The sequence below is a fragment of the Curtobacterium sp. AB451 genome, assembly GCF_050585845.1.
Lineage (GTDB): Bacteria > Actinomycetota > Actinomycetes > Actinomycetales > Microbacteriaceae > Curtobacterium.
The window spans coordinates 344076-401746 of record NZ_JBOBQG010000003.1 but is presented as its reverse complement, the minus strand read 5'-3'; the positions used below and the strand labels follow the sequence as shown (position 1 = coordinate 401746).

Below are 57671 nucleotides of genomic sequence, written 5' to 3'. Positions count from 1 at the left end.
CAGGCGAGCGTGGCCTCCGACGGTCGACCGTACCTGGTGATGGAACTCTGCTCGTCGTCGCTCAGCGAGCGGTACCGGCGCGAGCCGATCCCCGTGTCCGAGGTCCTCGCGATCGGCATCCGCATCGGCTCCGCCCTCGAGACGGCTCACCGTGAAGGGGTGCTGCACCGCGACATCAAGCCGTCCAACATCCTGCTCACCGCCTACGGCAACCCCGTGCTCTCCGACTTCGGCATCGCGGCGACCATCGGCGAGGCCGACCCGGACGAGCCGATCGGCATGTCGATCCCGTGGTCCGCGCCCGAGGTGCTCATCGACGAGTCGCGCGGCACGATCCAGTCCGAGGTCTACTCGCTGGCCGCCACGGTCTTCTCCCTGCTCGCCGGTCGCAGCCCGTTCGAGGTCCGCGGTGGCAAGAACGGCGCGGCCGACCTCATGGGCCGGATCGACAAGGGCGGCGTGAAGCCGACCGGCCGGACCGACGTCCCGCCCTCCCTCGAACGTCTGCTCGCGGCCGCGATGTCCCGCAAGGTCGCCGGGCGGCCCACGACGGTGATGGAGCTCGTCCGCGGCTTCCAGCAGGTCGAGGCCGAGCTCGGCATCCCGCAGACGTCGGCGGACGTGGCTGTCGAGGCGTGGGCCGTCGCGACGCCCACCCCGGACGGCGACCGGACGATGATCCGTGAACTCCAGCCCCCGACCCGGGTCGGGGCACGCCGTCGGACCCGCAAGGCGGTGCAGGGCGGGTCCGCGGTGTCGGCGGGGCAGAGCGTCGGCACGGTCCACCGCACCGGCTCCGTCACCCGCGCCCGTCGTCGGACGCGTTCGACCCTGGTCTGGGCGACCTCGATCGCGGTCGTCGTGGTCGCGGCCCTCGCCGTCGCCACCGTGCTCGTGATCGGGCGGCTCGGTTCGGGTGCGATCCCGGTCGTCGCCGACGTCCGAGCCGAGCCGTCGCCGTCGTCCGTCACGTTCACCTGGGCGGACCCCGGACTGCGCTCGGGTGACACCTACGTCATCTCGTCGAACGGCGCCGCCAGCCAGCAGACGGGCACCAGCTTCGTCGTCTCCGGGCAGGAGGGCGACGAGGAGTGCATCGCCGTCGCGGTCAACCGTGACGGCAAGACCGGGGTCGCGAGCGCACAGAAGTGCGCCACGATCGGGAGTGCCGGGTGATCCGGGCGTTCCTCGCGAAGCACCGGTCCGCAGCGGTGACGGTCGGCGCCTCGGTCGTCGTCGGTGCGGTCGTCGCGACCGCAGCCGTCGTCTCCAGTGGGTACCACGCGCAGCGGGTCGACCTCGGCGACGGCACCGTCTGGGTGCCGTCCGCCGAGTACGGGGCGGTCGGTCGTGCGAACACCGGGGTGCTGCAGCTCAACACCGCGGTCGAGACCGCGAGCGACGACCTGTCCGTCCTGCAGCGCGGGTCGACGGTCTACAGCGTGGACGAGACCAAGGGCACCGTGGCGAAGGTCGACGTCGCCGACGCCACGGTCGCCGATCCCGTCACACTGCCGGCCGGGACCCCGCAGGTGTTCTTCGCCGGGTCCACGGCGGTGATCGGCAACGGGGACACCGGCGAGCTCTGGGCGACCCCCGCGAAGGACCTCGGCGAGTTCGACGCGTCCACCAAGGCCGACCTCACCCTCGGTGCCGATGCGGTCTTCGACGCCTCCGACGAGCACGTCGCCGTCTACTCGCCGCGGACCGGCTCCGCAGCGCTCGTCGACGTGGGCACCACGCCGACCGTCGCGAAGCGGTGGACCGTGAAGATGGACCGTGCCGACGACTTCCAGGTCGCGTCCTTCGGGGACCACCTCGCGGTCCTCGACCGCACCTCGGGCCGGATGTCCGTGGACGGTCGGACGGTCGAGCTCGGTGACCGGGTCGGCAGCGCACCCGCCCTGCAGCACTCGGCCGACGACGCATCCGAGGTCGTCGTCGCCGGCACCGCCGGGCTCGTCCGGGTCTCGGCCTCCGGGGACGTCAGCTCCACCGCGCTCCAGGTGTCCGGCCGGGCCGCGCGACCCACCGTCGTGGGCACCTGCACGTACGCGGCGTGGGCCGGCGGGCAGGCCATGGACACCTGCAGGGGATCCGGGCTGCAGCGGCTCCAGAGCACCGCGGGCACGGGCGACCTGCAGATCCTGCACAACGGCGAGACGGTCGTCGCGAACGACCCGCAGAGCGGACGCTCCTGGGCGATCGACCGCAGCGGGCAGCTCATCGACAACTGGGCCGACCTCATCAAGAAGGACGAGGACCAGCAGCAGGAGCAGGTCTCCGACGACGACCCCGAGGTCGAGAAGGACCAGAAGCCGCCGGTGGCGGTCGACGACGACCTGGGCGCTCGTCCTGGACGCACCACGAGCCTCCCGGTCCTCCTGAACGACTACGACCCGAACGGTGACCCGATCATCGTGAGCGAGGTCGGCACCATCGACGACGCGATCGGCAAGGTGGCCATCGTCGGCGACGGACAGCGGCTGCAGATCACCCTGTCCGGGCGTGCAACGGGCACCGTGTCGTTCCCGTACACGATCACCGACGGCAACGGCGGGTCGGACACCGCCACGGTGCGGGTCACCGTCCGGCCCGAGTCCGAGAACGAGGCACCCCGTCAGGTCCGCGACACCTCGGCCGACGTCGTGCAGAACGGCCACGTCGTCTCCGACGTGCTCGGCGACTGGGTCGACCCCGACGGCGACCCGGTGTACCTGAAGTCGGCGACCGCAGCGGACGGGGACCGGGTGTCGACGACGCCCGATGGCCTGCTCGACTACCGCAACACGAGCGCGCGCACCGGTGACCGTGCGGTCCAGCTGGTGGTGAGCGACGGACGTGCCGACGGACGGGGCTCGGTCACGATCCACGTCGCGAAGCAGGGGAGCGTGCCGCTGTACGCCGACCCGTTCCCCGTGCGCGGCTACGCGGGCAAGGCCTTCACGGTCGACCCGCTCGACCACGTCCGCGGCGGCAACGGCACGGTCACGCTCACGAGTGTGTCCTCGTCGACCGGCCTGACGGTCACTCCGAGCTACGACTCCGGTACGTTCCGCGTCCAGGGCGCCGGTGCGGGCGAGCACCAGCTCGAGTACACCGTGACCGACGGCACGAAGACGTCGAGCGGCATCGTGCGCGTGACGATCCTCGCCCCGCCGGACGCGTCGACCGCGCCGATCACGACGCCGAAGACCGTGTTCGTCAACACCCTGTCGACGAAGGACACCGACGTCACCGCCACCGACATCGACCCGGCCGGCGGCGTCCTGCTCGTGACCGCGCTCGACGGGCCCGAACGCGGCTCCGGCGTCGAGGCGAGCATCCTCGACCAGCACACCGTGCGGGTGACCCTCACCGCGCCGCTCGACGGTCCGGTCTCGTTCGGCTACACCGAGACGAACGGTCTGGCCTCGGCGACCGGAACGATCACCGTGGTCGAGATCCCGAAGCCGGACCGGATCCAGCCGCCCGTCGCGCAGCCGGACAGCGCGACCGTCCGCGTGGGCGACGTCGCGAACATCGACGTGCTCGACAACGACACGCAGCCCGAGGGGGAGCCCCTCACGCTGCAGCCCGACCTCGTGCAGAACGTGCCCGGTGACGGCGGCCTGCTGTTCGTCTCCGGCGACCACCTGCGGTACCTCGCGCCGACGACCCCGGGCAACTACACCGCGGTGTACCGGGTCGCTGGACCCGACGGGCAGTACGCCGACGCGACGGTGTCGATCTCGGTGCGCGAACGCGACGCCGCGACGAACAACCCGCCCGTCCCGCAGACCGTGACCGCGCGGGTCGTCGCCGGACAGTCCGTCCGCGTGTCGATCCCGTTGAACGGCATCGATCCCGACGGTGACTCCGTGCAACTCGTCGGCGTCGCGTCCAACCCCGACAAGGGCTCCGTCGCCGACGTGTCCACGGACGCGTTGACGTACGAGGCCGGCGACTACTCGGCGGGAACCGACGAGTTCACCTACACGGTCGTCGACGCCCTCGGCGCCCGCGCGACCGGCACCGTGCGTGTCGGCATCGCGCCGCGGGCAGAACAGGCGTCGAACCCCGTCGCCGAGGCCGACCACGTGACGATCCGTCCGGGTGGATCGGTGACCGTCAGGGTGCTGCAGAACGACTCCGACCCCGAGGGCGGCCAGCTGACCGTCACGAAGGCCGAGCCCACCGCCGACGGCGTCTCGGCGAAGATCCTGCAGAAGCAGCAGATCCGGGTGACGCCGCCCAAGTCGGCGAAGCGCGGCGACTACGCGGTCCTGTACACGGTGACGAACGAGAACGGCGGCGCGAGCACGGCCTTCCTCACCGTCACGGTCGACCCGGACGCGCAGCCGCTCCGCCCCGAGGTCGACGACACCACGCTCGACCTGCAGGACATCCTGCACCGGCAGAGCGTGACCGTCGACGTGCTCGAGAACGTCTTCTTCGCCGAGGGGACCACCGCCGACCTCAAGGTGGGCGTCGTCGACGGGTACGGCGACAACGCCCGCACCACCGACGACGGGCGGATCGTCGTCCGGCTGTCCGACGACTCGCAGGTCATCCCGTTCTCGGTCGCCCGCGTGGACCACCCGGACATCGTCTCCTACGGGTTCATCCACGTCCCCGGCTTCGACGACGCCCTGCCCCAGGTGAACCGCACCGCCGGCGCCATCACCGTGAAGAGCGAGGCGACCGTCCGGATCCCGCTGTCGAAGTACGTCGTCACCGCGAACGGGCAGACCGCGAAGATCACCGACCGCGGCACGGTGAAGGCGACGCACGCGAACGGTCAGGGGCTCGTCGTCGACTCCTCGACGCTGCAGTTCACCTCGTCGAAGCTCTACTACGGCAACGCGTCGATCTCGTTCGAGGTCACCGACGGGTCGAACGCCAACGGCGGCAAGGGCCGGGTCGCGACACTCGTGCTGCCGATCAAGGTGACGCCCCGGTCCAACCAGCCGCCCGCGTTCACCGGCTCCGCGGTCGACATGCAGCCGGGGGAGTCGCGCACCATCGACCTCGGCAAGCTCACCGACTACCCGTACCCGCAGGACCTGCCCGAGCTCAAGTACTCGGTCGTCAGCAAGCCGAGCGACGGGACCACCGCGACGATCAGCGGCCAGACCCTGACCATCACGGTCGCCGACACCGCGAAGAAGAACACCACCGCCTCGATCGGCATCGGGGTCGCCGACGACGCCAATGCCGGCCGGTCGGGCGTCATCACCGTGGACGTCGTCGCCTCGACGCGACCGCTCGTGCAGCCGGGAGCCGACACGTCCGTCACGAAGCGTGGCCAGACGACCACGATCGACGTCCTCGCCAACGACCAGCCGACGAACCCGTTCCCGGGCCAGCGGCTGCGCGTCGTGAACATCCGCGGGCTCGGTGGCGGGCTGCCCGGCGGCGTGACCGTCACGCCGAGCGCCGACAAGTCCCGCCTGCAGGTCAGCGTGTCGGACAACGCCAAGCCCGTCGACACCCACCTGCAGTACCAGGTGGCCGACGCGACGGACGACCCCGACCGCTACGTCTGGGGCGACGTCACCATCTCGGTGCAGGACGTGCCGGACGCACCGGGTGCCCCCACCCGCACCGGCTCCTACCAGGGCGGGCAGGCGACCCTGACCTGGTCGACGCCGCAGGCGAACAACTCGCCGATCACGGGCTACCGACTGCAGGGCACCAACGGGGTCGCGAAGGACTGCGGGACCGCGACGGTGTGCACGATCACGGGTCTCGACCCGAAGGGCTCGTACCAGTTCTCCGTCGTGGCGACCAACGCGGTCGGCGACTCGGACGCCTCGGCGAACTCCAGCCCGATCAGCGCGGACTTCGTCCCCGCACCGCCGACGGGCATCGCCGTCACCCCGAGCACGAGCACGCCGAACCAGCTCGACGTGAAGTGGAACGCGGTGCCGGCGCCGAACAACGGAAGCGCCGTGGACAACTACGTCGTCTCGATCGAGGGAGCGGGCCTCTCGACGACCCGCAGCACGGGCACGGCCACGAACACCTCCTTCACGGGAGTGCAGAGCGGGCAGCCGTACACCGTGAAGATCTCGGCGCGGAACGGCGCGGACCGCAACGGCACCGCAGTGCAATGGAATGAGGGAACCGGGTCCGGGACCGCCGTCGGTAACCCGACCGCTCCTTCGGGCGTCACCGTGAATGCTCGGCCAGGTTCTGACAGAACGACCGTCGACGTGACGTACGTGACAGCAGATGGACAGGGTGCACCGCTGAGCGGGTACGAGCTCTACCGGATCAACCCATCTTCGTCGTTCAACTGCTCCTCGGCATCCGGGCCGATCGACACCGCGGGTCCGCGTGGCGGGTCCATGCAGGATTCGGGCGCCGATCCCGGCCGCGCTTTCCGCTACGTCGTGGTTGCGCGAAACTCACAGGGGTTCTGTTCGTACGGGGTCAGTGCAGACACGGCGACGTCCTACGTCAAGCCTGCGCAAGCCGCGACCCCAGAGGTCGACGTCGTTGATGAAAGAGATGGGACGTTCAAGCTCAGGATCAGCAATTACGGCCTGACCGACGGAACTGATGCAGACCGGTACCGGATCCGGTACTCAGAGTCCGACGTCTGGCGCGATGTCCCGAACACTGACACGAGCGGTCTCGGATACGGATCGCAGGTGAACGTGCAGGTCCAGGGTTGCTCGGGCCCGACTTACGACTACTGCGGTCCCGCATCACCAGCAGCCGCTACCGTCACGCCGATCACGACAGTCATCAACGTCACACAGAAGACAGAAGGCCAGGCGCTCCAGGTCCAGGGGCCGTCGAACGGAGACCTGCAACCGACCTACGTGGTCAAGTTCAACGGCCAAGATTCGGACGTCTCGACCGACCCGCCGACCACCTACACGATCAACTCCGTGGTGCCGGAACGGCGCCTGCTCATCCCTACCAGGATCGAAATCACAGTGACCGTCGACAACCACGCTTACACGTACTCGTACGATGCTGACGCGGCTTCGACCGGGAATTGACCTGCCCTACGCTGCCCCTACTGCCATCCCCGAGAACGAGGAACGACACCGCATGAGCATGACCCCGGAGCAGGCCACCTGGTTCGCCGACGTCGCAGGCCGCATCGTGACCAACGTCGAGCAGGTGCTCCTCGGGAAGACGTTCGTGATCCGTCTCGCGGTCACGGCGATGCTCAGCGAGGGGCACCTGCTGCTCGAGGACGTCCCCGGCACGGGCAAGACGAGCCTGGCGCGCGCGATGGCCCAGAGCGTGCAGGGGTCGACGAACCGCATCCAGTTCACGCCGGACCTGCTGCCGGGCGACATCACGGGCATCAGCGTCTACGACCAGAAGACCCAGGAGTTCGACTTCCACCGGGGTCCGGTGTTCTCGAACATCGTGCTGGCCGACGAGATCAACCGTGCGAGCCCGAAGACCCAGTCGGCGCTGCTCGAGGCGATGGAGGAGTCCGCAGTCACGGTCGACGGCGTCAACCACCGACTCGCTGCGCCGTTCATGGTGATCGCGACGCAGAACCCCGTGGAGCAGGCCGGCACGTACCGGCTGCCGGAGGCCCAGCTGGACCGCTTCCTGATGAAGGCGTCGATCGGCTACCCGGACCACGCGGCGACGGTGAAGATCCTCGAGACGTCGTCGGCGCCGTCCAGCTCGGTTCCGCTGGCGAGCGTGGTGCCGGCTGCGACCATCACCGAGATGGCGACGCTCGCGCGGTCGGTCCACGTCGACCCGACGATCGCGGACTACGTAGCCCGGCTCGTGGACGCGACGCGCTCGGCGAGCGAGGTCCGGCTCGGCGTCAGCGTCCGCGGCGCCATGGGGCTCATGCGCGCTTCCCGTGTCTTCGCCGCGCTGTCCGGCCGCCACTACGTGACACCGGACGACGTGAAGGCCCTCGCGGTGCCGATCCTGGCGCACCGCCTGGTGCTCGACGCCGAGGCCGAGTTCGACGGCGTCAGCGCGACGAGCGTCATCGCACAGCTGTTGGTCGAGACCCCGCCGCCGGCGGACCGGGCCGCGTCGTGACCGACCGCCGGCCCGTCTCGACGCGTTCGCGCCGTCCCTCCTCGACGCGGTCGCGTCGCGGGTCGACGGCGTACGAGCGCACCGGGACGGTCGCCGGCCTCACCAACGTCCGCACACGCCTGGTCGGCGACCGTGACGGCGTGGCAGCGGATGCGGTCGTCGGTCTCGCACGGGCCTGGTCGACGGCCTGGAGGCTCGTCAAGCGCGGGTGGGCAGAGGTCTCGTCCGTGGTCACCGGCCTGGGATGGACGGTCGCCGCGCTCACGCTGGTCGCCTTCGTCGTCGGGTACCGCTTCGGCCTGCGCGAGGTCGTGGTCGTCGGCTTCGCCGGGGCACTCCTCGTGGTGGTCGCCGCGGTCGCGCTGATCGGTCGGTCGCGACTCGTGATCCGGATGCGTCTGCCGCAGCACCGGGTGGCGGTGGGGGATGCAGCTGGCGTGGTGGTCACGGCGGAGAACCCCGTGCGGTTGCCGTCGGTACCGACGACGGTCGAGGTGCCGGTGGGCTCCGGTCTCGTGGACGTGGCGATCCCGTCGATCGGCCCTCGCGGCACGTTCGAGCGCGAGGTCCCCGTCCCGACCGTCCGGCGCGGCGTGCTGGACGTCGGTCCGGTGACGGGTGTCCGAGCGGACCCCGTCGGGCTGGTCCGGCGCGAGATCGTGTGGACGGCGCGGGAGCAGGTCATCGTGCACCCCCGGACGATCGCGATCCCGTCGACGAGCACCGGCCTCGTGCGGGACCTCGAGGGCCAGGCCACGACCGACCTGTCCCCGTCGGACATCGCCTTCCACGCCATCCGCGAGTACATGCCCGGGGACGACCCCCGCACGATCCACTGGAAGTCGACCGCGAAGTCCGGGGCGCTCATGGTGCGTCAGTTCGAGGACACGCGGCGCTCGCACCTCGTGGTCGCGCTCGGCCTGTCGCGCGCCGAGTTCGCCGACGACGAGGAGTTCGAGCTCGCGGTGAGCGCGGCGGCGTCGCTCGGGGCCCGGGCGATCCGCGACGGCCGCGAGGTCACGGTCGTGGTGTCGGAGCGGACGCCGGAGTTCGCCAAGCGCCCGGTGTACGCCGTGCACCCGCTGCCGACGGTGACCCCGACCCGCCTGCTCGACGAGTTCGCGTCCGTCGGGCTCGCCGACGCCTGCCTGCCGATCGCCGAGGTCGCACGCATCGTCGGGACGGACACCGCCGGGATCTCGGTCGCCTTCCTCGTGGTGGGCTCGACGGTCGAACTGCCCGCGCTGCGCCTCGCCGCGACGCGGTTCCCGATCGGGGTCGAGGTCGTCGCGGTGATCTGCGAGCCCGAGGCGCAGCCGCGGTTCCTCCGCGTCGCCGGCCTCACGGTGATGACGATCGGCTACCTGGACGACCTCCGCTACGCCCTGCACCGATCGGCGTCGGCGGCATGAGCGTCGCAGCGGGCCCGGAGACCCGGGCACGGAAGACGGTCCGACGGGACGCGCGCCGGGACGCCCGTCGCTTCGCACCCTCGCGGCTCGTGGGCGGGACGCTCGCGGTGTGGTTGGTCCTCGCCGTCGCGAGCGTGGCGTGGTGGCCGGTCTACCGGGACGACGCGATGGTCGTCGCCGCCGTCACCGCGGTCGTGTCCGGCACCCTCGTCGCGCTCGTCGGCACGGTGTTCCGCCTGCCGACCGCGGTCGTGGCGGTCGCGACCGTCGCGGTGTTCGCCCTCACGGGCGTGCCGGCCGCGGTGCCTGGTGGCGCGAACGGCGTCCTGCCCACGGGCCAGGGCCTGGTCGACCTCTTCGCCGGCGTGGCGCTCGGCTGGAAGCAGCTCGTCACCATCAGCCTGCCGGTCGGCTCCTACGAGTCGCTGCTCGTGCCGTACTTCGTGACGATGCTCGTCGCCACCGTGACCGGCGTGAGCGTGGCGACCCGCGCCTCCCGGCAGGAACTCGCCAGCATCCCGGCGCTGGTCGTCTTCGCGGCCGGTGTGGTGGTCGGACCCGCTCGCTTGGACACGTCGATCGCGACGGCCGTCGCGCTCACCGGGATCGCCCTGGTGTGGGCGTTGACGGTGCGGCACGCCCGGCGCGCGGTGGCCGTCGCGACGACCATCGGAACCCGTGTGCCGGTGGCGCGGTCGGTGCTGCGTCCGGCCCTCGTCGGGACGGGGACGATCGTCGCGGCGGCCGTCGTCGCCACGGGGCTCGGCCTCGTCGCGCCGCCTTCGGTCGGGCGGACCGTGGCCCGGACCGACGTCGTGAAGCCCTTCGATCCGCGCGATTACATCAGCCCGCTCAGCGGTTTCCGCGCCTACGAGGAGGACACAGCGTCGGACACGCCGCAGCTGACGGTGACGGGTCTGCCCGAGAACGGGTTCGTCCGGATCGCCACGCTCGACACGTACGACGGCGTCGTCTACCGCGTGGGCGGGTCCGCCGGCGCCGCGGCGTCCGGCACCTTCGAGCGAGTCCCGACCTCGGTGGACGTCCGCGGTGTCGACGGCACGACGGTGCGCGTCGGAGTCCGGGTCGACGGGTACCGCGGGGTCTGGCTGCCGACGGTGGGCGACCTCGAGCGCGTCGAGTTCTCGGGCTCCGACGCCGAGCAGGAGCGCGGCGCGTTCTTCTACAACGGCTCGACCAGCACCGGCGCGGTGGTCGGGGGTGTCGGCGAGAGGACCCGCTACGACCTCACCGCGGTCCTGCCCGAGCAGCCGACCGACGAGGAGCTCGCATCGGCCCGTCCGGGCAGCGCCTCGGTACCGACGCCGCGATCGGTTCCCGATGCCGTCCGGTCCACCGTCGAGGCGACCACGGCCGACGCGGGCACCGACGGGGCGAAGCTCGTCGCCGCGGTGGAGGCGCTGAAGCGCAACGGGTACGTGAGCCACGGCGTGGGGGACGACCGGGCGAGCCGCTCGGGGCACGGAGCCGACCGGATCCAGGAGCTCCTGACCTCGCCGCTGATGATCGGTGACCAGGAGCAGTACGCGGTCGCGGCTGCGCTGATGGCCGACCAGCTCGGCTTCCCGGCGCGCGTCGTGATGGGGTTCACCGCGGGCGGCGACGCCGGCGGCGGGACCGGAGCGGACGCGACCTCCGGCCGGACGACGACGTTCCGCGGGTCCGACGTGACCGCACGGATCGAGGTCGACACGGCGCAGTGGGGCTGGGTCATGATCGACCCGAACCCCGCGGTCCGCGAGATCCCGAACGAGCAGCAGCAGACGCCGCAGCCGGTGACGCGACCCGAGACGGTCGTCCCGCCGCCCCCGGCCGAGCAGCAGGACCAGTCGCAGCAGGCGCCGCCGCAGAGCGACCGCAACACGCCACCCGTGCAGCCGCTCTGGCTGCAGATCCTGCTCGCGGTGTTGCCGTGGCTGCTCGCCGTGCTGGGCCTCGCCGCGCTCGTGCTGCTGCCGTTCGGCGTCATCGTGCTGCTCAAGCGCATCCGTCGCCGTCGTCGTCGTCGAGCCCCGACGCCCCGGGGGCGCATCGTCGGCGCGTGGGACGAGTACCGGGATGCCCTGGTCGACCGCGGACACGACGTCGCGCGGTCGGCGACCCGCCGGGAAGCGGTCGTCGGAGCGCCGGGTGAGGGCGGCACGGGTCTCGCGGCACTGGCCGACCGGTCGGTGTTCGGTCCGAGCGACGCCGACCGGACGGCGGCCGACCGGATGTGGTCGGCGACGGACGATGCGATCGCGAGCCTGCGTGCCGGGCGGACCCGCAGGGAGCGCTTCCGCGCGGCGGTGTCCCTCCGGTCGCTCCGTGTCGTCGACGTCGCGCGGTCGCGGGGCGCGTCGGTCGCCTCCGCGGTGGTGGCCCGAGGGCGACGGTCCACAGGCGGACAGGGAGCCGGTGGGGGGCGCGGCTACGATGGCGTGCAGGCCGGCGAGCGTCGTGGACGGCCGAGTGAGGACAGGCGGAACACGTGATCAGATGCGAACACTGCGGATCGACGCTCCCGGACGGAGCCATCTTCTGCGGTGAGTGCGGACGTGCCGTGACCGCAGCGGCGAGTCGGCGCCCGGTGGCGACGACCCCGATCGAGCAGGCCCCGCCGCCGCCGCTGCAGCAGCCTGACCTGCACGGGCGACGTCAGGACCCGGCGGCCGAGGCGTGGCTCCCCGAGTCGACCCTCGACCCGGCGACGCGTGCGTGGCTGACCGGTGCCGAGCGCGGGAGCGCCCAGCAGCCGCCGGCCGTGCCGGTCCAACGCCCCGACGACCTCACCCCGCGGACGGCTCCGAGCCACGTGCACGGTGCCGGGACCGGTCTGCCCGACTGGTCCGGACAGTCGACCCCGGTCGGCCACACCGCTACGGCGAACCCGGGGGACCCGGAACGCTCCGGTGCGTCCGACGCCCCCGGTGCTGTCGGGGGGATCGTCCCTGAGCAGCCCGCCGGGACCAGGGCGCCGCGCGCACCGGAGATGCCGGCGACTCCGCAGCCGCCCGAGCCGCCGCTCGACCCCAACGCGTACCCGTCGGTCCCGGCCGAGGGGGAGGACCCCGAGGTCACCCGTCTCGCCGAACGCTCCGCACCGGCGCCCGAGGCCGCGGCCCCGCGCTGGTCGCCGCCGACGGAACAGCCCGCTGCGCCCGCGCCGTCCGGCCCCTCGTGGTGGGTCGGCCGGTCGGGTGCGACCAACGACTCGACAGCGGCCACCGGGGGGTCCACCGGCGTCACCGCGGATCCGACGTCCGGTGCCGATCGAGCGACCGACGACCGTGCCGTTCCCGGTGCCGTCGTCTCGCCGCCGCAGCCCGGGGACACCGCGGTGGTCGAGCCGCTGGCCGATCGGCGTCCGCCCCGCCCCGCGCCCCTCGTGACCCCGGGGTCGCAGGCGACGACGTGCCACGTGTGCGGGAACCTCCTCGAGCCGGACGACATCTTCTGCGCCGAATGCGGCGCCGTGCGACCGGCGGTGACCGCGGCGTTCACCGGTCCGATCGTGCCGCTCCCGATGGCCCGACCGGACTGGGCCGCCGACGATTCGCAGCCCGCGACCGGCGACGACGCCGGCCCGGACGCAGACGGCCCGGACAACGACACGCCGGACGGCGCCACGCCGAACGCCGACACCCCGGTCGGCGACGCCCCGAGCGCTGGCGCGCTGGACGGTGCTGCCCCGGACGACGACGGCCCGCGCGTCGACGCCCCGGACGCCGCCGCCGCGGACAGCCTCGGCTCGACTGACCGTGGCGCGGACGGCCTCGGCTCGGCCGACCGCGGCGCGCACGGCCGCGCCCCGGAGACCGACGCGACGGACGTCCAGGAACCCGTCGGGGGCACCGGTGTGCTGCCGATGTGGGTGAACGGCGGGGACGCCGTCACCACGGACGACGCCGCACCCTCCGACGTCGATGCGGCCGAGCGCCCGCGTGGTCTCCACGCCGCCCCCGGTGCCGAGACCCCGGTCCGAGGCGCGTCGTTCCTCCCGCCCGTTCCCGGATCCGCGACCGTCCCGTCGTCGGCACCGTCGGCGGCGGACACGGGCGCGATCGGTGTCCCGTCCGCAGCACCCCTGCCGCCCCTGCCCGGGGTCGACGCACCCGCGCTGCCGGACACCGTCGCGACTGACGCCCCGACGAGCGCCGACGGCGACCTCGAGGACGACGTCGACGAGACCCGCATCGTGTCCGCGACGCCGACGCACGCGCCCTTCGTGCTGCACTTCAGCACGGGCGAGCGCTTCGGCGTGCACGGTACCGGCCTGGTCGGTCGTCTCCCGCGCCCGCAGCCGGGGGAGCGGTTCGACGACCTCCTGACCGTGCACGACCCCGGCAAGTCGGTCTCGAAGACCCACCTCGAGCTCGGCCGCGACGGCGACGACCTGTGGGTGTCCGACCGGTTCTCCGGCAACGGCACGGTCGTCCGGCACATCGACGGGTCGATCCGACGCTGTGAGCCGGGTCGGCGGTACCGGGTCGAGCGTGGCGCCCGTGTGGACATCGGGGAGCAGTTCTTCCTCGTGCAGTGACGTCGGGAGCGTCCTCGTCCACAGGGACGTGGCGCTCACTGCTGTCCACAGTCGAGCCACGCCGACGTGGTCGGGTCGTCGCCGTGTGGTGACCTGGGGTCATGACCCCGCTCGTCGCCCGCACCGCACTGGTCGGGGTGGCGATCGTGCTGGTCGCGGCCGGGGTCCTCGCTCCGGTGGCGGGGACGACGCGGGCGGTGCTGCTCGGCGCTGCCGGGTGCTGTGCGGTGCTCGACGTCCTCGTGGTCCGGACGGACCGGGTGCGTCGCGATGACCGGGGGAACGCCGGGTCACCCGTCGCCGTGGTCCACCCACCGGAGCGCACCGCGGTCGGACGGACGGTGTTCGACCGGAACCCGGGGCACGCCCCCTACCGGGCCCAGGGGCACGCCCCCGATCCGGACGCCCAGGTCCAGGGGCACGCCCCTGACCCGGACGACCGGGCGCCGGGTCTCACCAGGGACCCGGATCGCGCGCCGTCGGCTCCGTCCGGAGGCGACGCGCCGCCGACCGACCGACCGCCGATCCTGCTCGGGACGACACCGGGCGGTCGCGACGTCACGTTCGACGACCGCGCCCAGGCACACATCGTCGTCGTCGGCACCGGGGTCCTCGCGCTGGCCGTCTTCCGCGCCGTCGCGGCCCAGGTCCACGCCGCCGCCGGGCCCACGGCCGAGGCCCGGTCGGCGAGCAGTCCGGACCTCCGGTCTGTGGTGGCACCGGGCGACGTCCCGTGCCCTGCGCTGCCGACCGACACGGCGGTCGTGGTCGTCGATCACGGAGCCGGGTCGGACGGACCACCGCCGGGCCGGCCAGCACGGACGACCGTCGTGCTCGTCCCCGGGCTGAGCGTCCTGCCGCGCCGGTGGGACGTCGCTGTCGAGGTCACCCGACACGGCTGCACGGTCCGCGACCACGGTGAACGTCGAGGGATCTCGGTCTCGCCGACGCTGCCGCGGCTCGGGGACGAGGGGCCGCGGCCCGGAGCGCCGGCACCGCAGCCCGGAACGCAGGCACCGCGGCCCGGAGCATCGGCGCCACGGCCCGGAGCATCGGCACCGCGGCCCGGAACGCAGGCACCGCAGCCAGCAGCGCCGTGGCCGCGACTCGGGGCGCCGCAGTGACCCCGGCGACCTCAGCGCAGGCCGGAGCCGACCCGGAGCGACCCCACCGGGACGCCGCCGCCGAGCACCTGCTCGCCCGTCGCAGCCATGACGTCCGCGACACCGGCCGCGTTCACGATGCCGTTCCGCTCGAGCAGGGTGAGTGCCGCGAGCGTCCCGGACCGCTGTGCGCCGTCGAGGGTCTTGACCGCGACCGCTGCACCACCGGGGAGCCCCATCACCATCACACCCTCGGCCCCGAGCTTCGCGAGCACCCGGAGCCGCTCGATCGTGACCGTGTTGGCGCGCCCGATGCCGTCGATCGCCCACGGGTGGTCGAGCACCGCGTCGGTGAGCGCCGCGGTGTCGGACTCGGACCGTGCGACGACCCCGGCGAAGCCCCGGGCGAGTCCGACGAGCGTCAGGGGGAACACCGGAGCGCCGCACCCGTCCGTCCCCACGACGTCGACGGTCTCGTGGGTGAACTCCTCGACGGTGTCGCGGACCCGTTGCTGGAGCGGGTGCGTCATCTCGAGGTACGTCGCCTCGTCCCAACCGTTGACCCGGCAGGCCGCGAGCATGCCGGCGTGCTTGCCGGAGCAGTTCATCGCCAGGCGCCGCGGCTCGGTCATGGTGCGGGCGGTCGCGCGGTCGAACGGCATGTCGGGCGGGCAGCCGAGGTCGGCCTCGACGTGGTCGTACGACTCGAGCATGTGGCGTGCGAGGGCCTGGTGCGCGGGCGTGCCGGCGTGGCTGGCGGTCGTGAGCACGAGCTCCTCGTCGGAGAACACGGCTCCGGCCCGGCGGACGGCCAGTGCCTGGAACGGCTTCATCGTCGAGCGCGGGTAGACGCTGGCGTGCACGTCACCGACCGCGTCGAGCACGGTGCCGTCCGCGGCGACGACCACGCCGGCCCCGACGTGGCGGCTCTCGTCGAACCCGTTGCGGTCGAGGACCGCCAGTTCGACCGACCCCTCGGCGGTGAGAGGATGGCGGTCAGTGTGGACGTCGGGGAGCACCGTCATGCCGCAATCGTACTGATCACCGAGGAGCACACCGTGTCCGACCACTCCTACGAGGTCTCCGTCCAGTGGACCGGCGACCGGGGCACCGGGACGAGCGGCTACCGCGACTACGGCCGCGACCACGACGTCCGGGCGGCGGGGAAGCACGACGTGCAGGGGTCCGCCGATCCGACGTTCCGCGGTGACCGCGACCGCTGGAACCCCGAGGAGCTCGTCCTCGCCGCGCTCGCGCAGTGCCACATGCTGAGCTACCTGCACGTCGCCGTGACCGAGGGCTTCACGGTCGTCGCCTACGAGGACCGTGCGACGGCGAGCCTGAACCTCAACCGCGACGGGTCCGGCGAACTCACCGAGGCGACGCTGCACCCGGTCGTCACGATCCTCGAGGCGGACCGCGTCGCCGACGCCGAGGCTGCGCACGCGACGGCCAACGCCCTCTGCTTCATCGCTCGCTCGGTGGCCTTTCCTGTGCACCACGTCCCGAGCACCGAGATCCGTGGGGCAGACTAGGGCCTCGTGAAGCGTCTGCGTCTCCTCCCGATCGCCCTCGTCCCCGCCGTCGTGCTGGGGCTCGCCGCGTGCTCCGGCTCCGGGTCGAGCGGTTCGACCGCCACCCCGAGCGCGTCCTCGAGCGCGAAGGCCGCCGCCATCACGTCGTGCCCCGACCCGGGCTCGGCGTCGAAGGCGATCACCGTGACCGGTGCCTTCGGTGGCACCACGGCTCCGACGGTGAAGTTCACGGGCGGACTGACGGCGAAGACCCCGCAGGCCAGCACGGTCGTGCGTGGCAAGGGCGCGGCGCTCGACGACGGTGACTACGCGCAGGTCTCGTACAGCGTGTACCAGGCGTCCGACGCGAAGAAGCTCGGCACGGTCGGGTTCGACCAGGGCAACCCGCAGGTCCTGTCGGTGGGCGGCTCCGGGTTCGGCGCCCTCCTCGCGTGCTCCAAGGTCGGCGACCGCGTCGCAGCGGTCGGCCAGTCGTCGGCGCTCGGCTTCAACACCGGCGGCGAGATCGTCGTCGTCGCCGACATCGTCGCGCAGACCCCGACGAAGGCGAACGGCACCGCCCAGAAGCAGGACCCGGCGCTGCCGACCGTGACGGACAAGTCCGACGGTGAGCCGGAGATCACGATCCCGTCGGGCGTGAAGGCACCGTCCAAGACCACGGTCGAGGTCGTCAAGCAGGGCAGCGGCGCCACGATCGCCGACGGTGACACCGCGCTCGTGCAGTACAAGGGCGTCGTCTACGACACCGGCAAGGAGTTCGACTCCTCGTGGTCGAAGGGCGCGCCGACGACCTTCACCATCTCCGAGGGGTCGCTCATCAAGGGCTTCGTCACGGGGCTCGTCGGCCAGAAGGTCGGCTCGCAGGTCCTCATCGTCGTCACGCCGGAGGACGGCTACGGCGCGAACCCGCAGGAGGGTTCGGGCATCCCGAAGAACGCGACGCTCGTCTTCGTCGTCGACATCCTCGCCAAGGGCTGAGCGTGGGCGAGACGGTGGTGCCGACGCCGCACGCCTCGGACGGAGCCGGCCCGGCGAAGCGCCGCATCGTCGTCCTCGGCAGCACCGGTTCCATCGGCACCCAGGCGCTCGACGTCGTCGCGCGCAACCCGGACCGCTTCGAGGTCGTCGGCCTCACGGCGGGGAGCAACCGCACCCTGGTCGCCGAGCAGGCGGAGCGCTTCGGCGTCCGCGACACGGCCTTCGGGGCCGAGGACGCCGAACGCCTGGTCCGCAGCGTCCAGGCGGACGTCGTCCTCAACGGCATCACCGGCTCGGTCGGGCTCGGCCCCACCCTGGCCGCGCTCGAGTCCGGCGCGACGCTCGCCCTGGCGAACAAGGAGAGCCTCATCGTCGGCGGCCCGCTCGTGCAGGCCGCCGCGGCCCCCGGGCAGATCGTGCCGGTCGACAGCGAGCACTCCGCCATCGCCCAGGCGCTCCGGTCCGGCACCGCCGACGAGGTCCGTCGACTCGTCCTCACCGCGAGCGGCGGTCCGTTCCGCGGTCGGTCGCGCGCCGAGCTCACGGACGTCACCCCGGCCGAGGCGCTGGCCCACCCGACGTGGGACATGGGCCTCGTCGTCACGACCAACTCCGCGACGCTCGTGAACAAGGGGCTCGAGGTCATCGAGGCCCACCTGCTCTTCGGCGTCCCCTACGAGCGCATCGACGTGACGGTGCACGCGCAGTCGATCGTGCACTCGATGGTCGAGTTCGTCGACGGGTCGACGATCGCGCAGGCGTCGCCGCCCGACATGCGCCTGCCGATCGCCCTCGGGCTCGCGTGGCCGGACCGTGTCCCCGGAGTCGGCCTGCCGCTCGACTGGACGACCGCGAGCACCTGGACGTTCGAGCCCCTCGACACCGAGGCGTTCGGTGCGGTGGCGCTCGCGAAGCGCGTCGGGCAGCTCGGCGGGACCTTCCCCGCCGTGTTCAACGCGGCGAACGAGCAGGCCGTCGCCGCCTTCCACGCGGGTGCGATCGCGTTCCTCGACATCGTCGACACGGTCGAGCGCGTGGTCGACGAGCACACGGCGGGGGAGTCGTCCCTCGAGGGCGTGCTGGCAGCGGAGCGCTGGGCGCGCACCGCGGCCGACCGCATGCTGTCCCGCTGACGCGGGTCGCGCCTCCAGTCACGTCCCTGCGGCTGCGGGAGCAGACGGACGGAACGGTCCAGGAGGCGCGGTGCACCTCTCAGGGTGCGCTCGGCTCGGTCATGGCAACCGTCCCGTACCCTTTCCCGGTGACCGTCGAAACCGTCCTGCTCTTCGTCCTCGGCGTGGTCGTCTTCATCATCGGCCTGCTGGTCTCGATCGGACTCCACGAGCTGGGCCACCTGGCCTTCGCGAAGCTGTTCAACGTCAAGGTGACGCAGTACTCGCTGGGCTTCGGCAAGGCGATCTGGTCGTTCCGGCGCGGCGAGACCGAGTACGGCATCCGACCCATCCTGCTCGGCGGCTACATCTCGATGGTCGGCATGCTGAAGCCCCGCGCTTCCGGCCGGCCGAGCGCGATCACGAACACGGGCATGTACGGCGCCTTCGTGCAGGACGCCCGGCAGGCGAGCGCGGAGCAGATCGCGGACTCCGGCGGCGACGACTCCCGTGCGTTCTACCGACTGACCCCGTGGAAGCGGATCATCGTGATGGTCGCCGGCCCCGCGATGAACCTCGTGATCGGCATCGTGCTGTTCGGGGTGCTGCTGTGCGGCTTCGGCGCCCCGACGACCACGTTCACGTCGAGCGTCGACTGCGTGCTGCCGACGAGCCAGGCGACGACGTGCACCTCGGGTGACGCCGTCTCGCCGGCGAAGCAGGCCGGCATCCGCTCCGGCGACGTCGTGCTCTCGGTCGACGGGAAGCAGGATCCGACGATCACGGAGGTCTCGAAGGTCTTCCAGGAGTCCGCCGGCGAGGACGTCACCGTCGTGGTGTCCCGCGACGGCGCCGAGAAGACGCTGCACATCACGCCGACGACCGCCACGCGGGACGTCTACACCGCGGACGGCACGGTCGCGAAGAACGCCGACGGCAGCACGAAGACGCAGCAGGTCGGCGTCGTCGGTGTGAGCATCGGCCAGTCGCTCGTCCGGCAGTCACCCGCGGCCGTGCTGCCGGCCACCGGGGCGCAGATCTCGGCGTCGGCGCACCTCATCATCGACCTGCCGCAGCGTCTCGTCGCGGTGTGGAACGCGGCGTTCGGCTCGCAGGCCCGGTCGCAGGACAGCCCTGTGTCGGTCGTCGGCGTCGGCCGCGCGATCGGCGAGGTCTCGTCGATGTCGGGTGTCCCGGTGGTCGACAAGGCGTACACGATCCTCGGCCTGCTGGCGTCGCTCAACATCGGCCTGTTCGTGCTGAACATGGTGCCGCTGCTGCCGCTCGACGGCGGCCACATCGCCGGCGCCCTGTGGGAGGCCGTGAAGCGCCGTTCGTTCAAGCTCGTCGGCAAGGCGGACCCGGGGCCGATCGACCTGGCGAAGACGATGCCGCTGACGATGGTCGTCGTGGTGCTGCTCGCCGGCATGAGCGCACTGCTCATCTACGCCGACATCGTCCGGCCCGTGAACCTGTTCGGGTAGCGACGGGGTCTCGACCGCGCACTACGCTTTCGCACATGAGCACAGCTCCGGAAGTCCGCACGGTCGAGCGGCAGGGCACCGACGTCATCGCCGAGTCCGACCGGAAGGGACGTCCGAGCGACCTCTTCTGGCCGTGGTTCGCCGCGAACATCTCGGTGCTCGGCCTGTCCTACGGCTCGTTCGTCCTCGGGTTCGGCATCTCGTTCTGGCAGGCCACGATCGTCTCGGTGATCGGGGTCGCGTTCTCGTTCCTGCTGTGCGGCATCGTGGCGATCGCCGGCAAGCGGGGCTCGGCGCCGACGATGGTGCTCGGTCGTGCCGCGTTCGGCGTGCGCGGGAACCGCCTGCCCGCGTTCCTCAGCTGGATCCTCACCGTCGGGTGGGAGACCGCGCTCGCGTCGGCGGCGGTCCTCGCGACCTCGACGGTGTTCCGGGAACTCGGGTGGGACGGCGGCGTCCTGACGAAGCTCGTCGCGCTCGTGGTCGTCGCGGCGCTCGTCGTCGGTGCGGGCATCGCCGGGTTCGACGTGATCATGCGCCTGCAGACGTGGATCACGGTCATCACCGCGGTGCTCACCGTCGTCTACGTCGTGCTGGCACTGCCGTCGATCGACCTCGGCGCCATCGCCGCGCTGCCGGCCGGGAGTGCCCAGAACGTCGTCGGCGCGCTCGTGCTCGTGATGACCGGGTTCGGCCTCGGCTGGGTGAACGCCGCGGCGGACTACTCGCGGTACCTGCCGCGGTCGGCCTCGACGCGCGGGGTCGTCTGGTGGACCACGTTCGGCGGGGCCCTCGCACCGATCGTGCTCGTCGTCCTCGGTGTCCTGCTCGCCGGTTCCTCGAAGGACCTCAACACGGCGATCGCCGCCGACCCGATCGGGGCGCTGACGACGGTGCTGCCGGTGTGGTTCCTCATCCCGTTCGCGCTCGTCGCGGTCCTCGGGCTCGTCGGCGGCGCGGTCCTCGACATCTACAGCTCCGGGCTCGCCCTGCTGAGCGCCGGCATCCGGATCCCGCGGCCCGTCGCGGCCGGGGTGGACGGCGTGTTCATGGTCGCCGGTGCCGTCTACGTGGTGTTCTTCGCCGACTCGTTCATCCAGCCGTTCCAAGCGTTCCTCGTGACCCTCGGTGTGCCGATCGCCGCGTGGTGCGGGGTCTTCGTCGCCGACGTCGTCATCCGCCGGGCGCCCTACGCCGAGCGGGAGCTCGAGGACCGCCGCGGCCGCTACGGCGACGTGCGCTGGCTCGCCGTCGGGCTCGTGGTCGTCGGGAGCGCCCTCGGCTGGGGACTCGTGACGAACACCTTCGGGGTGCCGTCCTGGCTCAACTGGCAGGGCTACCTGCTCGAGCCGTTCGGCCTCGGCGGCCGCACGGGTGCGTGGGCGTACGCGAACCTCGGGGTGCTCGTCGCGCTCGTCGTCGGGTTCGTCGGGACGCTGGCGTTCGCCCGGGGTTCCGTCCGACGGCAGGAGCAGGCGTGAGCGCGGTGGACGACGCCGTCGCGGGGTTGCCGGACGACGCGTGGCTCGTCGTCGTGGACATGCAGGAGGTCTTCACCGGCGACAGCCCCTGGGCGACCCTCCGGTTCGACCACGCCGCCGCCGGGATCGAACGGCTCCTGCCGCGGTTCACCGGCCGCACGGTGTTCACGCGCTTCGTCGCTCCTGAGCACCCGCAGGGTGCGTGGGTGCCGTACTACCGCGAGTGGCCGTTCGCGCTCGTGCCGGACACCGACCCGCTCTGGGACCTGACCGAGCCGTTCGCGACGGCCGCCGCGGACCGACGCGACCCCGTCGTCACCGAGACGTCCTTCGGCAAGTGGGGGACGCGCCTCCAGGCCGTGACCGGCGACCGTCCGCACCTCGTCCTGGTCGGCGTGTCCACCGACTGCTGCGTCCTCTCCACCGCGCTGGCGGCGGCCGACGCGGGCGCCACCGTGACGGTCGTCGCCGAGGCGTGCGCCGGAGCCAGCGACGAGGACCACGAGCGGGCACTCGCGGCGATGCGCCTGTACGCGCCGCTCATCACGGTCGTCTGAGCATCCTGCGCGCGCGGGGCGGGCCGTCACCGGGAGCGCGTAGAGTGCACCTCGTGCCTGCAGTGAACCTCGGTCTGCCGAAAGTCCCCGAAACCCTGAGCCCACGCCGCAAGTCCCGGCAGATCCGGGTCGGCAAGGTCCTCGTGGGCGGCGACGCGCCGGTCTCCGTCCAGTCGATGACCACGACGCCGACGACGAACATCAACGCGACGCTGCAGCAGATCGCCGAGCTCACGGCCTCGGGCTGTGACATCGTGCGGGTCGCCGTGCCGAGCCAGGACGACGCCGACGCGCTGCCGATCATCGCGAAGAAGTCGCAGATCCCGGTGATCGCCGACATCCACTTCCAGCCGAAGTACGTCTTCCAGGCCATCGACGCCGGGTGCGCCGCGGTCCGAGTGAACCCGGGCAACATCCGGAAGTTCGACGACCAGGTCGGTGCCATCGCCAAAGCCGCGAAGGACGCCGGCGTCTCCCTCCGCATCGGCGTCAACGCCGGGTCGCTCGAGCCGAGCCTGCTGCAGAAGTACGGCAAGGCCACGCCCGAGGCGCTCGTCGAGTCCGCCGTGTGGGAAGCCTCGCTGTTCGAGGAGCACGACTTCCACGACTTCAAGATCTCGGTCAAGCACAACGACCCGATCGTCATGGTGAAGGCCTACCGCCAGCTCGCCGCCGCGGGGGACTGGCCGCTGCACCTCGGCGTGACCGAGGCCGGCCCCGAGTTCCAGGGCACCATCAAGAGCGCCACGGCGTTCGGCATCCTGCTGGCCGAGGGCATCGGCGACACCATCCGTGTGTCCCTCTCCGCCCCGCCCGCGCAAGAGGTCAAGGTCGGCCTGCAGATCCTGCAGTCCCTCAACCTGCGCGAGCGCAAGCTCGAGATCGTCTCCTGCCCGAGCTGCGGCCGTGCCCAGGTCGACGTCTACCAGCTGGCGAACGACGTGACGAAGGGGCTCGAGGGCATGACCGTCCCGCTGCGCGTCGCCGTCATGGGCTGTGTCGTGAACGGCCCGGGCGAGGCTCGTGAGGCCGACCTCGGCGTCGCGTCCGGCAACGGCAAGGGGCAGATCTTCGTCAAGGGCGAGGTCATCAAGACCGTCCCCGAGGCCGAGATCGTCCAGACGCTCATCACCGAGGCGAACCGGCTCGCGGACGAGATGGGGCCGGCCGCCGGGACCGGCAAGCCGCTCGTCGTCACGTCGTAGTCGCGGGCGCGTTGCTCCGCTGATCGGAGGCCCGGTGCCAGGTGGCGCCGGGCCTCCGGTCCGTCGTGGTGTGGGTCGGGTGGGGTGAGCCCGGTCGGGCGGGGTGAGCCCGGTTGGGCGGGGTGTGCCGGCCTGGGGCGGGGTGTGCCGGGTGCGGGTTGGGGCGTGCGCACCGTGCTGGGTTCCCCGTCCCGTGCGGGGTTGCTCGCTGGGTGCGGGTCTGTAGGCGCGCACGGAGCGGCTGGCGCCGCACCGGCTGGCGAACCTCGCACGGTGCGCGGTCGCGTCGGCCTGGAGGCGCGGTGCGGCCGCCGCGCGCAGCCGCGGCCCGCACCGTGCTGCGTTCGCCGCCGCGCGGCCGCGGCCCGCACCGTGCCGCGTTCGCTGTCCCGTGCGAGCTTGCCTGCTGGGTGCGGGTCTGTAGGCGGGCACGGAGCGGCTGGCGCCGCACCGGCTGGCGAACCTCGCACGGTGCGTGGTCGCGTCGGCCTGGAGGCGCGGTGCGGCTACCGCGCGCAGCCCCGGCCCGCACCGTGCTGCGTTCGCCGCCGCGCAGCCCCGGCCCGCACCGTGCTCGGTTCGCCATCCCGTGCGAGCTTGCCTGCTGGGTGCGGGTCTGTAGGCGCGCACGGAGCGGCTGGCGCCGCACCGGCTGGCGAACCTCGCACGGTGCGCGGTCGCGTCGGCCTGAAGGCGCGGTGCGGCTACCGCCCCCAGCCCCGGCCCGCACCGTGCTGCGTTCGCCGGCGCGCAGCCCCGGCCCGCACCGTGCTGCGTTCGCGGCCGCGCAGCCCCGGCCCGCACCGTGCTGCGTTCGCCGTCCCGTGCGAGCTTGCTTGCTGGGTGCGGGTCTGTAGGCGCGCACGGAGCGGCTGGCGCCGCACCGGTTGGCGAACCTCGCACGGTGCGCGTTCGCGTCGGACTGGCAGCCCGGCGCGGAAGCCGCCCGCGACCCCGAGCGCCGCCCGCCCCGCACCGCCGCTAGGCTTGCCCCGTGGTCACACGGCTTTCGCATCTGTTCCTCCGTACGCTCCGCGACGACCCCTCCGACGCCGAGGTGACGAGCGCCAAGCTCCTCGTCCGCGCCGGCTACGTCCGTCGCCAGTCCCCGGGGATCTTCGCGTGGCTGCCGCTCGGGCTGAAGGTCCGCGCCCGCATCGAGGCGATCATCCGCGAGGAGATGGTGGCCGCCGGCGCGCAGGAGGTCCTGCTCCCCGCGCTGCTGCCCCGCGAACCGTACGAGGCGACGAACCGCTGGACCGAGTACGGCGACGGCATGTTCCGCCTGCAGGACCGCAAGGGCGCCGACTACCTGCTCGCGCCCACGCACGAGGAGATGTTCGCGCTCCTGGTGAAGGACCTGTACGGCTCGTACAAGGACCTGCCGGTCACGCTGTTCCAGATCCAGGACAAGTACCGCGACGAGGCACGCCCCCGCGCCGGCCTCCTGCGCGGCCGCGAGTTCACCATGAAGGACGCGTACTCGTTCGACCTCACCGACGAGGGCCTCGAGCGCAGCTACCAGGTCATGCGTGACGCCTACGAGAAGATCTTCGCGCGCCTCGGCCTCGAGTACGTCATCGTCAAGGCGGACGCCGGCGCGATGGGCGGCTCGAAGTCCGAGGAGTTCCTGCACCCGATCGGCGTTGGCGAGGACACCTTCGTCCGCAGCGCCGGCGGCTACGCGGCCAACGTCGAGGCCTACGTCACACCCGTCCCGGACGCGCTGCCGATCGAGGGCCAGCCGGAAGCGGTGCTCCTGCCCGAGTCGGACACCCCCACGATCGACACGCTCGTGGCACACGCGAACGCGGTCGCCCCGCGCGACGGCGCCCCCTGGACGGCCGCCGACACGCTGAAGAACGTCGTCCTCGCGCTGACGCACCTCGACGGCACCCGCGAGGTCGTGGTCGTCGGCCTGCCCGGCGACCGCGACGTCGACCTGAAGCGCGCCGAGGTGGCGTTCGCCCCGGCCGAGGTCGAGCCCGCGGGGGACGACGACTTCCGCAAGCACCGGGGCCTGGTGAAGGGCTACATCGGCCCGCAGGTCCTCGGCGCCGACAGCGCGACCGGCATCCGCTACTTCGTCGACCCCCGCGTGGTCGACGGCACCGCGTGGGTCACGGGCGCCAACGAGCGCGGCGTGCACGTGTCCGGTCTCGTCGCCGGTCGTGACTTCGTCGCCGACGGCGTGGCCGAGGTCTCCGACGTCCGCGCCGGCGACCCCGCACCGGACGGCTCCGGCCCGCTCGAGACCGCTCGTGGCATGGAGATCGGCCACGTCTTCCAGCTGGGGCGGAAGTACGCCGAGGCGCTGGGCCTCAAGGTGCAGGACGAGAACGGCAAGCTCGCCACGGTCACGATGGGCTCGTACGGCATCGGCGTGACGCGCATCCTCGCGATCCTGGCCGAGGCGCACAACGACGAGAAGGGCCTCGCCTGGCCGAAGAACGTCGCACCGTTCGACGTGCACGTCGTCGCGACCGGCAAGGACGAGGTCGCCTACGACCTGGCGACGTCGATCGTCGACGACCTTGAGGGCGAGCGCTTCGAGGTCCTCTACGACGACCGCCCGAAGGTCTCGCCGGGCGTGAAGCTCCGCGACGCCGAGCTCCTCGGCATGCCGATCGTCGTCGTCGCGGGTCGCGGCGCCGCCGACGGCGTCGTCGAGCTGTGGAACCGCGCGAGCGGCGAACGCCGCGACGTGCCCGTGGCCGAGCTGCTCGAGGCGATCCGCGCGATCTAGACGCGACCGACCAGCGGACGGGAGGCGCGGTGCCAGCTGGCACCGCGCCTCCCGTCTCGGCCGTCACCCGGCTGGCGCGGTGCGCGGGCACCGGCGGGCGGGGCCCACCTCTCGTCCGTCCTCCGGCCGGGTCCGCCACCCGCAGTGCGGTAGTCTGGTCGCCGACTTCCGCGCCGTTCCATCCGCGGAAGCGACTCATCTGAATACGGAGGCCCTCGGTGAAGATCGATCTCGCAGTCCTGCGACTCATGGAGCGTGAGCGGGAGATCCCGTTCGACGAACTCGTCCAGATCATCGAACAGGCCATCCTGACCGCGTACCAGAAGCACCGCGCGGAGAACGAGGAACCCGTCGACGCGCAGACCCGCGTCGAGCTCGACCGCAAGTCGGGCGAGGTGTCCGTCTTCGTGCCCGAGCGCGACGACGAGGGCGCCGTCATCGGCGAAGCCGTCGACCAGCCGAACGACTTCGGCCGCATCGCCGCCTTCGCCGCGAAGCAGGTCATCAACCAGCGCCTGCGCGACATCGGCGACGACAAGATCCTCGGCGAGTTCCGCGGCAAGGAGGGCGACATCGTCGCGGGCGTGGTCCAGCAGGGCCCGAACCCGAAGATGGTGCACGTCGACCTCGGCACGGTCGAGGCGATCCTCCCACCCGAGGAGCAGGTGCCCGGCGAGGAGTACAAGCACGGTTCGCGCATCCGCGTGTACGTGACGAGCGTCGGTCGTGGTGCCAAGGGCCCGCAGATCACCGTGTCGCGCACGCACCCGGGCCTGGTCCGCAAGCTCTTCGCGCTCGAGGTGCCGGAGATCGCGTCCGGTGTCGTGGAGATCACCTCCCTCGCCCGCGAGGCCGGACACCGCACGAAGATCGCGGTCAAGGCCAACGAGCCCGGCGTGAACGCCAAGGGTGCGTGCATCGGCGAGCTCGGTGCCCGCGTCCGCGCCGTGACGACCGAGCTCGGCGCCGAGAAGATCGACATCGTCGACTACTCGTCCGACCTGGCCTCGTTCGTGGCGAGCGCGCTGTCGCCGGCCAAGGTGACGAGCGCCTTCGTGCTCGACGCCTCGACGAAGGCCGTCCGCGCCCTCGTGCCGGACTACCAGCTGTCGCTCGCGATCGGCAAGGAAGGGCAGAACGCCCGCCTCGCCGCGAAGCTCACCGGTGCCCGGATCGACATCCAGCCGGACTCGATCCTGGACGGCGAGGACTGACGGTTTCGCTCGTGGCACGTCCGATCCGGGCGCGCCGGATCGCGGTCGTCGGAGGGGAGGAGTAAGGTGGTTCCCGTCAGAACATGCATCGGCAGTCGCCGTCGTGCTCCCCGGTCCTCCCTCCTCCGTGTCGTCGCCCTGAGCGACGGTCGTGTCGTGGCGGACCCGAAGGCAGTCATGCCGGGGCGGGGAGCGTGGCTCACACCGACCGTCGAAGCACATGATCAGGCCGTCAAGCGCCGGGCTTTCCGCCGGGCGCTCCGGCTCGATCATGAACCGGACACGTCCGCGGTCCGTGACTACCTCGAAGCGCTCCGGCGCCCCGAACCTCAGGCACGCGACCAGGACATGACAGAACAGGCTGAACGGCTTATGGACAACTGATGAGCGGCTCGAAATGAGACCCGTCATCCATTGAGTCCTGCCCCTTGCACGGGGTGGGACCCGTGAAGGAGAACAGTGGCAAAACCACGCGTACACGAGATCGCATCCGAACTCGGTGTCGACAGCAAGACCGCAATGGAGAAGCTCAAGGAACTCGGCGAGTTCGTCAAGGGCCCGAGCTCCAGTGTCGAACCCCCCGTCGCACGCAAGCTCCGCGCTGCGTTGCAGGCTGACGGCGCCTCGGCGTCGAAGCCCGCTGCGGCACAGACCCCGACCGCGCCGGCCAAGACCGCGGCGCCGAAGTCGGGCGCACCGAAGCCCGGCGGCCCCCGCCCCGGTCCGGTCCGTCCGGCCCCCACCCCCGAGCCCGAGGTGCAGGCGCCCGCCGCCGACGTGCCGACCCCGGCCGCCCCGAAGTCCGTCGCCCAGCGACAGGCCGAGGCCGAGGCTGCTCGCAAGGCCGCCGCTGCCGAGAAGGCCGCTGCCGAGAAGTCCGGCGACGCCGGTCCCGACGCAGCAGCCGAGCCGAAGGGCGACGCCGTCAAGCCCGGCGGCGCACCGAAGCCCGGTGCCGCAGCCGGCCCGAAGCCGGGTGGCCCGAAGCCGGGCGCACGCCCCGGCAACAACCCCTACGCGTCGAGCCAGGGCATGGGCTCGCGCCCGCCGCGTCCGGGCAACAACCCGTACTCGTCCAACCAGGGCATGGGCCAGCGCCCCGCCGGCGGCGCCGGTGGCGGCAACGGCATCCCGCGTCCCGCCCCGCCGCGTCCGGGCGTTCCCCGTCCGGGTGCGCCGCGTCCCGGTGGTCCCGGTCAGGGCAACCGTCCGAACGGCTTCGGGCAGCGCCCGGGCCAGGGTGGCGGCGGTCGTGGCGGCCCCGGTGGTCGTCCGGGCGGTGCCGGTGGTGCCGGTGGCGGCTTCCCGCGTCCGGCCTTCAGCGGCCCGCGTCCCGCCGGTGGCGGCGGCCGCGGTCGTGGCCCCGGTGGCGGTACCGCTGGTGCGTTCGGTCGCGGTGGCGGCAAGAGCCGTGCCCGCAAGTCGAAGCGGACGAAGCGCGCCGAGTACGAGATGCGGCAGGCGCCGTCGCTCGGCGGTGTGCAGGTCCCTCGTGGCGACGGCAACACGGTCGTCCGTCTGCGTCGCGGTGCGAGCATCTCGGACTTCGCGGACAAGATCGACGCGAGCCCCGGCAACCTGGTGACGGTGCTGTTCCACCTCGGTGAGATGGCGACCGCGACCGAGTCGCTGGACGAGGCCACGTTCGAGGTCCTCGGCGAGGAGCTGGGCTACAAGATCCAGATCGTCTCGCCCGAGGACGAGGACAAGGAGCTCCTCGAGGGCTTCGACATCGACCTCGAGGCCGAGCTGGACGACGAGGACGACTCGGTGCTGCAGCAGCGGCCCCCGGTGGTCACCGTCATGGGTCACGTCGACCACGGCAAGACCCGCCTGCTCGACGCCATCCGCAACTCGAAGGTCGTCGAGGGCGAGGCCGGTGGCATCACCCAGCACATCGGTGCGTACCAGATCGTCACCGAGCACGAGGGCATCGAGCGCCCGATCACCTTCATCGACACCCCTGGTCACGAGGCCTTCACGGCCATGCGTGCCCGTGGTGCCCAGGTGACGGACATCGCGATCCTCGTGGTCGCGGCGGACGACGGCATCATGCCCCAGACGATCGAGGCACTGAACCACGCGCAGTCGGCCGGTGTGCCGATCGTGGTCGCGGTGAACAAGATCGACAAGGAAGGCGCGAACCCGGCCAAGGTCCGCCAGCAGCTCACCGAGTACAACCTGGTGGCCGAGGAGTACGGCGGCGACGTCATGTTCGTCGACGTCTCGGCTCGTCAGAACATCGGTATCCAGGACCTCCTGGACGCGGTGCTGCTCACGGCCGACGCCGGTCTCGACCTGCGTGCGAACCCCGACAAGGACGCCCGCGGTGTGGCGATCGAAGCACGCCTCGACAAGGGCCGTGGTTCGGTTGCGACCGTGCTCATCCAGTCCGGCACGCTGCACGTCGGCGACGCCATCGTCGCGGGCACGGCCTACGGTCGCGTCCGTGCGATGACCGACGAGAACGGCGTGGCGGTCAAGGCCGCGACGCCGAGTCGCCCGGTCCAGGTGCAGGGTCTGTCCTCGGTGCCCCGCGCCGGCGACACGTTCCTCGTCACCGAAGAGGACCGCACGGCACGTCAGATCGCCGAGAAGCGTGAAGCCGCCGAGCGCAACGCCCAGCTGGCCAAGGCCCGCAAGCGCATCTCGCTCGAGGACTTCACCCGTGCACTCGAAGAGGGCAAGGTCGACTCGCTCAACCTCATCATCAAGGGTGACGTCTCCGGTGCCGTCGAGGCACTCGAGCAGTCGCTCCTGGACATCGAGGTCGACGACAGCGTCCAGCTCCGGATCCTGCACCGCGGCGTCGGTGCGATCACGGAGTCGGACATCGACCTGGCCACGATCGACAACGCGATCGTCGTCGGCTTCAACGTCCGCCCGGACGTCAAGGCCCGCGAGCGTGCGGCGCGCGAAGGCATCGACGTGCGCTTCTACTCGGTCATCTACAACGCACTCGAGGACATCGAGCAGTCCCTCAAGGGCATGCTCAAGCCCGAGTACGAAGAGGTCCAGTCGGGTGTCGCCGAGATCCGCGAGGTGTTCCGTTCCTCGAAGTTCGGCAACATCGCGGGTGTCATCGTCCGCTCCGGCACGATCACGCGCAACGCCAAGGCGCGCGTCATCCGAGAAGGCGTGGTGCTCGCCGATGGTCTGGCCATCGAGTCGCTGCGTCGCTTCAAGGACGACGTCACCGAGGTCCGCACGGACTTCGAAGCCGGTATCGGTCTGGGCAAGTTCAACGACATCCAGATCGGCGACGAGATCGAGACCACCGAGCTCGTCGAGAAGCCGCGCGACTGATCGCGTGACTACCCTGGGCCCCGGCTTCCTTCACGGGAGGCCGGGGCCCAGCCCCGTTCCAGAGCAAGACATCTCCACAGGAGGCACCCATGGCCGATCCGCAGCGCGCACGCAAGATGGCGGACCGCATCAAGGAAGTCGTCGCACGCCGACTCGACAAGGGGCTGCGCGACCCGCGGCTCGGGTTCGTGACGATCACCGACGTCCGTGTGACCGGTGACCTGCAGCACGCGTCGATCTTCTACACCGTGTACGGCACCGACGAGGAACGCGCCGACTCCGCGGCGGCGCTCAAGGCCGCGACGGGCATGCTCCGGTCCGAGGTCGGCAAGAACATCACCGCACGGCTCACCCCGTCGCTCGAGTTCATCGCCGACGCGCTGCCGGAGACCTCGGCGCACATGGAGGACCTGCTCGTGCAGGCCCAGGTGCGTGACGAGCAGGTCCGTGCGGCGGCGGCCGGTGCGAGCTACGCCGGCGACGCCGACCCGTACAAGCACGAGGACGAGGACGAGGACGAGGACGAGGACGAGGACGAGGACGACGCCGACGAGGCGCGTGCCTGATCCGTCCGGTCAGCCCTCCGGGAGCCGGTAGCCGCTCGCGTCGTCCCCGACGGCCAGTCCGTCGCGCAGGAGCGACGCGAGCGCCCGGTCCCGCTGTTCGGCGTCCGGCCACACCGGTTCGATCTCGTCGCGGGTGACCGGGACGTCGCTGGCGCGCAGCTCCGCCATGATGAGCCCGCGCACCTGGCGGTCGCTGCCGGAGAACTTCGCCTGCCGCGGGGCCCGTGGCCCGTCGTGCTCGGGGTACCCGGCGGCGCGCCAGGCGCAACGGTCCGCGATCGGACAGGCGTCGCAGGCGGGGGAGCGGGCGACGCAGACGAGCGCGCCGAGCTCCATCACCGCGGCGTTCGTCGCCGCCGCGTCGTCGCGGTCCTCCGGCAGCACCGACTCCATGAGCGGCAGGTCGCGCTTCGCCTTCGCCGGGCCGGGCTCGCCCTGCCCGAGCAGCGCGCGGGCGAGCACACGACGGACGTTGACGTCGACGACCGGGTGCCGGTCGCCGTAGGCGAAGACCGCGACCGCCCGCGCCGTGTAGTCGCCGATGCCGGGCAGCGCGAGCAGCGCATCGACGTCCCGTGGCACGACGTTGCCGTGCTGCTCGGCGATCGCCGTCGCGGCCGCGTGCAGGGCGAGTGCCCGTCTCGGGTAGCCGAGCCGGTCCCAGGCCCGCACCGCGTCCGCCGGGGGCGCGGCCGCGAGGTCCGCAGGCGTCGGCCACCTCGTGAGCCACGCCTCCAGTCGGGGGACGACGCGCGCGACCTGGGTCTGCTGCAGCATGATCTCGCTGACCAGCGTGCCCCACGCGGGGAAACCCGGTCGTCGCCAGGGCAGGTCCCGTGCCTCGGCACGGAACCACGCTATGAGCGGTGTCGCGATGTCCGCTTGTCGGTTTGCGTCCTGTGGACGGGTCCGGTTGTCCACATCCGGACGGGAGGCACGACTCGCGTTCACCACGACAGCCTACGGTGGGTGCATGGCACGTTGGGCACCCCAGGAGATCGACACCATGGCCGCGATCGCGGCCGAGGTGATCGCGCAGGTCGGCACGAACCGGACCGTCGTCGGCATCGACGGGCAGGCCGGCACCGACCTCGAGCGCGTCGCGGCCGGCCTCGTCGGCGGCTTCGAGCAGCACGGTGTGTCCGCGATGGCGGCGGCGGCGCCCTCCGGCGACGTGGACACCCTGCGAGCGGACCTGGTCGCGCCGTTCCGCTCCACCGGCGAGGGCCCCGGCGTGCTCGTCGTGCACGGGCACGGGGTCCTCGCACACCACACGCGCACGCTCTGGCGCTGGTCGCTGTGGGTGGAGCAGGAGTCCGGGCGCCTCGAGCGTCGTGCGGACGTCAAGATCGCGGCCTCCGCGGTGCTGGACGTCACGGACCCGGACCACCCGCGTCGTGAGTGGAACGACGCCTGCTGACCGGCCGGAGCGCTGGTAATCTCCTCTGGTGCTCGAATCCGCGCCCGACGGCATCCTCCTCGTCGACAAGCCGCAGGGGATCTCCAGTCACCGGGTGGTCTCGATCGCCCGACGTCGGCTCGGCCTGAAGAAGGTCGGCCACGCCGGCACGCTCGACCCGATGGCGACCGGTCTGCTGCTCCTCGGGATCGGTCCGTCGACCCGGCTCCTGACGCACCTCGTCGGCCTCGGCAAGACGTACACGGCGACGATCCGCCTCGGTGTTTCCACCGATTCCGACGACGCTGACGGTGCGCCCACCGCCGCGGTCGGCACGGCGTCCGCCGACGTCTCCGAGGAAGCGGTCGAGCGGGCCGTGGCCGCCCAGCGCGGCGTGATCTCGCAGGTGCCCTCGACCGTCAGCGCCATCAAGGTCGACGGTCGCCGCGCCTACGACCTCGCACGCAAGGGCGAAGCGGTCGTCCTGCAGTCCCGCACGGTCACGGTGTCGCGCTTCGACGTCACCGGCCGGGGCGACCGTGTGGTGACCGTCGACGGCACCGACACCGCCGTGGTCGACCTCGACGTGGTCGTCACCTGCTCGTCCGGAACGTACGTCCGTGCCCTGGCCCGGGACGTCGGCGCCGCGCTCGGGACCGGTGCGCACCTGACCGCGCTCCGCCGGACCGAGGTCGGCCCCTTCAGCGTCGACGACGCGATCGACCTCGAGGACGAGTCCGTCGACGTCCGCGCCGCACTCGCCCGACCGGTCGACGTCGCCCGCGCGCTCTTCCCGTCCGTGCCGCTCGACCCGGCCGACGCCAAGGACCTCGCCGACGGCAAGCGCGTCGCCGCCGACCACCCGGACACCGACGGCCCGGTCGCCGCCGTCGCGACCGAGGGGGACCGGCTCGTCGGCCTCGTCTCGGTGCGTCGCGGTCTCCTCCGCGTCATCACGAACTTCCCGACGGCGCCGGGGGTGGGCGCGTGATCGAGTGGTTCATGTGGGTCCAGCTCGTCGTCGCCGTGCTCGCCGGGCTCTTCGCCGTGGTCGTCGGCTTCGTCGGCTGGAAGCCGAACGACTACACGGTCGGGTCCCTCGCACTCATCGAGCTGCTGCTCCTCGCCCAGGGCGTGATCTCGCTCGTCCTGCCGCTCACGGGCAGCCCGCCGGTCGGCAACGCACTCGAGTTCGGCGTGTACGCGGTGTCGGTGCTCCTCGTCCCGCCGGCGGCCATCGTCTGGGCCCTCGTCGACCGGACGAAGTGGAGCACCGTCGTCCTCGGTGCCGGCGCGTTCACGGTCGCGGTGATGGTCTACCGGATGTACCAGATCTGGTTCGCCCTGAACTGACCCGCCCGCAGCCGCACCCCCGCTGCTGCGTGTTCGTCGTGGTGCGTCATGGTGGTCGTCCGCCGTCGGTAGAATCGGTGCAATGGCGACCAGATCCTCCCTCGCGACCGGCATCGGCCGCGTCCTCATCGCCGTCTACGGCATCCTCGCGCTGGCGGCGACGGGTCGCAGCGTCGTGCAGATCATCGAGAAGTTCTCGTTCGCACCGTTCGCGTACACGCTCAGCGCCGTCGCCGCGGTCGTGTACATCGTCGCGATGATCGCGCTCATCGTGCCGGGTCGGTTCTGGTACCGCGTCGCCTGCGTGACCATCGTCTTCGAGATGACCGGTGTGCTCGTGATCGGGACGCTGTCGCTCATCGACCGGCAGCTGTTCCCGGACGACACCATCTGGTCGTACTACGGCCTGGGCTACGCCTTCGCGCCGCTCGTGCTGCCGGCGGCCGGACTCTGGTGGCTCCGCAAGCACCACCGCACCGCCACCGCGACCGAGACGACCCCGTCCGCCGTTCCGGCCGGCGAGTAGGGACCGACGTGCAGTACTACGACGACACCGCCGACGTGGCGCAGGGCTTCGGGCCGAGCGCCGTCACCATCGGCAAGTTCGACGGCGTCCACGTCGGGCACCGCGCGGTGATCGCGCACCTCGAGCGTGCCGCGCGCGAGCACGCCCTCGTCTCCACGGTCGTCACGTTCGACCGGCACCCGCTCAACGTCATCGACCCAGGCAAGGTGCCGCCCGCGCTGACGAGCCCCGCCCAGCGCCGGGAACTGCTCGACGAGGTCGGGGTCGACGCCACTTTGCTGCTCCGGTTCGACCAGGACCTGCAGTCGAAGGCACCAGAGGTCTTCGTGTCCGAGATCCTCGTCGACACCCTGCACGCGAAGCTCGTGTTCGTCGGCAGTGACTTCCGCTTCGGTGCGAAGGGCGCCGGCGACGTCGCGCTCCTGCGCACGTTGGGCCAGCGGTACGGCTTCACCGTCGAGCTCATAGACGACGTCGACCTGGTGGACGACGTGCGTCCGGATGGCGAGCGTCGGGTCTCCTCGACGTGGATCCGCGAGCTCCTCGGCGACGGCCGCGTGGCCGAGGCCGCGCGGCTGCTCGGCCGTGAGCACGCCGTGCGGAGCGTCGTCGTGCACGGGAACGAGCGCGGCCGGGCGATGGGCTACCCGACGGCGAACCTCGACCCGGCGTCCGAGGGCTTCATCCCCGCCGACGGCGTCTACGCGGCACGGGTGCTGCACGACGGCACCGTGTACCCGGCTGCCGTGTCCGTCGGCAACAACCCGACGTTCGAGGGGGTCCCGGCGAAGCAGATCGAGGCGCACCTGCTCGACGTCGACATCGACCTCTACGGCGACACGATCTCGGTGCTGTTCGTCTCGTACGTGCGGGGCATGGTGAAGTTCGACTCGATGGACGAGCTCGCCGAGCAGATGCGGCAGGACGACCGTGACATCCGGACGCTGCTGGGCCTGCCCGCGGTCGTCTGACCCCTCTGGAACGACGAAGCCCCCGTGACCGATCGGTCACGGGGGCTTCGTCGTACGGGGTCTGTCGGACGGGACGGATCAGCCGCCGAGGGCGTCGAGCCAGATCTTGCGGGCGTCGAGGGCTTCCTGGGCGTCCTTGATCTTGCGGGCGTCACCGGAGGCCTGCGCCTCGGCGAGCTCGGACTCGAGCTTGCCGATGGCGTCCTCGAGCTGGCTCGCGAGACCGGTCTGACGGGCCTTGCGCTCCGGGTCGGAGGCCTTCCAGTGCTCGTCTTCGAGGCTGCGGACGTGGTCCTCGACGGCGCGCAGGCGGTCCTCGATGCGCCGGACGTCCGCGCGGGGGACCTTGCCGATCTCGTCCCACCGACGCTGGATCCCCGTCAGGGTCTTGCGTGCGGCAGCCCGGTCGGTGACCTTCAGGAGCGGCTCGGCCTCGGTGAGGAGGGCCTGCTTCGCTTCGAGGTTCGCCGAGTACTCGACGTTCTCGGCCGCTGCCTCGGCGTGGCGCTGCTCGAACAGCACGTCACCCGCGGCCTTGAAGCGAGCCCAGAGCGCATCGTCGTGTCGCTTGCCGGCCCGCCCCGCGCCCTTCCAGTCGTCGAGCAGTTCGCGGTACGCCGGGATCGCGTCGGACCCGCGGGGAGCGAGCGCCTCGGCCTGCTGCACGAGCTCCTGCTTGCGGTTGCGCGCGTCGCGGTGCTGCGCGTCGAGCTCGGAGTAGAACGCGCGACGGTGCTGGTCGACGGTCGACCGGGCCGCGCGGAAGCGCTTCCAGAGCTCGTTCGCCTCGTTCTTGGGGATGCGCGGGCCGTCGTGCTGGTGCTGCTGCCAGCGTGCGAAGACGTCGTCGAGCTGCGCGGTGATCTGCTTCCATTGCGCCCGTGCCGGGTCGACCGCGGCGAGGGCCTCGGCCTCCTCCACCAGGGCGGTGCGGTGCGCCAGGGCGTCCGCGAGGGCCTGTTGGGCCTGTTCCGCCTGTTCCTTCGTCAGGGAGCCGAGCTGCTCGGTCAGGGCGGCGACGCGGGTCTCGAGCGACTTGAGGTCGCCGACGACCCGGGCCTCGGCCACGAGGGACTGCAGGTGCTCCACCGTGCGGGCGACGTCGTTCGCCGAGGCACCACGCTGGACGCGCTGCTCGGCGATCTTCACCTGCCCCTCGAGGTCGGCGTACTTCCGCGCGAAGTAGGCGAGGGCTTCGTCGGGTGTCGCGTCCGGGTACTCACCGACGGCTTTCTCGGTGTCCTCGTACCGGACGTACACCGTCCCGTTCTCGTCGACCCGCCCCCAGGTCGTTGCTTCGTCAGGTCCCACAGGTCTCGCCTCGATCGTGGTCGTGCATCACCGACGTCGCCGTCGGCACGGTCAGGTCGTCAGCCTATTGCACGGAGCGCATCTGCGACCCGTCGGGTCGGCGAGCCTGTGGACTACTTCTCCCGCTCGATCGTCGCGCCGGTGATCTTGGTCGCCACCTTCGGCTCGCCGGTGCCGTCGCTGCCGGCCGAGGAGATGCCCTTCGACGTGATCTTCGACTCGAGTTCGTCGAGGCCGCTGGTGACCTTCCCGACGACGGTGTAGCCGCCGGTGGAGCCGTCCAGCGTGGTGTCGCCGTAGACGATGAAGAACTGCGTGGTCTGCGAGTACGGCGACGAGCCGCGGGCGATGGCGATGGTGCCCTTGGCGTACTTGCCGTCACTCGGGACGTTCTCGAGCGGGCCGTACTGGAAGCCGGCGTCGCCGGTGCCGTCGCCGTTCGCAGAGCCGCACTGCAGGAACGCGAACCCCGTGCTGTCGGCGAGTCGGTGGCAGGTGGTGCCGTTGTAGAACTGCTCCTGGATGAGCGTGATCTCGACGCTCGCGGCCTGGGGTGCCTTCTCGCCGTCCAGCTCGATGCCGAGCTTCACGTCCTTGTTGAGGGTGAGCGAACCGGTCCAGGTGGAGTCCTTCGCGATGGACTTGCTCGGGACGTCGCCGGTGTTCCCCGCGGTGGCACTCGCGGACGGGGTCGGCGTCGCGGTCGCGGAGGCACTCGCGCTCGCGTCCGCCCCGCCGCCCTGCGACCCGGCGAACGCGAGCTGCGAGCCGGTCGCGAGCGCGGCGACGAGCACGAGCACGCCGGCACCGACGACGTTGTCCCGCAGCCGACGGCGCCGCTGCCGTTCGTGCAGGCCCTGCCGTGCCGTGTAGAGGCGGAGGCGCTCACGCGCCTCCCGGTTGTCACGCGCCTGGTTCTTCGGTGCCACGGTGCTGGTCGTACCTCTCGTCGAGTGTGCGACGAGCGTACTGGAAACGGCTCTGTCGGAGGCCTGGAGGCACGCCCCTGTCGGTGGGTCGGCCTACGATTGGTCACATGGCAGCGGACCGTTCGGGCATGCGTGCGCCCACCACCGGCGGTCGCGCCGGGTTGGCGCAGGGGTCCGTCCCGCTCGCGGTCCGGATGCGGCCGACCAGCCTCGACGAGGTCGCCGGCCAGCAGCACCTGCTCGGCCGCGGCAGCCCCCTCGTGCAGCTCGCGACCGGCACGCGCGAGAACCCCGGCGGCGTCTCGGTGATCCTGTGGGGGCCGCCCGGTACCGGCAAGACCACCCTGGCGCAGGCCATCGCCCGGCAGTCCGGTCGCGAGTTCGTCGAGCTCTCCGCCGTCACCGCGGGCGTCAAGGACGTGCGCGAGGTCATGGAGAAGGCGCTCACCCACCGCGACCTCTACGGCTCCACCACCGTCCTGTTCCTCGACGAGATCCACCGGTTCAGCAAGGCGCAGCAGGACGCCCTGCTGCCAGGCGTCGAGAACGGCTGGGTCATCCTCATCGCGGCGACGACCGAGAACCCGTCGTTCTCGGTCATCTCGCCGCTGCTGTCCCGGTCGCTGCTGCTGACGCTCAAGCCCCTCACCGACGAGGACCTCGGCATGCTCGTCGACCGTGCCGTCGAGGACCCGCGGGGCCTCGGCGGATCGGTCGTCCTCGGTGACGAAGCCCGCAGCGCCATCGTCCGGCTCTCCTCCGGCGACGCCCGTCGCGCCCTGACCGCGCTCGAGGCCGCGGCGTCCTCCGCCGTGGCGGCGCAGGCCGACGACGACGCGGACGGCACGCTCGACGGCGTCGACACCGTGCCGGTCGTCGACGCCGACACCGTCGCGGCAGCGGTCGACCGGGCACTGCTCCGCTACGACCGCCAGGGCGACGAGCACTACGACGTGATCAGCGCCTTCATCAAGAGCGTCCGGGGGAGCGACGTCGACGCCGCACTCCACTACCTGGCACGCATGATCGAGGCGGGGGAGGACCCTCGGTTCATCGCCAGGCGGATCATCATCTCGGCATCCGAGGACATCGGCATGGCCGACCCCCAGGCGCTGCCGATCGCGGTCGCCGCCGCACAGGCCGTCCAGCTCATCGGCATGCCCGAGGGCCGGATCCCGCTGGCCGAGGCGGTCGTCTACCTGGCGACCGCGCCGAAGTCGAACGCCGCCTACAACGCCGTGAACGCCGCGATCGCCGACGTCAAGGCCGGTCGGCTCGGGGTCGTGCCGATGCACCTCCGCGACGCCCACTACCCGGGGGCGAAGCGGCTCGGTCACGGCAAGGGCTACGTCTACTCGCACGACGCCGAGCACGGTGTCGCCGAGCAGCAGTACCTGCCCGACGCGCTCGAGGGCACCGAGTACTACACGCCGACGGCGAACGGCTTCGAGCGCGAGGTCGGTCCGCGACTCGAGCGACTCCGGAAGATCACCCGCGGCGAGTAGTGACCGCGCCGAGATCCTGCTAGCATTGCCGGGCCTACGTCCTGGTCCTCGAGCACGGCTGCGTCGAGGACAGAGTGCCACTCCGGTGGTACGGGGGCAGAGGTTCGGACTGTAGCCGTCCGATCCCACAGGCTCATCCCTCTGGATCCCGTCGTCGGGGCTCGTTCCTTCCGTGTGTCTCGTTTCCCATGGTCGAGCGGTTCCCCTCGAGTCATTCAGTTCAGACAGAGAAAAGGACCCTGTGTCTACCAAGTCACGTACCCGCAGCAAGACCCGCCTCTCGCGCGCGCTCGGCATCCCGCTGACGCCGAAGGCGGCCCGTTACCTCGAGAAGCGCCCCTACGGCCCCGGTGAGCACGGCCGCACCCGCCGTCGTGCGGACAGCGACTACGCCGTCCGTCTCCGTGAGAAGCAGCGTCTGCGCGCCCAGTACGGCATCCGCGAGAAGCAGCTCCGCATCGTCTTCGAAGAGGCCCGCAAGACGAAGGGCCTGACCGGTGAGAACCTGGTCGAGCTCCTCGAGCAGCGCCTCGACGCCCTCGTGCTGCGTGCCGGCTTCGCCCGCACCACCGCGCAGGCCCGTCAGCTGATCGTGCACCGCCACATCCTCGTCGACGGCAAGCTCGTCGACCGTCCGTCCTTCCGCGTGAAGGAGGGGCAGCTCATCCACGTGAAGCAGCGCTCCGAGTCCCTCGAGCCGTTCCAGGTCGCCGCCGCCGGTGGGCACCAGGAAGTCCTGCCGAAGGTCCCGGGCTACCTCGAGGTCGAGATCGACAAGCTCCAGGCCCGCCTGGCTCGTCGTCCGAAGCGCGCCGAGGTCCCCGTGACCTGTGAAGTGCAGCTCGTCGTCGAGTACTACGCAGCTCGCTGATCCCCTGATCACACCCGAACGGCGGGTCGTCCTCTCAGCAGGACGGCCCGCCGTTCGGCGTCCCCGGTCGGCACCGCCGGTAGGATCGTCTGGGCACGCACCGCTCGCGTGCGCAGAGGGAGAGGCACCGTGAAGCAGCTGTTCTTCGTCGCCGTCGGCGTCGTCATCGGGTTCGCCGTCGCGCACAAGGTCGCGAACACCCCCGGTGGTGCGCGGTTCTTCGCCGACGTGAACGCTCGCACGAAGGCCTTCACCGGCGCCGTCGCGGACGGCTACCGCTCCCGCGAGGCCGAGCTCCGCACCGACGTCTGACGTCCTCCTCGACGCACACTCTCCCGCCGAACCTGAATCAGGAAGCACCATGCAGACCGCAGAGATCCGCCGCCGTTGGCTCCAGTTCTTCGGCGACCGCGGACACACCGTCGTCCCGTCCGCCTCGCTCGTCTCGGACGACCCCTCGCTCCTGTTCACGGTCGCCGGCATGGTGCCGTTCATCCCGTACCTGACCGGACTCATCCCGGCGCCGTACCCCCGCGCCACGAGCGTGCAGAAGTGCATCCGCACGAACGACATCGAAGAGGTCGGCAAGACCCCGCGGCACGGCACGTTCTTCCAGATGAACGGCAACTTCTCGTTCGGCGACTACTTCAAGGAACAGGCGATCGAGTTCGCCTGGCAGTTCCTGACGACGCCGGAGTCCGACGGCGGCCTCGGCTTCTCGCCCGACGACCTGTGGGTCACCGTGTACGAGGACGACGACGAGGCGATCGCGTTCTGGAAGGCGCACTCCTCGCTCCCCGACGAGCGGATCCAGCGGCTCGGCAAGGACACCAACTACTGGTCGACCGGTCAGCCCGGTCCGGCGGGCCCCTGCTCGGAGATCTTCTTCGACCGCGGTCCCGAGTACGGCATCGACGGCGGTCCGGCGACCGACGACGACCGCTACGTCGAGATCTGGAACCTCGTGTTCATGCAGTACCAGATCGCCGACGTCCGCTCGAAGTACGACTTCGAGATCACCGGCGAGCTGCCGAACAAGAACATCGACACCGGCATGGGGCTCGAGCGCGTCGCCTTCATCAAGCAGGGCGTCGACAACATGTACGAGATCGACCAGGTGCGGCCGGTCCTCGACAAGGCGGCGGAGATCTCCGGGCGCCGGTACGGCGCCGTGCACGAGGACGACGTCCGGATGCGCGTGATCGCGGACCACGTCCGGTCGGCGCTCATGCTCATCGCCGACGGCGTCTCCCCGTCGAACGAGGGACGCGGGTACATCCTCCGTCGCCTGCTCCGCCGCACCGTGCGTGCGATGCGGCTCCTCGGTGTCGAGGGCGCGACGTTCCCGCAGCTGTTCCCCGAGTCCCGCGACGCCATGCGCGACGCCTACCCCGAGGTCGCGAGCGACTACGACCGGATCGCGCGCATCGCCTACGCGGAGGAGGAGACCTTCCTCCGCACGCTCGCGCAGGGCACGACGATCCTCGACGTCGCGGTCGAGCGCGCGAAGCAGGACGGTGCGCCCTCGATCGGCGGCGACACGGCGTTCCTGCTGCACGACACCTTCGGCTTCCCGATCGACCTCACCATGGAGATGGCCGAGGAAGCCGGCGTCCGGGTCGACCGCACCGCGTTCGAGACCCTGATGTCCGAGCAGCGTGCGCGGGCCAAGGCGGACGCGAAGAGCAAGAAGACCGCCCTCGCCGACCTCAGCGTCTACAGCGCGTTCCGCGCCAAGGGCGAGACGGTGTTCCTCGGCTACGACGCACTCGAGGCCGAGACGAACGTCCTCGGCATCATCGTCGGCGGCGTGAGCGTCGACCGCGCGGTCGCGGGCGACATCGCCGAGGTCATCCTCGGCGAGACCTCCCTCTACGCCGAGTCCGGTGGTCAGGACGCCGACCAGGGCTCGATCGTCGGCAACGGCTTCGACCTCGAGGTGCTCGACGTGCAGCGTCCCGTCGCCGGTCTCTGGAGCCACACCGTCCAGGTCCGCTCGGGCGAGGTCGGGGTCGGTGCGCCGGCGACGACCGTCGTCGACGCCGAGTACCGCCGGGGCGCGACCCAGGCGCACTCCGCGACCCACCTCGTGAACGCGGCGCTGCGGGACATCCTCGGCCCGGAGGCGCTGCAGGCCGGTTCGTACAACAAGTCGGGCTACATGCGCCTGGACTTCTCGTGGTCGCAGCCGGTGTCGCTCGAGACCCGCTCCGAGATCGAGGAGGTCGTCAACGCCGCGATCCGCTCCGACCTCGAGGTCTCGACCAGGGTGCTGCCGCTCGACGAGGCGAAGTCCCTCGGTGCGCAGGCGCTCTTCGGCGAGAAGTACGGCTCCGAGGTGCGCATGGTCGACATCGGCGGCCCGTGGTCGCGTGAGCTCTGCGGTGGCACGCACGTCGCATCCAGCGCGCAGGTCGGCCTCGTCAACCTCGTGGGGGAGTCGAGCGTCGGTTCGACCAACCGTCGCGTCGAGGCGCTCGTCGGGCTCGAGGGCTTCCGTGACCTCGCGGTCGAGCGCACCATCGTGTCCCAGCTGTCGAGCGCCCTCAAGGCCCCCCGGGAGGACCTGCCCTCCCGCGTGCAGTCCCTGATGGAGGACCTCCGTCAGGCGCAGAAGCGCGTCGCCGAGTTCGAGTCGGCGAACCTGCAGCAGCGTGTCCCGGCGATCGCCCGCCAGGCGACCACGGTGGGCGCGACGACCGTGGTGGCGGAGTCCGTCCAGGGCCTGCAGTCCGGTGACGACCTGCGCGCGCTCGCGACCGGCGTGCGCGGCCAGCTCGGCGACGGCGCGGCCGTGGTCGTCCTCGGCGCGGTGATCAACGACAAGCCCGTCGTGATCGTCGCCACGAACGACGCGGCCCGCGCCGCGGGTGTGCAGGCGGGACCGCTCGCGAAGGAGGCCGCCGGCGTCCTCGGTGGCGGTGGCGGCGGCAAGCCGGACCTCGCGCAGGGCGGTGGCACTGACGCGTCGGCGCTCCCTGCGGCCCTCCGCGCGGTCACCGACCGGCTCGCGGCCTGACCGTGGCGATCCGTTCCGGGCGCCGGCTCGGCGTCGACGTCGGCCGCGCCCGGATCGGGGTCGCCGTGTGCGACCGTGACGGGCTCCTCGCGACGCCCGTCGAGACGGTCGCCCGTCACGCCGCCACGGACGTGCGGCGGATCCTCGAGATCGCCCAGGAGTACGACGTCATCGAGATCGTCGTCGGGCTGCCGCTCTCGATGTCGGGCGGGGACACCCCGTCCACGGCGGACGCCCGGGAGTTCGCGGAGCGCCTGGCGGAACACCGTTCGGTGCGCCTGGTCGACGAGCGGCTCTCGACCGTGACGGCCCAGCGCGGCCTCCACCAGGCCGGCAAGAACACGAAGAAGTCCCGCGCCGTGATCGACCAAGCGGCCGCTGTTATCATTCTGCAACACGCGCTCGACCACGAGCGTGCGGCCAGTGCCCCACCCGGGGCCACGCTCCCCTGAACCTGCGGACCATCGCAGTGCTCGCCTGAACGCGGCTGCCACACCGTCGCCCAGCACACCGAGCCCAGGCGGAGTTCCCGACCGAGAGACCCGAGGACCGTTGGCAGACGACCTGGACTGGAACGCGATCATCGCGCCCGGCAACGACGCCGAGCGGCGGAAGACGACTTCCGACCGTGCGGAGACCCCCGACCCGGACGCGACCGGTCGACCGATGTCCCGACGCGAAGCACGCGCGGCCGAAGCCGCGCGTGCACGCACCGACGCGGAGCCAGCGGACGCGAGCCCGGCCAGCACCGACGCGGCCGGGCCGAGCACCGACCGTCCCGACCTCGGCCGAGCCGACGTCGACCGTCGCGCCGCCGCGGCGGACGCCCCGGTGGCGTCCTCACCCGACGAACTGCACCCGGACGTGCACGCCCTCCTCACCGGGGAGCTCCGTGTCGACGACGGCCAGCGCGCCGCGGCGCGCGGGGACTCGGCTGGCGGTGCGGCCGCCGCTGCGGGCGTCGGTGGACCCGACCAGACCGGCCACGGCCCCGGAGGCGCGGGAGACGGCGGTCGCGGCGGTCGCGGTGGACGCGGGGGCGCCTCCAGGCCGCCACGCGGCCCGCGTGAACCGCGTCCGAAGCGGCGTCGCGGCCCGCTGATCGCGGGCATCGTCATCGTCGCGGTGGTCCTCGCCGTCGGGGTGTCGGCCTACGCGTTCGCGGCCCCGAAGATCCAGCAGGTGGTCGCGGCGATCAGCGGCTCCCAGGAGCCCGACGACTACTCCGGCGACGGCACCAGCAAGGTGACGATCACCATCAAGCAGGGCGACATCGGCGAGAACGTCGCCGCGACCCTGCAGCGCAGCGGGGTCGTGAAGGACTCGAAGGTCTTCTACAAGCTGCTGCTCGCGTCCCCGGACGTCCAGTTCCAGCCGGGTTCGTACTCGCTCAAGAAGAAGATGAGCTCGAAGGCGGCACTCGCGGCCCTGCAGGACAAGGACAACCGGGTCCAGGCCTCGATCGTGATCCCCGAGGGCACGGCGCTCAAGGACATCGAGGCCGGCATGGTCTCGAAGGCGGGACTCTCCGCCGCCGAGGTCTCCGCCGCCGCGAAGGACCTCAGCGCCTACGACCTGCCGTCGAACGTGACCACGCTCGAGGGGTGGCTCTTCCCGGCGACCTACCCGATCAACCCCGGGTGGACCGCCACGCAGTACTTCAAGTCGATGGTCGACACCATGAAGGAGCACCTGTCGGCGGCCGGCGTGGCCGAGGCCGACCAGGAGCACGTCATCATCTTCGCCTCGCTCGTGCAGAAGGAAGCAGGCCTCGCGGCCGACTACCCCAAGGTCGCGCGGGTCTTCCAGAACCGGCTCGACATCGACATGCCGCTGCAGTCGGACGCGACGGTCGCCTACGGCACGGGGAACACCCACCGGGTGACGACCACCGACGCCGAACGGAAGGACGCGTCGAACAGGTACAACACCTACGTGCACGACGGCCTGCCGCCGGCGCCGATCTCGAACCCGGGCGACATCGCGATCAAGGCCGTCACGAACATGGCGCAGGGCAAGTGGCTGTACTTCGTGACGGTGAACCTCGAGACCGGCGAGACGGTCTTCTCGGACACGTACGCCCAGCACCTCGTCGCCGTGGACCAGTTCCAGGCGTGGCTCCGGGCGCACCCCGACTACCAGTAGCCCGGGGGCGTCGCACGGCACCCGGGCTGTGGGAAGATGGACACCATGCTTCGTTGGTTGACTGCTGGTGAGTCCCACGGACCCGAACTGATCGCGATGCTCGAGGGCCTGCCCGCGGGTGTCCCGGTGTCGTTCGAGTCCATCCGTACCGATCTCGCGCGTCGCAAGCTCGGCTACGGCCGCGGCTCCCGCATGAAGTTCGAGCAGGACGAACTGCACGTCTCCGGTGGTGTCCGTCACGGGTACTCGCTCGGCAGCCCGATCGCGATCCGCATCGGCAACACCGAGTGGCCGAAGTGGGTCGAGGTCATGAACCCCGAGCCCGTCGAGCAGACCGACGCCTCCCGCGGTCGCAGCGCCCCGCTGACCCGACCGCGTCCCGGCCACGCCGACCTCGTCGGCATGCAGAAGTACGGCTTCGACGAGGCCCGCCCGATCCTCGAGCGTGCGAGTGCGCGCGAGACGGCCGCGCGCGTCGCCCTCGGTGCCGTGGCCAAGTCCTTCCTCGCCGAGCTCGGCATCCGCTCGGTCGCGCACACGCTGCAGGTCGGGACGGTCCGTGTCCCGGACGGCACCGCGCTGCCGATGCCCGACGACGTCGACCGCCTCGACGACGACCAGTTGCGCTGCTTCGACGCCGAGACGTCGGCCCGCATGGTCACCGAGGTCGAGGCCGCGAAGAAGGACGGCGACACCCTCGGCGGTGTCGTCGAGGTCCTGTTCTACGGCGTGCCGCCGGGGCTCGGTTCGCACGTGCAGTGGGACCGTCGCCTCGACGCCCGCCTCGCCGCGGCGATCATGGGCATCCAGGCCATCAAGGGCGTCGAGGTCGGCGACGGTTTCGCGACCGCTGCCCGCCGCGGGTCCGAGGCGCACGACGAGCTCTTCCGCGAGGACGGCGAGATCTACCGGACGTCCGACCGCGCCGGCGGCACCGAGGGCGGCATGTCCACGGGCACCGTCCTGCGTGTCCGCGCCGGCATGAAGCCGATCGCGACGGTCCCGCACGCGCTGCACACCATCGACGTCGCCACGGGTGAGGACGCCTCGGCGCACCACCAGCGGTCCGACGTGTGCGCGGTCCCCGCTGCCGGCGTCGTCGCCGAGGCCATGGTGGCGCTCGTCCTCGCCGACGCCGTCCTCGAGAAGTTCGGCGGCGACAACGTCGTCGAGACGAAGCGGAACCTCGAGGCGTACCTGGCGTCCATCCCGGAGACGCTGCGCACCCGCAGCACCGAGGCCGCCGAGCACACGCCGGCCTGGTGACGCACACACCCGAGCCGGCGGCGGGTTCGCCGTCGGCCGGTCACGCGGCACCGGTCGTCATCATCGGACCGATGGGCGCCGGCAAGTCGAGCGTCGGCAAGCGCGTGGCGAAGGCCCTCGGTGTGCCGTTCACCGACACCGACCGGGCGATCGTCCGCGAGCACGGCCCGATCCCCGGGATCTTCGCGGACCGCGGCGAGCCGGCGTTCCGCGCGCTCGAGGCCGAGGCCGTGCGGGCGGCCGTCGCGCGCGGTGGCGTGATCGCCGTCGGTGGCGGCGCGGTGACGCACGTCGACACGCGCGAGGCCATGGTCGGCGCGCGCATCGTCCTCCTGACCGTCTCGCCCGAGGCGGTCGCCGACCGGATCGCCGGCAGTGACCGCCCGCTGCTGGCCGACGGCGGCATCGACGCCTGGCAGACCATCATGGACGCGCGAGCGGCGACCTACGCCGAACTCGCGCACGCGGTGTTCGACACCTCACGCCGGCCCATGTCGCACGTCGTCGACGACGTCGTCGCCTGGCTGCGGGACGGACACCGGCCGTCCACCACCGGCACCCCCACGAGCGAAGGAACAGCGTGACCGAGACGACCCAGTCCGTCCTGCCCGACGGAACCACCGAGATCCGCGTCGGCGGCGAGGACGGCTACGTCGTCGCCGTCGGCAACGGCCTGCTCGGTTCGGTGCCGGCACTCCTCGGTCCCCGCGTCGCCAAGGTCCTCATCGTGCACGCGCCGACGCTGGGCGCCCGGGCGAACGCGCTCCGGGACCTGCTCGTCGACGCCGGCCTCGAGGCGCTCATCGCCGAGGTCCCCGACGCCGAGGGCGCCAAGCGCGTCGAGGTCGCCGCGTTCTGCTGGCAGATCATGGGGCAGTCGGACTTCACCCGCACCGACGCCGTGATCGGCCTGGGCGGCGGCGCCGTGACCGACCTCGCCGGGTTCGTCGCGGCGACCTGGCTGCGCGGGGTCCCGTACATCGCGATCCCCACGAGCGTGCTCGGGATGGTCGACGCCAGCGTCGGCGGCAAGACCGGCATCAACACGAACGAGGGCAAGAACCTCGTCGGCGCCTTCTTCGCACCCCGCGCGGTCGTCGCCGACATCGACCTCGTCGCCACCCTGCCCCGCAACGAGATCCTCACCGGCTTCGCCGAGATCGTGAAGGCCGGGTTCATCGCCGTGCCGGAGATCCTCGACGTCATCGAGGCCGACGTCGCCCGCGTCACCGACCCGACCACGCCCGAGTTCCGCCGCGTCGTCGAACTCGCGATCGCGCTGAAGGCACAGGTCGTCTCGGACGACTTCACCGAGCAGGGCCGCCGCGAGATCCTGAACTACGGCCACACCCTCGGGCACGCGATCGAGCACGCCGAGCGGTACCAGTGGCGGCACGGCGCGGCCGTCGCGGTCGGCATGGTGTTCGCCGCCGAGCTGGCGCGCCTCACCGGGCACCTCGACGACGCCACGGTCGACCGGCACCGCTCGATCCTCGAGTCCCTCGAACTGCCGACGACGTACGGCATCGGCCGCTGGGAGGGGCTGCTCGCCACGATGCGTCGTGACAAGAAGGCCCGCGCCGGCATGCTCCGGTTCATCATCCTCGACGCCGTCGGCAAGCCCCTCACGCTCGAGGGACCCGAGGACCACCTGCTCTTCACCGCCTACCAGGAGGTCGGGGTCTAGCTCAGCGGAGGACACGTCGGGTCCGTCGCCACCACCACTTCACCCGCATCGACACGGTGACGACTCCGGTCCGTTCGACCTCGTACCACTCCGCCAGGGTGGCGCCGTCGACCCACGCGTCGAGGATCGCGTCGTCCTCGTCGGTGCCGTCGAGCTTGAACTGGGGTGCGTCGGGCAGTGGACGGAAGAGCGGCATCAGTCGGCCTCCGGTTCTCGGTCGCGAACGTGCTCGAACCCGTGCCGCCGGAGTGCCCGTCGAGCGAGGTTCCGGTCGGGTTTCGGCGCCCACGGTACTTTCATCAGACGCTCGAGCACAGTTCTCGAAATGTCGTACTCCGACTGCGTCTCGGCGCGCCGGATCGCCCAGGTCAGCCGCCGCCAGGCGTGGTCGCGATCGGCTGTCCTGCGGTTCTGGAACGCGCCGAACCAGCTGACGACGGCGGCCGCGATCGCCGCGCCCGCGGCGATGAGCGCCGTGACGAGTGCTGTCTCCATGACCGCAGCCTGATGCAGCGGAGGCGAGGGGACGGCGGGCATCGGCCGACCAGTGGAGGGCGAGCCGCGCCTCCGGGCTGTGGAGGACCGACCACGCAGGACGGGGGAGCAGACTGGGACCCGTGCCCACCCCGCCACGCCTGAGCGACCTGTCCACACCGGACGCCACCGATGCCGGGACCGTCCGGTCCCGTGCCCGCCGGTTCACCGAACTGCTCTCGATCGCCCGCCGACACGGACTCGTGCCCTTCCGTCGGCTCGACTTCTCGCACGACCCGGCGACGTCCGACCTGCGCCGCAGCCAGGCCGAGCACCTCCGCCGCGCGCTCGAGGAGGCCGGTGGCGGCTTCGTGAAGATGGGACAGCTCCTGTCGACGCGTGACGACCTGTTGCCCGAGGAGTGGACCGAGGGCCTCGCGCACCTGCAGCGGAACGTGAGCCCGGCTCCCGCGGACGAGGTCACGGCGTTGCTCGAGCGCGAGCTGGGCGCACCCGTCGACCAGGTCTTCGCGGCGTTCGACCCGGTCCCGGTCGCCGCCGCGTCCATCGCGCAGGTGCACCGGGCACGTCTCGCGGACGGCACGAGCGTGGCCGTGAAGGTGCAGCGGCCCGGCATCGACCGCGCCGTGCGCCGGGACGTCGACATCGCGCTCCGCGTCGTGCGCTTCATGGCCCGCTGGTCGACCGAGGCGCGCCAGGTCGGCGTGCAGGACGTCGCCCAGCAGTACGCCGACGACCTCGTGCGCCAGGTCGACTTCAGCTCGGAGCTCCGGAACCTCGAGGCGCTGCGAGCCGCCCAGCGCCGGAGCGCACGCCCCGACGAGGTGCGGTTCCCCGACCCGTACCCGGAGCTCTCCGGTCGCCGCGTGCTCGTGATGGAGTACCTCGAGGGGGACACCCTCAGCGCCATCCGTGCCGAGCGCAGCGACCGCGACCTCGACGAGCCGATGCGGGCGATCCTCCGGGCGTTCCTGCGACAGGTCGTCTTCGACGGGATCTACCACGGTGACCTGCACCCGGGGAACGTCCTGCTGCTGCCCGACGGCCGCCCCGCCCTGATCGACTTCGGGTCGGTGGGACGGCTCGATCCCGGCCTGCGCGACGTCGTGCAGGAGCTCCTCGCCGCCTACATCCAGGACGACACCTCGCGGATCGCCGACGCGGTCCTCCGGATGGCCCCGGTCCGCGACGCCCAGGACGAACCGGGCTTCCGCCGGGACATCGCGCGCTTCGTCGCGGACGAGCTCGGCCCCGGGGCGCGGATCGGCGTCGAGACGGTCGACGACGCCGTCGCGGTGTTCGGCCGGTACCGGCTCAAGGCGCCACCGGACTTCGTCGCCGCGGCGCGCGCCCTGGCGATCTTCGAGGGAACGCTCCGCACCCTCGCGCCCTCGTTCGACCTGCTCGAGGAGTCACGGGGTCTCGCCTCCGAGCAGATCCGCGACCAGCTGCGTCCCGGCAAGATCCGCGACGTGGCCGTCCGCGAGCTGTTCGGCGCCGTCTCGGCCGTCCGTCGGCTCCCGCGGCGGGTCGACCGCATCGGCGAGGCGATCGAGACCGGGAAGCTCTCGGTCAACATCCGGCTGTTCGCGGACCGCCGTGACCGACGCACGCTGAACGGTGTCGTCCGTCGGGTGCTGCTCGTGCTGCTCGGCGCCGGCGCCGGCGTGCTGTCGCTCGTCTACCTCACCCTGCCGGCCCGCCCGACCGCGGTCATGTCGACGGGGGTCGCCGGCGGGCTGCTCGGGGGAGCGGCGGTGGTGCTGCTCGTGTGGGCGGCCGTCGACGCGATCCGGGCGCGACGGCGGGAGTGACCCACGGCGGGCTCCAGCGCACCCGCGCGGGGCCCGCCGACCGGTCCGCTACACTCGTCCGGGACCCAGCGCGGTCCGCAGACCTTCACAACACGATCGAACGGGACATCGAAGACTCATGGCCAGTACCACTGACATCAAGAACGGCGCCGTTCTCATCATCGACGGGCAGCTCTGGTCGGTCGTCGAGTTCCAGCACGTCAAGCCGGGCAAGGGCGGCGCGTTCGTCCGCACCAAGCTGAAGAACGTCGTGTCGGGCAAGGTCGTCGACCGCACCTTCAACGCGGGTGCGAAGATCGACACCGCGACGGTCGACCGCCGTGACTACCAGTTCCTCTACGAGGACGGCGACTCGTACGTGTTCATGGACACCGACACCTACGACCAGATCCCGGTCTCGGCGACGGTCGTCGGCGACGCGAAGAACTACCTGCTCGAGTCCGCGATGGTCACCATCGCGATGAACGAGGGCAACCCGCTCTACGTCGAGCTCCCGACGTCGATCGTGACCGAGGTCGAGACCGAGCCCGGTCTGCAGGGCGACCGCTCGTCCGGTGGCACGAAGGACGCGACCATCATCGCGACCGGTCACCGCATCCAGGTCCCGCTCTACCTCGAGAGCGGCACCACGGTGAAGATCGATACGCGCGACGGCAGCTTCCTCGGCCGCGTCAACTCCTAGGCGCCGGCCGTATGAGTGCTCGTTCGAAGGCCCGCAAGCGCGCCCTCGACATGCTGTACGTGGCCGAGGTGCGTGAGCTCCCGATCGCGGACGTCCTCGCCACCGAGACCGTCCGTCACCTCGACCAGCCGGAGCGCGCCTCCAGCTGGGACTACGCCCGTCAGATCGTCACGGGCATCGACGACGCGCGCCACGAGATCGACGCGGTGATCGTCGAGCACGCCCAGGGCTGGTCGATCGCCCGCATGCCGGTGCTCGACCGCTGCATCCTGCGCATGGGCGTCTGGGAGCTCCGGTTCAACCCGGAGGTCCCGGACGCGGTCGCGATCGCCGAGGCCGTCGAGCTCGCCCAGTCGCTCTCGACGGAGGAGTCCGCGGGGTTCGTCAACGGCGTGCTCGGCGCCGTCGCCGGCGGTCGTGCACCGTCCGGTCGGACGGTCGCAGAGGACCAGGAGTCCCGGTAGGGTTGACCACGTCAGCATCCTTTAATGCCGTCCGGTGAGGCGGGGAAGGAGGTCGGCGTGGGCACCAGAACGGTCCTGCAGCAGCCCGACATCACGCGTGCTCTGACACGCATCGCGCACGAGATCCTCGAGGCCAACCACGGCGCCTCGGAGCTCGTGCTCCTGGGCATCCCGACACGGGGTGCCGTCCTGGCCGAGCGGCTCGACCGCGTCCTGGCCGACATCGACCCCGAGTGGGGTCCGGCGGGCGGTCAGCGCGTCGGGACCCTCGACGTCACGATGCACCGGGACGACCTCGGGCACGGCATCGGTCGCGCACCGCACCGCACGACGATCCCGACGACCGGCATCGACGGCAGGGTCGTCGTGCTCGTCGACGACGTGCTCTACTCCGGTCGGACCGTCCGGGCGGCGCTCGACGCGCTGCAGGGCATCGGGCGTCCGCGGGCCGTCCGGCTCGCGGTGCTCGTCGACCGCGGCCACCGCGAGCTGCCGATCCGCGCGGACCACGTCGGCAAGAACCTGCCGACGGCGTCCGACGAACGGGTGACGCTCCGGCTGACCGAGACCGACGGCAGCGACGAGGTCGTCATCGAGCAGGGCGACGGGGGTGCGGCGTGAAGCACCTCCTCTCCACCGCCGACCTCTCCCGCGCCGAGGCGATCCACATCCTCGACGTCGCCGAGGAGATGGCCGAGGTCAACTCCCGCGAGGTCCGCAAGCTCCCCGCGCTGCGCGGCAAGACCGTCGTGAACCTCTTCTTCGAGGACTCGACGCGCACCCGGATCTCCTTCGAGGCCGCCGCGAAGCGTCTCTCCGCCGACGTCCTCAACTTCGCCGCGAAGGGGTCGAGCGTCTCGAAGGGCGAGTCGCTCAAGGACACCGTGCAGACCCTCGGCGCGATGGGTATCGACGGCATCGTCATGCGCCACGGCGCCTCCGGCGCGCCGCGGGTCCTCGCCGACGCCGACTGGATCGACGTGCCGGTCGTCAACGCCGGCGACGGCACGCACGAGCACCCCACCCAGGCGCTGCTCGACGCGTTCACGATGCGTCGGCGCCTGCACGGTGCCGGCAGCCGTGGCCAGGGCCTGGACGGCATCCGCGTGCTCATCGTCGGTGACGTCCTGCACAGCCGGGTCGCCCGGAGCAACGCCTGGCTGCTGCGCACACTCGGTGCCACCGTCACGTTCGCGGCGCCGCCCACGCTGCTGCCCGCGACGACGACACCGTTCGGTGCCGCCGTCCACCACGACCTCGACGTCGCCCTCGCCGAGGACCCGGACGTCGTGATGACCCTCCGGATCCAGCAGGAGCGGATGAACGACGCGTTCTTCCCGAACCCGCGCGAGTACACCCGGCACTGGGGCCTCACCGCGAGCCGGTTCGCGCGGCTGGCCGAGCGCACGCTGATCATGCACCCCGGCCCGATGAACCGCGGGCTCGAGATCGCCGGCGTCGCCGCCGACGACCCCCGCTCGACGGTGGTCGAGCAGGTCGAGAACGGCGTGTCGGTCCGGATGGCCGTGCTCTACCTCGCCCTGACCGGGTCCGAACCGACCGCAGCACCGAAGGAGACCATCGCATGACCGCCCACCTCATCCGCGGCGCGCAGCTGGTCGACGGCACGCGTGCCGACATCCGTCTGCAGGGGACGCGCATCACCGCGGTCGGCTCCGGTCTCGACGCCGACGGCGCCACGGTCACGGACGCCGACGGTCTGATCGCCCTGCCCGGCCTCGTGGACCTGCACACCCACCTGCGCGAGCCCGGCTTCGAGGAGTCCGAGACGGTCCTGACCGGCTCGCGTGCCGCCGCGGCGGGCGGGTTCACCGCCGTCAACGCGATGGCGAACTCCTCGCCGGTGGCCGACACCGCCGGCGTCGTCGAGCAGGTGCAGGCGCTGGGCGACGACGCCGGCTACGTCACGGTCCGCCCGATCGGCGCGGTCTCGCAGGGGCTGCAGGGCACCCACCTGTCCGAGATCGGCGCGATGGCGACGAGCCGGGCGCGGGTCCGGGTCTTCTCGGACGACGGCTCGTGCGTGTCCGACCCGCTCCTCATGCGCCGGGCGCTCGAGTACATCAAGGGCTTCGGCGGCGTGCTCGCCCAGCACGCGCAGGAACCCCGGCTGACGATCGGCGCCCAGATGAACGAGGGCCGGCTGTCGTCGGAGCTCGGGCTCGCCGGGTGGCCGGCCGTCGCGGAAGAGGCGATCATCGCCCGCGACGTCCTGCTCGCCGACCACGTCGGCGCACGGCTGCACGTGTGCCACGTCTCGACCGCCGGCAGCGTCGAGGTCATCCGCTGGGCGAAGTCGCGCGGCATCGACGTCACGGCCGAGGTCACGCCGCACCACCTGGTGCTGACCGAGGACCTCATCGCCGGCCGCGACGGCGCCCCCGGGTACGACGCCCGGTACAAGGTCAACCCGCCGCTCCGCTCCCGCGAGGACGTGGACGCGCTCCGCGACGCGCTGGCCGACGGCACGATCGACATCGTCGCGACCGACCACGCACCGCACACGGCCGAGGCGAAGTGCTGCGAGTGGCCGGCGGCGGCGAACGGCATGGTCGGCCTCGAGTCCGCGCTGAGCGTCGTGCAGGCCGCCGTGGTCGACGACGGTCGACTCGACTGGGCCGACCTGGCCCGGGTCCTGTCCGAGGCGCCCGCCCGGATCGGCCAGGTCGAGGGCCAGGGGCAGCGGATCGCCGAGGGGGCACCCGCCGAGATCACCCTCTACGACCCGTCGGTCAGCCGGGACTTCGCCATCGGGGACCTCGCCGGGCAGTCGCAGAACTCGCCGTACCTCGGCATGCGGCTCCCCGGACGGGTCGTGGCGACCTTCCACCAGGGGTACCCCACCGTCACGGACGGGCAGCTCGTCGACGCCGAGACCGTGGCCGCGCACGCCCGGTCCGCGCGGATCGGGACGTCCCGGTGAGCGGCGACGCCCTGCGCTGGCTCGAGGGCGCGGTGATCCTCGCCCTCGTGGCCCTGCTGTTCGTCGCGATGGCGCGCACCTGGCGGACGCGTGCGCGCGCGCAGGCGGGATCCGTGCCTCCCGTCCCCGTGCCGGCCGACATCGGACCGGCGGCCGGGTCGTGGGACGGCTTCACCGTCGCGACGACCCGCGCCGACGAACCGCTCGAGCGGATCACGGCCGGCGGCCTGGGGTTCCGGGGCCGTGGCGGCGTGACCGTCCACGAGACCGGTGTGGTGCTGCACCACGCCGGGACCACCGACCGGTGGATCGCGGCCGACGCCGTCCGCGGCGCCGACCGCGCCACGTGGGCCATCGACCGCGTGGTCGAGCCCGGGGGACTGGTCCGTCTGCGATGGACGGCGACCGGCGCCGCAGGTGCGACGGACCTCGACACCTACTTCCGGTTCCCGGAGGGCGACGGCGCAGTACTGGCCGCCCTGCAGGGACTGTCGACGAAGCACGAACACCCGCACACCGCGGGCGAAGGGACGAACTGATGACACGCGAACGGGCCGTACTGGTCCTCGAGGACGGCACCCGGTACGACGGCTGGGCCTACGGCGCCCGCGGGCGCACGCTCGGCGAGGTGGTCTTCGCGACCGGCATGACCGGGTACCAGGAGACGCTCACCGACCCCTCCTACGCCGGTCAGATCGTGGTGCAGACCGCACCGCACATCGGCAACACCGGGGTGAACGACGAGGACCCCGAGTCCCGTCGCATCTGGGTCGCCGGCTACGTCGTGCGCGACCCCAGCCGCATCGTTTCGAACCACCGCGCGAACGCGACGCTCGACGAGCACCTGGTGCGTGACGGCATCGTCGGGATCTCGGGCATCGACACCCGGGCGCTCACCCGCCGGATCCGCGACGCCGGCGCCATGAAGGGCGGCGTGTTCAGCGGTGCCGACGCGGCGCTGACCGCCGACGAGCAGCTGGACGCGGTCCGGTCGCAGGCAGCGATGGAGGGTGCGAGCTTCTCGTCGATCGTCTCGACGCCCGAGACCTACGTGGTCCCCGCGGTCGGCGAGCAGATCGGCCGGCTGGCCGTGCTCGACCTCGGCGTCAAGGCATCGACCACCCGCTATCTCGCCCAGCGCGGGTTCGAGGTGCACGTCGTGCCGCAGGACATCGACGCCGCCGCGCTCGAGGCGCTCGCCCCGGACGCGCTCTTCTACTCGAACGGCCCGGGCGACCCCGCCGCGAGCGACGCCCAGGTGGCGCTGCTGCAGGAGAGCCTGAGGACCGGACGACCGTTCTTCGGCATCTGCTTCGGCAACCAGCTGCTCGGTCGCGCCCTCGGGTTCGGCACGTACAAGCTCCCCTTCGGCCACCGCGGCATCAACCAGCCGGTGCTCGACACGACGACCGGCAAGGTCGAGATCACGAGCCAGAACCACGGCTTCGCGGTCGACGCGCCCCTCGGCGAGGTCATCGAGTCGCCGGCCGGGTTCGGCCGGGTCGAGGTCTCCCACTACTCCCTGAACGACCAGGTCGTCGAGGGCCTCCGCGCGCTCGACGTGCCCGCGTTCAGCGTGCAGTACCACCCCGAGGCGGCGGCCGGCCCGCACGACTCGATGTACCTCTTCGACCGGTTCGCGGACCTGGTGCGCGCGCGTCGTGACGGGACGCCGCTCGACGCGGCGACCGCCGACGCCACGACCCCCGCAGCAGACCCGACGCACGCGTCGGGTGCGACGAACGAAAGCAGCAACTGATGCCGAAGCGCCAAGACATCAACTCCGTCCTCGTCATCGGCTCCGGCCCGATCGTCATCGGCCAGGCCGCCGAGTTCGACTACTCCGGCACCCAGGCGTGCCGCGTCCTCCGTGCCGAGGGCGTCCGTGTCATCCTCGTCAACCCGAACCCGGCGACGATCATGACCGACCCGGACTTCGCCGACGCGACGTACATCGAGCCGATCACCGACGCCTCGCTCGAGGAGATCATCCGCATCGAGAAGCCCGACGCGGTCCTGCCGACCCTCGGTGGGCAGACGGCGCTGAACGCGGCGATCTCCCTCGACAAGGCAGGGATCCTCGAGAAGCACGGCGTGGAGCTCATCGGTGCGAAGGTCGACGCCATCCAGCGCGGCGAGGACCGCCAGCTCTTCAAGGAACTCGTCCTCGAGTCCGGCGCCGACGTCGCCCGCAGCCACATCGCGCACACGCTGGAGGAGGCGAAGGAGTACGCGGCCGACCTCGGCTACCCGCTCGTCGTCCGCCCGTCCTTCACGATGGGTGGTCTCGGCTCGGGCTTCGCCTACAACGAGGAGGAGCTCGTCCGCTTCGTCGGTGACGGCCTGCAGTCGAGCCCCACGACCGAGGTCCTGCTCGAGGAGTCGATCCTCGGGTGGAAGGAGTACGAGCTCGAGCTGATGCGGGACAACTACGACAACACCGTCGTGATCTGCTCGATCGAGAACGTCGACCCGGTGGGTGTCCACACCGGCGACTCGATCACCGTCGCGCCCGCGCTGACGCTGACCGACCGCGAGTACCAGAACATGCGGAACATCGGCATCGACATCATCCGTCGTGTCGGTGTCGACACCGGTGGCTGCAACATCCAGTTCGCCGTCGACCCGTCGAACGGCCGCGTCATCGTCATCGAGATGAACCCCCGCGTCTCCCGTTCGTCGGCGCTCGCGTCGAAGGCCACCGGCTTCCCGATCGCGAAGATCGCCGCGAAGCTCGCCATCGGGTACCGCCTCGACGAGATCGAGAACGACATCACCCGCGTCACGCCGGCGAGCTTCGAGCCGACGCTCGACTACGTGGTCGTGAAGACCCCGCGGTTCGCGTTCGAGAAGTTCCCCGCGGCGGACGCCACCCTGACCACGACGATGAAGAGCGTCGGCGAGGCGATGGCGATCGGCCGCAACTACGCCACCGCCCTGCAGAAGTCGCTCCGCTCGCTCGAGAAGCGCGGATCGTCCTTCCACTGGGACACCCCGGCGGCGGAGCTCGACAAGGACGCCCTGCTCGC

General features: G+C 71.7%; 48 protein-coding genes and 1 pseudogene (2 of these 49 cut by a window edge). 43 read left to right on the top strand and 6 right to left on the bottom strand.

Annotated features, from left to right (window positions below):
* From ACQXVK_RS08845 to ACQXVK_RS08810, 8 genes and pseudogenes are all read left to right on the top strand, one after another.
* Positions 1-1176, top strand: partial view of a serine/threonine-protein kinase gene (locus ACQXVK_RS08845; RefSeq protein ID WP_430853308.1) — the 3' portion only. Its footprint begins 237 nt before the window's first position; only the last 1176 of its 1413 coding nucleotides appear in the window; the start codon falls outside the window, past its left edge; the stop codon is at positions 1174-1176.
* Entirely contained in the window at positions 1173-6995 is a 5823-nt protein-coding gene (locus ACQXVK_RS08840; protein WP_430853307.1) for an Ig-like domain-containing protein, read from the top strand. Before ACQXVK_RS08845 ends, ACQXVK_RS08840 begins: the two co-directional genes overlap by 4 nt.
* 52 nt (positions 6996-7047) lie before the next feature.
* On the top strand, positions 7048-8019 hold the full coding sequence (locus tag ACQXVK_RS08835; protein WP_430853306.1) for an AAA family ATPase: 972 nt from the start codon (positions 7048-7050) through the stop codon (positions 8017-8019).
* Positions 8020-8159: 140 nt separating this feature from the next.
* Positions 8160-9431 (top strand): DUF58 domain-containing protein, encoded by a 1272-nt coding sequence (locus tag ACQXVK_RS08830; RefSeq protein WP_261974835.1) that lies wholly within the window; start codon positions 8160-8162, stop codon positions 9429-9431.
* Positions 9428-11926, top strand: coding sequence for a transglutaminaseTgpA domain-containing protein (locus ACQXVK_RS08825; protein WP_430853305.1), 2499 nt, complete (start codon positions 9428-9430; stop codon positions 11924-11926). Before ACQXVK_RS08830 ends, ACQXVK_RS08825 begins: the two co-directional genes overlap by 4 nt.
* Positions 11923-11991: pseudogene (locus ACQXVK_RS08820) on the top strand (zinc-ribbon domain-containing protein); the annotation flags it as partial. The gene ACQXVK_RS08825 and the pseudogene ACQXVK_RS08820, both read left to right, overlap by 4 nt.
* 30 nt (positions 11992-12021) lie before the next feature.
* Positions 12022-13974, top strand: a complete 1953-nt coding sequence (locus ACQXVK_RS08815; RefSeq protein WP_430853445.1) for an FHA domain-containing protein — start codon at positions 12022-12024, stop codon at positions 13972-13974.
* A gap of 101 nt (positions 13975-14075) precedes the next feature.
* Positions 14076-15098, top strand: a complete 1023-nt coding sequence (locus tag ACQXVK_RS08810) for a hypothetical protein (protein WP_430853304.1) — start codon at positions 14076-14078, stop codon at positions 15096-15098.
* An 11-nt stretch (positions 15099-15109) separates the two neighbouring features.
* Here the strand turns inward: ACQXVK_RS08810 and ACQXVK_RS08805 are convergent, their stop codons facing one another.
* Positions 15110-16102 (bottom strand): asparaginase, encoded by a 993-nt coding sequence (locus tag ACQXVK_RS08805; RefSeq protein ID WP_430853303.1) that lies wholly within the window; start codon positions 16100-16102, stop codon positions 15110-15112.
* A 33-nt stretch (positions 16103-16135) separates the two neighbouring features.
* Between ACQXVK_RS08805 and ACQXVK_RS08800 the strand changes: the two genes are divergently transcribed.
* From ACQXVK_RS08800 to rbfA, 12 genes are all read left to right on the top strand, one after another.
* A complete protein-coding gene (locus ACQXVK_RS08800; RefSeq protein ID WP_430853302.1) occupies positions 16136-16612 on the top strand; it encodes an OsmC family protein in 477 nt (158 codons plus the stop codon).
* Positions 16613-16618: 6 nt separating this feature from the next.
* Complete coding sequence (locus ACQXVK_RS08795) at positions 16619-17590, top strand: FKBP-type peptidyl-prolyl cis-trans isomerase (protein WP_022905472.1); 972 nt, start codon at positions 16619-16621, stop codon at positions 17588-17590.
* Positions 17591-17592: 2 nt separating this feature from the next.
* Positions 17593-18723, top strand: coding sequence for a 1-deoxy-D-xylulose-5-phosphate reductoisomerase (gene dxr, locus ACQXVK_RS08790; protein ID WP_430853301.1), 1131 nt, complete (start codon positions 17593-17595; stop codon positions 18721-18723).
* Between the two features lie 128 nt (positions 18724-18851).
* Positions 18852-20186, top strand: a complete 1335-nt coding sequence (locus ACQXVK_RS08785) for a M50 family metallopeptidase (RefSeq protein WP_402263274.1) — start codon at positions 18852-18854, stop codon at positions 20184-20186.
* 35 nt (positions 20187-20221) lie between these two features.
* Positions 20222-21667 carry a purine-cytosine permease family protein gene (locus ACQXVK_RS08780; RefSeq protein WP_430853300.1) on the top strand — a complete coding sequence of 482 codons (1446 nt, stop codon included), beginning with the start codon at positions 20222-20224 and terminating at the stop codon, positions 21665-21667.
* Positions 21664-22224: a cysteine hydrolase family protein gene (locus tag ACQXVK_RS08775; protein ID WP_022905476.1), complete on the top strand. Its 561-nt coding sequence runs from the start codon at positions 21664-21666 to the stop codon at positions 22222-22224. Before ACQXVK_RS08780 ends, ACQXVK_RS08775 begins: the two co-directional genes overlap by 4 nt.
* A gap of 74 nt (positions 22225-22298) precedes the next feature.
* A complete protein-coding gene (gene ispG / locus ACQXVK_RS08770; RefSeq protein WP_031261050.1) occupies positions 22299-23429 on the top strand; it encodes a flavodoxin-dependent (E)-4-hydroxy-3-methylbut-2-enyl-diphosphate synthase in 1131 nt (376 codons plus the stop codon).
* 994 nt (positions 23430-24423) lie between these two features.
* Positions 24424-26175 (top strand): proline--tRNA ligase, encoded by a 1752-nt coding sequence (locus tag ACQXVK_RS08765; RefSeq protein WP_430853299.1) that lies wholly within the window; start codon positions 24424-24426, stop codon positions 26173-26175.
* A gap of 218 nt (positions 26176-26393) precedes the next feature.
* Positions 26394-27389, top strand: coding sequence for a transcription termination factor NusA (nusA, locus tag ACQXVK_RS08760; protein WP_430853298.1), 996 nt, complete (start codon positions 26394-26396; stop codon positions 27387-27389).
* Between the two features lie 66 nt (positions 27390-27455).
* The gene (locus tag ACQXVK_RS08755) at positions 27456-27773 is read left to right on the top strand and encodes a YlxR family protein (RefSeq protein WP_083857828.1); all 318 of its coding nucleotides are present in this window, start codon (positions 27456-27458) and stop codon (positions 27771-27773) included.
* Positions 27774-27848: 75 nt separating this feature from the next.
* On the top strand, positions 27849-30695 hold the full coding sequence (infB, locus tag ACQXVK_RS08750) for a translation initiation factor IF-2 (protein ID WP_430853297.1): 2847 nt from the start codon (positions 27849-27851) through the stop codon (positions 30693-30695).
* A gap of 89 nt (positions 30696-30784) precedes the next feature.
* On the top strand, positions 30785-31261 hold the full coding sequence (gene rbfA, locus ACQXVK_RS08745; RefSeq protein WP_430853296.1) for a 30S ribosome-binding factor RbfA: 477 nt from the start codon (positions 30785-30787) through the stop codon (positions 31259-31261).
* 9 nt (positions 31262-31270) lie between these two features.
* On the opposite strand, the gene ACQXVK_RS08740 is transcribed toward rbfA, so the two are convergent.
* Positions 31271-32038: an A/G-specific adenine glycosylase gene (locus ACQXVK_RS08740; RefSeq protein ID WP_430853295.1), complete on the bottom strand. Its 768-nt coding sequence runs from the start codon at positions 32036-32038 to the stop codon at positions 31271-31273.
* Positions 32039-32234: 196 nt separating this feature from the next.
* Here ACQXVK_RS08740 and ACQXVK_RS08735 point away from each other — a divergent pair, with 196 nt between their 5' ends.
* The 5 genes from ACQXVK_RS08735 (at position 32235) to ACQXVK_RS08715 (ending at position 35510) form a co-directional block, all read left to right on the top strand.
* A complete protein-coding gene (locus ACQXVK_RS08735) occupies positions 32235-32681 on the top strand; it encodes a hypothetical protein (protein WP_022905482.1) in 447 nt (148 codons plus the stop codon).
* A gap of 28 nt (positions 32682-32709) precedes the next feature.
* A complete protein-coding gene (gene truB, locus ACQXVK_RS08730) occupies positions 32710-33651 on the top strand; it encodes a tRNA pseudouridine(55) synthase TruB (RefSeq protein ID WP_402263254.1) in 942 nt (313 codons plus the stop codon).
* The gene (locus ACQXVK_RS08725) at positions 33648-34013 is read left to right on the top strand and encodes a hypothetical protein (RefSeq protein ID WP_430853294.1); all 366 of its coding nucleotides are present in this window, start codon (positions 33648-33650) and stop codon (positions 34011-34013) included. The genes truB and ACQXVK_RS08725 overlap by 4 nt, the downstream gene beginning before the upstream one ends.
* Before the next feature lie 82 nt (positions 34014-34095).
* The gene (locus ACQXVK_RS08720; RefSeq protein WP_416393352.1) at positions 34096-34539 is read left to right on the top strand and encodes a hypothetical protein; all 444 of its coding nucleotides are present in this window, start codon (positions 34096-34098) and stop codon (positions 34537-34539) included.
* Positions 34540-34547: 8 nt separating this feature from the next.
* Positions 34548-35510, top strand: coding sequence for a bifunctional riboflavin kinase/FAD synthetase (locus ACQXVK_RS08715; RefSeq protein ID WP_430853293.1), 963 nt, complete (start codon positions 34548-34550; stop codon positions 35508-35510).
* A gap of 78 nt (positions 35511-35588) precedes the next feature.
* On the opposite strand, the gene ACQXVK_RS08710 is transcribed toward ACQXVK_RS08715, so the two are convergent.
* Together ACQXVK_RS08710 and ACQXVK_RS08705 are read right to left on the bottom strand one after the other, a co-directional pair.
* On the bottom strand, positions 35589-36821 hold the full coding sequence (locus ACQXVK_RS08710) for a DUF349 domain-containing protein (RefSeq protein WP_430853292.1): 1233 nt from the start codon (positions 36819-36821) through the stop codon (positions 35589-35591).
* A gap of 113 nt (positions 36822-36934) precedes the next feature.
* Positions 36935-37750, bottom strand: a complete 816-nt coding sequence (locus ACQXVK_RS08705) for a peptidylprolyl isomerase (protein ID WP_430853291.1) — start codon at positions 37748-37750, stop codon at positions 36935-36937.
* Positions 37751-37878: 128 nt separating this feature from the next.
* Between ACQXVK_RS08705 and ACQXVK_RS08700 the strand changes: the two genes are divergently transcribed.
* The 9 genes from ACQXVK_RS08700 to aroB all read left to right on the top strand — a co-directional run bounded on the left by ACQXVK_RS08700 (position 37879) and on the right by aroB (position 48243).
* Positions 37879-39255: a replication-associated recombination protein A gene (locus tag ACQXVK_RS08700; RefSeq protein ID WP_430853444.1), complete on the top strand. Its 1377-nt coding sequence runs from the start codon at positions 37879-37881 to the stop codon at positions 39253-39255.
* 241 nt (positions 39256-39496) lie between these two features.
* A complete protein-coding gene (gene rpsD / locus ACQXVK_RS08695) occupies positions 39497-40126 on the top strand; it encodes a 30S ribosomal protein S4 (protein WP_022905490.1) in 630 nt (209 codons plus the stop codon).
* Between the two features lie 129 nt (positions 40127-40255).
* On the top strand, positions 40256-40438 hold the full coding sequence (locus tag ACQXVK_RS08690; RefSeq protein WP_022905491.1) for a hypothetical protein: 183 nt from the start codon (positions 40256-40258) through the stop codon (positions 40436-40438).
* A gap of 49 nt (positions 40439-40487) precedes the next feature.
* Positions 40488-43145: an alanine--tRNA ligase gene (gene alaS / locus ACQXVK_RS08685; protein ID WP_430853290.1), complete on the top strand. Its 2658-nt coding sequence runs from the start codon at positions 40488-40490 to the stop codon at positions 43143-43145.
* Positions 43146-43153: 8 nt separating this feature from the next.
* Complete coding sequence (gene ruvX / locus ACQXVK_RS08680) at positions 43154-43597, top strand: Holliday junction resolvase RuvX (protein ID WP_430853443.1); 444 nt, start codon at positions 43154-43156, stop codon at positions 43595-43597.
* A 100-nt stretch (positions 43598-43697) separates the two neighbouring features.
* Positions 43698-45290 (top strand): endolytic transglycosylase MltG, encoded by a 1593-nt coding sequence (gene mltG, locus ACQXVK_RS08675; RefSeq protein ID WP_430853289.1) that lies wholly within the window; start codon positions 43698-43700, stop codon positions 45288-45290.
* Positions 45291-45335: 45 nt separating this feature from the next.
* Positions 45336-46556 carry a chorismate synthase gene (gene aroC, locus ACQXVK_RS08670; RefSeq protein ID WP_022908378.1) on the top strand — a complete coding sequence of 407 codons (1221 nt, stop codon included), beginning with the start codon at positions 45336-45338 and terminating at the stop codon, positions 46554-46556.
* Positions 46553-47140, top strand: a complete 588-nt coding sequence (locus ACQXVK_RS08665) for a shikimate kinase (RefSeq protein WP_430853288.1) — start codon at positions 46553-46555, stop codon at positions 47138-47140. Before aroC ends, ACQXVK_RS08665 begins: the two co-directional genes overlap by 4 nt.
* Positions 47141-47160: 20 nt before the next feature.
* On the top strand, positions 47161-48243 hold the full coding sequence (gene aroB / locus ACQXVK_RS08660; protein WP_430853442.1) for a 3-dehydroquinate synthase: 1083 nt from the start codon (positions 47161-47163) through the stop codon (positions 48241-48243).
* Position 48244: 1 nt separating this feature from the next.
* Here aroB and ACQXVK_RS08655 read toward each other — a convergent pair whose 3' ends face one another.
* Both ACQXVK_RS08655 and ACQXVK_RS08650 read right to left on the bottom strand, forming a co-directional pair.
* Entirely contained in the window at positions 48245-48439 is a 195-nt protein-coding gene (locus ACQXVK_RS08655) for a hypothetical protein (RefSeq protein WP_022908381.1), read from the bottom strand.
* The gene (locus tag ACQXVK_RS08650) at positions 48439-48738 is read right to left on the bottom strand and encodes a hypothetical protein (RefSeq protein ID WP_430853287.1); all 300 of its coding nucleotides are present in this window, start codon (positions 48736-48738) and stop codon (positions 48439-48441) included. Before ACQXVK_RS08650 ends, ACQXVK_RS08655 begins: the two co-directional genes overlap by 1 nt.
* A 122-nt stretch (positions 48739-48860) precedes the next feature.
* On the opposite strand from ACQXVK_RS08650, the gene ACQXVK_RS08645 reads away from it, so the two are divergent.
* The 9 genes from ACQXVK_RS08645 to carB all read left to right on the top strand — a co-directional run.
* On the top strand, positions 48861-50552 hold the full coding sequence (locus ACQXVK_RS08645) for an ABC1 kinase family protein (protein ID WP_430853286.1): 1692 nt from the start codon (positions 48861-48863) through the stop codon (positions 50550-50552).
* Positions 50553-50670: 118 nt separating this feature from the next.
* On the top strand, positions 50671-51234 hold the full coding sequence (efp, locus tag ACQXVK_RS08640; RefSeq protein ID WP_022906721.1) for an elongation factor P: 564 nt from the start codon (positions 50671-50673) through the stop codon (positions 51232-51234).
* A gap of 11 nt (positions 51235-51245) precedes the next feature.
* Positions 51246-51698, top strand: coding sequence for a transcription antitermination factor NusB (nusB, locus tag ACQXVK_RS08635; RefSeq protein ID WP_402263220.1), 453 nt, complete (start codon positions 51246-51248; stop codon positions 51696-51698).
* A 24-nt stretch (positions 51699-51722) separates the two neighbouring features.
* A complete protein-coding gene (gene pyrR, locus ACQXVK_RS08630; protein ID WP_402263217.1) occupies positions 51723-52319 on the top strand; it encodes a bifunctional pyr operon transcriptional regulator/uracil phosphoribosyltransferase PyrR in 597 nt (198 codons plus the stop codon).
* Positions 52316-53287: an aspartate carbamoyltransferase catalytic subunit gene (locus tag ACQXVK_RS08625; protein WP_430853285.1), complete on the top strand. Its 972-nt coding sequence runs from the start codon at positions 52316-52318 to the stop codon at positions 53285-53287. Before pyrR ends, ACQXVK_RS08625 begins: the two co-directional genes overlap by 4 nt.
* Complete coding sequence (locus tag ACQXVK_RS08620; protein ID WP_430853284.1) at positions 53284-54642, top strand: dihydroorotase; 1359 nt, start codon at positions 53284-53286, stop codon at positions 54640-54642. The genes ACQXVK_RS08625 and ACQXVK_RS08620 overlap by 4 nt, the downstream gene beginning before the upstream one ends.
* The gene (locus tag ACQXVK_RS08615) at positions 54639-55181 is read left to right on the top strand and encodes a hypothetical protein (protein ID WP_402263209.1); all 543 of its coding nucleotides are present in this window, start codon (positions 54639-54641) and stop codon (positions 55179-55181) included. Before ACQXVK_RS08620 ends, ACQXVK_RS08615 begins: the two co-directional genes overlap by 4 nt.
* The gene (gene carA, locus ACQXVK_RS08610) at positions 55181-56401 is read left to right on the top strand and encodes a glutamine-hydrolyzing carbamoyl-phosphate synthase small subunit (protein WP_430853283.1); all 1221 of its coding nucleotides are present in this window, start codon (positions 55181-55183) and stop codon (positions 56399-56401) included. Before ACQXVK_RS08615 ends, carA begins: the two co-directional genes overlap by 1 nt.
* A protein-coding gene (carB, locus tag ACQXVK_RS08605; protein WP_430853282.1) for a carbamoyl-phosphate synthase large subunit crosses the window boundary here: on the top strand, positions 56401-57671 show its 5' portion. 2023 nt of this gene lie beyond the right edge of the window; the window shows 1271 of its 3294 coding nt (coding positions 1-1271); its start codon is at positions 56401-56403; the stop codon falls past the right edge of the window. Before carA ends, carB begins: the two co-directional genes overlap by 1 nt.

Excerpts from the sequence above, each read along its gene's own strand:
- ACQXVK_RS08810 (WP_430853304.1), top strand. The coding sequence starts at position 14,076 with ATGACCCCGCTCGTCGCCCGCACCGCACTGGTCGGGGTGGCGATCGTG.
- ACQXVK_RS08805 (WP_430853303.1), bottom strand. The coding sequence starts at position 16,102 with ATGACGGTGCTCCCCGACGTCCACACTGACCGCCATCCTCTCACCGCC.
- carA (WP_430853283.1), top strand. The coding sequence starts at position 55,181 with ATGACACGCGAACGGGCCGTACTGGTCCTCGAGGACGGCACCCGGTAC.
- ACQXVK_RS08720 (WP_416393352.1), top strand. The coding sequence starts at position 34,096 with ATGGCGACCAGATCCTCCCTCGCGACCGGCATCGGCCGCGTCCTCATC.
- ACQXVK_RS08825 (WP_430853305.1), top strand. The coding sequence starts at position 9,428 with ATGAGCGTCGCAGCGGGCCCGGAGACCCGGGCACGGAAGACGGTCCGA.
- alaS (WP_430853290.1), top strand. The coding sequence starts at position 40,488 with ATGCAGACCGCAGAGATCCGCCGCCGTTGGCTCCAGTTCTTCGGCGAC.
- rbfA (WP_430853296.1), top strand. The coding sequence starts at position 30,785 with ATGGCCGATCCGCAGCGCGCACGCAAGATGGCGGACCGCATCAAGGAA.
- ACQXVK_RS08655 (WP_022908381.1), bottom strand. The coding sequence starts at position 48,439 with ATGCCGCTCTTCCGTCCACTGCCCGACGCACCCCAGTTCAAGCTCGAC.
- ACQXVK_RS08700 (WP_430853444.1), top strand. The coding sequence starts at position 37,879 with ATGCGTGCGCCCACCACCGGCGGTCGCGCCGGGTTGGCGCAGGGGTCC.
- ACQXVK_RS08780 (WP_430853300.1), top strand. The coding sequence starts at position 20,222 with ATGAGCACAGCTCCGGAAGTCCGCACGGTCGAGCGGCAGGGCACCGAC.
- ACQXVK_RS08735 (WP_022905482.1), top strand. The coding sequence starts at position 32,235 with ATGGCACGTTGGGCACCCCAGGAGATCGACACCATGGCCGCGATCGCG.
- ACQXVK_RS08835 (WP_430853306.1), top strand. The coding sequence starts at position 7,048 with ATGAGCATGACCCCGGAGCAGGCCACCTGGTTCGCCGACGTCGCAGGC.
- nusB (WP_402263220.1), top strand. The coding sequence starts at position 51,246 with ATGAGTGCTCGTTCGAAGGCCCGCAAGCGCGCCCTCGACATGCTGTAC.
- ACQXVK_RS08740 (WP_430853295.1), bottom strand. The coding sequence starts at position 32,038 with ATGCTGCAGCAGACCCAGGTCGCGCGCGTCGTCCCCCGACTGGAGGCG.
- ACQXVK_RS08620 (WP_430853284.1), top strand. The coding sequence starts at position 53,284 with ATGACCGCCCACCTCATCCGCGGCGCGCAGCTGGTCGACGGCACGCGT.
- aroC (WP_022908378.1), top strand. The coding sequence starts at position 45,336 with ATGCTTCGTTGGTTGACTGCTGGTGAGTCCCACGGACCCGAACTGATC.
- ACQXVK_RS08650 (WP_430853287.1), bottom strand. The coding sequence starts at position 48,738 with ATGGAGACAGCACTCGTCACGGCGCTCATCGCCGCGGGCGCGGCGATC.
- pyrR (WP_402263217.1), top strand. The coding sequence starts at position 51,723 with ATGCCGTCCGGTGAGGCGGGGAAGGAGGTCGGCGTGGGCACCAGAACG.
- efp (WP_022906721.1), top strand. The coding sequence starts at position 50,671 with ATGGCCAGTACCACTGACATCAAGAACGGCGCCGTTCTCATCATCGAC.